Source organism: Paenibacillus paludis (assembly GCF_042610515.1).
GTDB lineage: Bacteria > Bacillota > Bacilli > Paenibacillales > Paenibacillaceae > Paenibacillus_AQ.
The window spans coordinates 403086-448184 of sequence record NZ_JBGJZP010000004.1; the positions used below are offsets into that span (position 1 = coordinate 403086).

The 45099-nt window shown below is 47.6% G+C and carries 42 protein-coding genes and 1 tRNA gene; 10 read left to right on the top strand and 33 right to left on the bottom strand.

Annotated elements, in window-relative coordinates:
• Window positions 1-126 precede the first annotated feature (126 nt).
• From ACAN56_RS10605 to rpsF, 16 genes are all read right to left on the bottom strand, one after another.
• Window positions 127-1680, bottom strand: coding sequence for a peptidoglycan DD-metalloendopeptidase family protein (locus ACAN56_RS10605; RefSeq protein WP_379142624.1), 1554 nt, complete (start codon window positions 1678-1680; stop codon window positions 127-129).
• 329 nt (window positions 1681-2009) lie between these two features.
• Window positions 2010-2654: a hypothetical protein gene (locus ACAN56_RS10610; RefSeq protein ID WP_379142626.1), complete on the bottom strand. Its 645-nt coding sequence runs from the start codon at window positions 2652-2654 to the stop codon at window positions 2010-2012.
• A gap of 175 nt (window positions 2655-2829) precedes the next feature.
• Complete coding sequence (locus tag ACAN56_RS10615; RefSeq protein WP_038598232.1) at window positions 2830-4116, bottom strand: adenylosuccinate synthase; 1287 nt, start codon at window positions 4114-4116, stop codon at window positions 2830-2832.
• 213 nt (window positions 4117-4329) lie between these two features.
• On the bottom strand, window positions 4330-5691 hold the full coding sequence (gene dnaB, locus ACAN56_RS10620) for a replicative DNA helicase (RefSeq protein ID WP_038598234.1): 1362 nt from the start codon (window positions 5689-5691) through the stop codon (window positions 4330-4332).
• Between the two features lies 1 nt (window position 5692).
• Window positions 5693-6139 (bottom strand): 50S ribosomal protein L9, encoded by a 447-nt coding sequence (gene rplI, locus ACAN56_RS10625; RefSeq protein WP_038598236.1) that lies wholly within the window; start codon window positions 6137-6139, stop codon window positions 5693-5695.
• A complete protein-coding gene (locus ACAN56_RS10630; protein WP_076111712.1) occupies window positions 6136-8142 on the bottom strand; it encodes a DHH family phosphoesterase in 2007 nt (668 codons plus the stop codon). Before ACAN56_RS10630 ends, rplI begins: the two co-directional genes overlap by 4 nt.
• A gap of 11 nt (window positions 8143-8153) precedes the next feature.
• Window positions 8154-9071 (bottom strand): DUF2232 domain-containing protein, encoded by a 918-nt coding sequence (locus tag ACAN56_RS10635; protein ID WP_038598241.1) that lies wholly within the window; start codon window positions 9069-9071, stop codon window positions 8154-8156.
• Window positions 9072-9077: 6 nt separating this feature from the next.
• A complete protein-coding gene (locus tag ACAN56_RS10640; protein WP_036706324.1) occupies window positions 9078-9389 on the bottom strand; it encodes a MazG-like family protein in 312 nt (103 codons plus the stop codon).
• 218 nt (window positions 9390-9607) lie between these two features.
• On the bottom strand, window positions 9608-10033 hold the full coding sequence (locus tag ACAN56_RS10645; protein WP_020425709.1) for a CBS domain-containing protein: 426 nt from the start codon (window positions 10031-10033) through the stop codon (window positions 9608-9610).
• 190 nt (window positions 10034-10223) lie between these two features.
• Window positions 10224-11255, bottom strand: coding sequence for an LCP family protein (locus tag ACAN56_RS10650; protein ID WP_038598242.1), 1032 nt, complete (start codon window positions 11253-11255; stop codon window positions 10224-10226).
• A 432-nt stretch (window positions 11256-11687) separates the two neighbouring features.
• Window positions 11688-13403 carry an oligopeptide ABC transporter substrate-binding protein gene (gene opp4A, locus ACAN56_RS10655; RefSeq protein ID WP_038598243.1) on the bottom strand — a complete coding sequence of 572 codons (1716 nt, stop codon included), beginning with the start codon at window positions 13401-13403 and terminating at the stop codon, window positions 11688-11690.
• A 272-nt stretch (window positions 13404-13675) separates the two neighbouring features.
• A complete protein-coding gene (locus ACAN56_RS10660) occupies window positions 13676-15658 on the bottom strand; it encodes an endonuclease MutS2 (protein WP_379142632.1) in 1983 nt (660 codons plus the stop codon).
• A 405-nt stretch (window positions 15659-16063) separates the two neighbouring features.
• Window positions 16064-16438 (bottom strand): VOC family protein, encoded by a 375-nt coding sequence (locus ACAN56_RS10665; protein WP_379142664.1) that lies wholly within the window; start codon window positions 16436-16438, stop codon window positions 16064-16066.
• A 234-nt stretch (window positions 16439-16672) separates the two neighbouring features.
• Entirely contained in the window at window positions 16673-16945 is a 273-nt protein-coding gene (gene rpsR / locus ACAN56_RS10670) for a 30S ribosomal protein S18 (RefSeq protein ID WP_019914552.1), read from the bottom strand.
• Window positions 16946-16966: 21 nt separating this feature from the next.
• Entirely contained in the window at window positions 16967-17473 is a 507-nt protein-coding gene (ssb, locus tag ACAN56_RS10675; protein ID WP_038598246.1) for a single-stranded DNA-binding protein, read from the bottom strand.
• Window positions 17474-17520: 47 nt separating this feature from the next.
• Entirely contained in the window at window positions 17521-17805 is a 285-nt protein-coding gene (rpsF, locus tag ACAN56_RS10680) for a 30S ribosomal protein S6 (protein WP_038598251.1), read from the bottom strand.
• A 215-nt stretch (window positions 17806-18020) separates the two neighbouring features.
• On the opposite strand from rpsF, the gene ACAN56_RS10685 reads away from it, so the two are divergent.
• Window positions 18021-18218: a YjzC family protein gene (locus ACAN56_RS10685; RefSeq protein WP_038598253.1), complete on the top strand. Its 198-nt coding sequence runs from the start codon at window positions 18021-18023 to the stop codon at window positions 18216-18218.
• Window positions 18219-18567: 349 nt separating this feature from the next.
• Here ACAN56_RS10685 and ACAN56_RS10690 read toward each other — a convergent pair.
• The 4 genes from ACAN56_RS10690 to ACAN56_RS10705 form a co-directional block, all read right to left on the bottom strand.
• A tRNA-Ser gene (locus ACAN56_RS10690) sits at window positions 18568-18658 on the bottom strand.
• Between the two features lie 47 nt (window positions 18659-18705).
• Complete coding sequence (locus ACAN56_RS10695; RefSeq protein ID WP_038598254.1) at window positions 18706-18912, bottom strand: DUF951 domain-containing protein; 207 nt, start codon at window positions 18910-18912, stop codon at window positions 18706-18708.
• The gene (locus tag ACAN56_RS10700; protein WP_379142637.1) at window positions 18912-19943 is read right to left on the bottom strand and encodes a mechanosensitive ion channel family protein; all 1032 of its coding nucleotides are present in this window, start codon (window positions 19941-19943) and stop codon (window positions 18912-18914) included. Before ACAN56_RS10700 ends, ACAN56_RS10695 begins: the two co-directional genes overlap by 1 nt.
• Entirely contained in the window at window positions 19936-20211 is a 276-nt protein-coding gene (locus tag ACAN56_RS10705) for a putative Se/S carrier protein (protein ID WP_038598256.1), read from the bottom strand. Before ACAN56_RS10705 ends, ACAN56_RS10700 begins: the two co-directional genes overlap by 8 nt.
• Window positions 20212-20363: 152 nt before the next feature.
• On the opposite strand from ACAN56_RS10705, the gene yyaC reads away from it, so the two are divergent.
• Window positions 20364-20972, top strand: a complete 609-nt coding sequence (gene yyaC, locus ACAN56_RS10710) for a spore protease YyaC (protein ID WP_038598257.1) — start codon at window positions 20364-20366, stop codon at window positions 20970-20972.
• Here yyaC and ACAN56_RS10715 read toward each other — a convergent pair.
• From ACAN56_RS10715 to rpmH, 12 genes are all read right to left on the bottom strand, one after another.
• A complete protein-coding gene (locus ACAN56_RS10715) occupies window positions 20944-21444 on the bottom strand; it encodes a DUF4446 family protein (protein ID WP_038598258.1) in 501 nt (166 codons plus the stop codon). The genes yyaC and ACAN56_RS10715 overlap by 29 nt on opposite strands.
• Before the next feature lie 20 nt (window positions 21445-21464).
• Window positions 21465-22628: an aminotransferase class V-fold PLP-dependent enzyme gene (locus tag ACAN56_RS10720; RefSeq protein ID WP_379142666.1), complete on the bottom strand. Its 1164-nt coding sequence runs from the start codon at window positions 22626-22628 to the stop codon at window positions 21465-21467.
• Between the two features lie 94 nt (window positions 22629-22722).
• Window positions 22723-23565 (bottom strand): ParB/RepB/Spo0J family partition protein, encoded by an 843-nt coding sequence (locus ACAN56_RS10725; RefSeq protein WP_379142640.1) that lies wholly within the window; start codon window positions 23563-23565, stop codon window positions 22723-22725.
• Window positions 23558-24319, bottom strand: coding sequence for a ParA family protein (locus ACAN56_RS10730; RefSeq protein ID WP_038598260.1), 762 nt, complete (start codon window positions 24317-24319; stop codon window positions 23558-23560). Before ACAN56_RS10730 ends, ACAN56_RS10725 begins: the two co-directional genes overlap by 8 nt.
• Before the next feature lie 212 nt (window positions 24320-24531).
• A complete protein-coding gene (gene noc / locus ACAN56_RS10735; RefSeq protein WP_038598262.1) occupies window positions 24532-25347 on the bottom strand; it encodes a nucleoid occlusion protein in 816 nt (271 codons plus the stop codon).
• 486 nt (window positions 25348-25833) lie between these two features.
• Window positions 25834-26556 carry a 16S rRNA (guanine(527)-N(7))-methyltransferase RsmG gene (gene rsmG / locus ACAN56_RS10740; RefSeq protein ID WP_038598264.1) on the bottom strand — a complete coding sequence of 241 codons (723 nt, stop codon included), beginning with the start codon at window positions 26554-26556 and terminating at the stop codon, window positions 25834-25836.
• Window positions 26557-26559: 3 nt separating this feature from the next.
• Window positions 26560-28446: a tRNA uridine-5-carboxymethylaminomethyl(34) synthesis enzyme MnmG gene (mnmG, locus tag ACAN56_RS10745; RefSeq protein ID WP_038598265.1), complete on the bottom strand. Its 1887-nt coding sequence runs from the start codon at window positions 28444-28446 to the stop codon at window positions 26560-26562.
• Between the two features lie 94 nt (window positions 28447-28540).
• The gene (gene mnmE / locus ACAN56_RS10750; protein ID WP_076114396.1) at window positions 28541-29917 is read right to left on the bottom strand and encodes a tRNA uridine-5-carboxymethylaminomethyl(34) synthesis GTPase MnmE; all 1377 of its coding nucleotides are present in this window, start codon (window positions 29915-29917) and stop codon (window positions 28541-28543) included.
• Between the two features lie 98 nt (window positions 29918-30015).
• Entirely contained in the window at window positions 30016-30750 is a 735-nt protein-coding gene (gene jag, locus ACAN56_RS10755) for an RNA-binding cell elongation regulator Jag/EloR (RefSeq protein WP_038598268.1), read from the bottom strand.
• On the bottom strand, window positions 30747-31634 hold the full coding sequence (locus ACAN56_RS10760) for a YidC/Oxa1 family membrane protein insertase (RefSeq protein ID WP_340895743.1): 888 nt from the start codon (window positions 31632-31634) through the stop codon (window positions 30747-30749). The genes jag and ACAN56_RS10760 overlap by 4 nt, the downstream gene beginning before the upstream one ends.
• 75 nt (window positions 31635-31709) lie before the next feature.
• On the bottom strand, window positions 31710-32060 hold the full coding sequence (gene rnpA, locus ACAN56_RS10765; RefSeq protein ID WP_038598273.1) for a ribonuclease P protein component: 351 nt from the start codon (window positions 32058-32060) through the stop codon (window positions 31710-31712).
• Between the two features lie 335 nt (window positions 32061-32395).
• Window positions 32396-32530: a 50S ribosomal protein L34 gene (gene rpmH, locus ACAN56_RS10770; protein ID WP_019914530.1), complete on the bottom strand. Its 135-nt coding sequence runs from the start codon at window positions 32528-32530 to the stop codon at window positions 32396-32398.
• Window positions 32531-33205: 675 nt separating this feature from the next.
• On the opposite strand from rpmH, the gene dnaA reads away from it, so the two are divergent.
• The 6 genes from dnaA to gyrB all read left to right on the top strand — a co-directional run bounded on the left by dnaA (window position 33206) and on the right by gyrB (window position 39531).
• On the top strand, window positions 33206-34552 hold the full coding sequence (gene dnaA, locus ACAN56_RS10775) for a chromosomal replication initiator protein DnaA (RefSeq protein WP_038584283.1): 1347 nt from the start codon (window positions 33206-33208) through the stop codon (window positions 34550-34552).
• A 196-nt stretch (window positions 34553-34748) separates the two neighbouring features.
• Window positions 34749-35891 carry a DNA polymerase III subunit beta gene (gene dnaN, locus ACAN56_RS10780; protein ID WP_038584286.1) on the top strand — a complete coding sequence of 381 codons (1143 nt, stop codon included), beginning with the start codon at window positions 34749-34751 and terminating at the stop codon, window positions 35889-35891.
• A gap of 49 nt (window positions 35892-35940) precedes the next feature.
• On the top strand, window positions 35941-36168 hold the full coding sequence (gene yaaA / locus ACAN56_RS10785) for a S4 domain-containing protein YaaA (protein WP_038584289.1): 228 nt from the start codon (window positions 35941-35943) through the stop codon (window positions 36166-36168).
• 23 nt (window positions 36169-36191) lie between these two features.
• Window positions 36192-37310 carry a DNA replication/repair protein RecF gene (gene recF, locus ACAN56_RS10790; RefSeq protein ID WP_038584292.1) on the top strand — a complete coding sequence of 373 codons (1119 nt, stop codon included), beginning with the start codon at window positions 36192-36194 and terminating at the stop codon, window positions 37308-37310.
• 16 nt (window positions 37311-37326) lie between these two features.
• On the top strand, window positions 37327-37575 hold the full coding sequence (gene remB, locus ACAN56_RS10795; protein ID WP_038584295.1) for an extracellular matrix regulator RemB: 249 nt from the start codon (window positions 37327-37329) through the stop codon (window positions 37573-37575).
• A gap of 45 nt (window positions 37576-37620) precedes the next feature.
• Entirely contained in the window at window positions 37621-39531 is a 1911-nt protein-coding gene (gene gyrB / locus ACAN56_RS10800) for a DNA topoisomerase (ATP-hydrolyzing) subunit B (protein ID WP_038584297.1), read from the top strand.
• A 131-nt stretch (window positions 39532-39662) separates the two neighbouring features.
• Here the strand turns inward: gyrB and ACAN56_RS10805 are convergent, their stop codons facing one another.
• Window positions 39663-40517, bottom strand: coding sequence for a YheC/YheD family protein (locus tag ACAN56_RS10805; RefSeq protein ID WP_038584301.1), 855 nt, complete (start codon window positions 40515-40517; stop codon window positions 39663-39665).
• A gap of 387 nt (window positions 40518-40904) precedes the next feature.
• Here ACAN56_RS10805 and gyrA point away from each other — a divergent pair, with 387 nt between their 5' ends.
• Together gyrA and ACAN56_RS10815 are read left to right on the top strand one after the other, a co-directional pair.
• Complete coding sequence (gene gyrA / locus ACAN56_RS10810) at window positions 40905-43457, top strand: DNA gyrase subunit A (RefSeq protein WP_038584303.1); 2553 nt, start codon at window positions 40905-40907, stop codon at window positions 43455-43457.
• Between the two features lie 239 nt (window positions 43458-43696).
• Window positions 43697-44797, top strand: coding sequence for an HD-GYP domain-containing protein (locus ACAN56_RS10815; protein WP_038584306.1), 1101 nt, complete (start codon window positions 43697-43699; stop codon window positions 44795-44797).
• Window positions 44798-45099: the final 302 nt, after the last annotated feature.

The window sequence follows — 45099 nt, forward strand, 5'->3', positions numbered from 1 at the left end:
CCTGCACTGGCGTCACATCCTACGAAGTGGGGATAGAAATGTACTTTCATCCAGTTCATCAATATATTTTTAGCTTTAAAAGATAAAGCCGCCCGAAAACTCGGACGGCTGATTATAACCTATGGATTATTTCAGATATCTCAGCGGATTGACCGCTGTGCCGTTCTTGCGGATCTCAAAATGCAGGTGGGTACCGGTTGAACGCCCCGTGTTGCCCATAACACCAATGCCGGCTCCCTGCTCCAGCCGCTGGCCGACAGATACTGAGATGCTTCTCAGATGGCCGTAGTAGGTCACATATCCGTTTTTGTGATCCACAATGACCACATTGCCGTAGCCGCTCTGTACACCTGCAAAAGTAACCGTCCCGGCATCCGCAGCTGTTATGGTCCGGTTGCCGGATACGAGATCGACTCCTTTATGGCTTCGTCCCCAGCGCTGGCCAAAGCTGCTGGAGAGGCTTGCCCCGCTGACCGGCCAGGCGAACATGCCCGTTCCTTCGCCGACTACCTTCGTGCCGCGATAGACCACCTCAGGCAAGGAAGCCTTCAGAACCGTCTGGCCCATCCATTCTTCCTTCACTACGAGGCCATTTTCCTTGGTCACCCGGTACTGCATCTGTTTCAGGCCGGTCTGTCCTGCCCGGACAACCTTGCTCTTGCCTGCTGCCAGCTCATCGCTCTTGCGGACAATCACTTCCGGTTCAGTGACAAGCTGCTCCGATACCTGCTCCACGGTCACTACAGTAAGCTCTGGCTGTGGTACGGTCAATTGCAGCTCGTCTCCAATTTGCAGGGTCAGCTCTTTCACCGACGGATTGTTGCGGAAAATATCAGCCTGCGTAATCTCAAAACGTTTGGCAATCCCAGAGACGGTATCGCCTTCCTGAACCGCATAAACAAGCGGCTCCTCTTTCCCTTCGGTGAGCACCTCAACCGCTTCCTCGACGCTCAGCACCTGGGTGGGGTCCGCCTTGACAGGAACAACGGCAACGTCCTCCTGAATGGCAACCGATTCTACCTTGTCTGCATTTGCCGGTGCAGCCGCCTTCGCAGAACGCGTAGCTGCTGTCCTCTTGAGCTGGGTGCCCGTTGAAACCGCGGCAACTGGAACGTAGTGTTCTTTCACACTCTGCAGGACGGCATTCGCTGTCTCCTGATCTTTGACAATTCCCACAGCTTTGCCATCCACCGTCAGCTGCACACCCACTGCATAAGCTTTAAGCATGCCATCCAGCTTGTCCAGCGTAGCCGCACTGTCTATTTCCGGTTTATACGCTTTTTCCGCCTCTGTCGTAATGCCGCTTGTTTGCAGCACCATCACTGAATCGGGATACTTGAGCTGATATTCCTGCTGCTTCTCTTCGAACAGCCGATCCAGCTCTGTTTCCTCGCTGATCTTTCCGATTTCCTCACCCTTAACCAGCACCTTATAATAGGTTACCGTGTTCGCGGTCACATATTTCTTCTCTACCCCGATTGAAAAGGTCGCCAGAAGCACCAGACCGGCAGAAGCTGCTATCCAGGACCGCCGGAATCTCCGAGGTTTGGTTTCTTGATAAAAGACGTTAGTTTCGCTAGAGGCACAACTGCCCTTTTGACTTTCTGCGCTGAATTCTGCGGATGTCTCTGCTTTGTCCCGCAGTTTCCCCATCCCGCGCATGAACTTAAATCCTTTCATGAAACTCTCCCTTTCAGTCCGCTTAGAAGCGGCCAACCTTGTTATTCGACCCCTTTTATATATGCTGCTGCATCTATTTACTATGTGCGTTAGTGTACCTGCATTTGGTTTCCGTCCAAAATATAAGCATAAAGTATGAGGTGAAATTCGTACTTTTCTTATATTTAAAAAGGTTACAAAAAATTAACCCCTTATAGTCCTTTTTTACTGTACCATAGACGGCAGAAAAATTTCAACTTTACCCCAAAGACAAAACCCGCGATAATCGCGGGTTTCTTCCATGATTTTGACATTTTAACATCAAGAAGGTGTCCAAAAAATGACAATTTTTAGTTTGTGGTACTCTCAGTTGAATTTGGTGTAAGCATTTTCATTAATGTGTCATATTCATCAGGATTCACATACTTGGCAATGACTTGCTGCAGTTCCTTCACTTCATTCTCCGTCAACCCATCCTCCATCGCCGTTGAGATTTTCTGCATCTCCTCCTGTGGAAGCTTGGTCATCAGGATATTGAAAATATTGGATTTCTCATCCATGGGCAAACTGTCCTTGAGCTCACCCATCGCTTCCGGTGTCATCACCAGCTGCTGGTCCAGTGCACTGTCACTTTGTTCTTCCTCTCCGGAAGCCTCTCCCATTACAGCCAAAGCATCCTCAGGCACCTTTTCCTCCACGGACTTCTCCGTTTTTTGTTCTGGTGTGTCCATCGTTTCACTTTTACTGTCTTTCTTTGCACCGGGAGCATCTTTAACATCCTCAGCTACATTTTTGGCGTTATCTGTGGCTCCCATTCCCGTGAGGCTCTTGATAAAACCGCCGATGCCCGGTGACGGCCCCTCCAGCTTTATATCAAAACTGGCCAACACCGACTGTATATACGTATTGACGACGAATGCCGTGGTCAGAACCGAAAGTGCGCTGGCCAGTACGACAATCAGGCAGACTCCAAGTGCACGTCTTACTATCTTCATCTTCATCACTCCCTTGCGCCCTGTTCATATTCAATCTCCGGAGGATCAGTGCGTTATTGCTTTCATCCTCCCAGTATTGACTAGAACCGGCTCCGGGAAACCAAAATATTACATAATTGTTGAAGCGCAAAAAAAAGAGACCCACATAGGGGGCCCCTTTACTCACAGGAATCACTTAGATATAGATAGGCAGAACCTGATTGGTCTGCTCACGGTTGCGTCCTACGGAGAAGATGGCAATCGGAATGCCTGTAAGCTCCGATACCCGCTCCACATATCTGCGTGTATTAGCCGGCAAATCCTCCAGTGTCTTCGCTCCGGTGATGTCTTCGCTCCAGCCTGGAAGCTCCTCATAGACAGCTTCGCATTCAGCCAGCATTTTGAGGCTGGCCGGATAGTGAGTAATCACCTCGCCGCGGAATTTATAGCCGGTGCAAATCTTCACCGTCTCAAGGCCGCTAAGCACATCCAGCGAGTTGAGCGACAGACCGGTAATTCCGCTGACCCGGCGGGCATGACGGACAACCACACTGTCGAACCAGCCCACACGGCGTGCACGTCCGGTTACAGTACCATATTCATGGCCTGTTTCACGGATGTAATCACCCGTAGCATCGTTCAGCTCAGTAGGGAACGGACCATCGCCAACACGGGTAGTGTAGGCCTTGGCAACCCCGATGACCTGCTTGATCTTCGAAGGGCCCACGCCAGAACCGATACACACACCACCAGCCGAAGGGTTCGACGATGTAACAAACGGATAAGTCCCTTGATCGATATCCAGCATTACACCTTGTGCACCTTCAAACAGTACTCTGGAATCAGCATCTATAGCGTCATTCAGAACCACTGAAGTATCCGTCACATAACCGCGAAGCACTTCTGCATACTCCAGATATTTGACCAGAATTTCTTCCACGTTCAAGGCTTCGGCTCCATATACCTGGGTAATGACCTGATTCTTTTCCTCCATTAATTGGCGTAGTCTCAGCTCAAATTCCTCGGCATCCATCAGATCGGCGATCCGGATTCCGTTGCGTGCCGCTTTATCCATATACGCCGGGCCAATTCCCTTGCGTGTAGTACCGATTTTGTTCGGGCCTTTACGGTCTTCTTCCAAGGCATCAAGCAGCATATGATATGGCATAATGACATGGGCACGATCACTGATCACCAGATTTTTGGTGTCAAATCCGTTCTCATGAATATAATTAATTTCTTGGATCAGGGCTTCCGGATTAATAACCATTCCGTTACCGATTACACAAGTCTTTTCTTTATAAAATACACCTGATGGAATCAAGCTCAGCTTGAATTTCTTTCCGTCAATCAGAATCGTGTGACCGGCATTGTTACCCCCCTGATACCGGGCGACCACATCTGCGCTCTCTGCCAGAAAATCCGTGATCTTCCCTTTGCCTTCGTCTCCCCATTGTGTTCCCACGACGACTACCGTTGACATATTCATTCCTCCGTAGGTGCAAGCTAGCACCATTATTTTTCATAATATGGGCTCTGTACAGCGTTCTTATGTACGCAGCCCTCCGGACGCCAAAGCAGTTTTAACCCGCTAAAGCACAATAACCAGTGTAACAGCGGTACTTTTTAAAGTCAAATAAAAACGAACGATCACACAAGGAAATGTGCAATCGTTCGGGAATTGTGAATAAATGATCTACCCTGCAAAAGGTTCAGAGTGTGCCCGCTCGTAGTTGACGAACTTGTTGAAATTTTTCAGGAACACAAGCTCTACAGTGCCGACAGGGCCGTTACGCTGTTTGGCAATAATAATTTCAATGATATTTTTCTTTTCGGTATCCTGGTTATAGTAGTCATCACGATACAGGAAGGCGACGATATCGGCATCCTGCTCGATGGAACCGGATTCCCGAAGGTCACTCATCATCGGACGCTTGTCCTGCCGCTGCTCCACACCCCGGCTGAGCTGGGAAAGGGCAATGACCGGAACATCAAGCTCACGGGCAATCTGCTTCAGGGTACGGGAAATCTCGGAGACCTCCTGCTGGCGGTTCTCCCCGCCCTTGCCGCGGCCCTGAATCAGCTGCAAGTAGTCGATGACGATCATGCCGAGGCCTTTTTCCTTCTTGAGCCTGCGGCATTTCGCCCGGATATCTGTAACCGTGATCCCGGGAGTATCATCAATATAGATTTCTGCTTCCGATAAGGACTGAATCCCCATCGTAAGCTTCGACCAATCATCATCACTTTTGAAATCACCGGTACGCATAATGTTGGCATCGAGGTTGGCTTCCGCGCAGATCATACGCTGTACCAGCTGCGGCGCCGACATTTCCAGACTGAAGATGGCTACGGTCTCTTTGGCACGAACCGCTACATTCTGGGCAATATTCAGTGCGAATGCCGTCTTCCCTACGGATGGACGGGCGGCCACAATAATCAGGTCATTGCGCTGGAAGCCGTTGGTCATATGATCAAGGTCGGCAAAGCCGGTGGGAATCCCGGAGGTGCCCCCCTTATTCTGATGAAGCAGCTCCACGCGGTCGAACACCTGCATGAGCACATCGCGGATGGCGATGAAGCCGCTGCCGCTCCGGCGGTTGGAGATCTCCAGAATCCGCCGTTCGGCATCGCTCAGCATATCGGCGACATCCTCACCGCCGGTGTACCCTTCACTGACGATCTGCGTCGCTGTACGGATCAGCCGCCGCAGCATCGCCTTCTCTTCAATAATCTGCGCATAATATTCCACGTTGGCCGCAGTCGGCACTGCATGCGCCAGCTTAGCTAAATAGCTGACACCGCCGATATCCTCAAGCTGTCCCTTGTCCTGCAGTCTGGACGTCAGCGTAACCAGATCAATCGGCTGGCTCTCTTCTCCGAGCTGCACCATCGCCTCAAAAATCATTTGATGCGGTTTATCGTAGAAGTCTTCGGTATTCACCCGCTCCATCGCGGTAACCAGCGCTTCATCCTGCAGCAGAACAGCACCGATTACAGCCTGCTCTGCCTCCAGGTTCTGCGGGGGAATCCGATCGAAAAAGAGATCTCCACCCATCTTACTCCTCCGTTACCTGCACCGTAAGGTTAGCCTTTACTTCAGTATGCAGCTTCACACTTACCTGAAACGTACCTACATGGCGAATGGGATCACTCAGCTCAATTTTACGCTTGTCGATTACGATCCCTTGTGTTTCCACCAAAGTTTCGGCGATCTGCTTGCTTGTAATAGCGCCGAAGAGACGGCCGCCTTCACCCGATTTTGCTTTCAGGGTCAGCGTCAGCTCGTCCAGCTTCTTACCCAGCTGCTGCGCTTCCTCTTTCTCCTGGTCCTTGCGGCGCTGCTCGGCTGCTGCCTGATTCTCCAGAGTTTTCACATTGCCGTCTGTGGCCGGGCGTACCAAGCCGCGCGGCAGCAGGAAGTTCGCTGCATAGCCTTCCGATACCTCTTTCACTTGCCCCTTCTTGCCTTGACCTTTAACATCCTTTATAAAAATGACCTTCATTCGAATAGCCCCTCTTTCGCTTCAATTTCAGCCAGAACTTCCATTAGTCTGGCTTCTGCTTGCTTGCATGTTCCCTCGAGCTGCACCGCTGCGTTGGACAAATGCCCTCCGCCGCCGAGCTTCTCCATGACCACCTGCACATTCATTCGTCCGAGTGACCGGGCACTGATGCCGATGAGGCCGTCAGGCCGCTCACTGATCACGAATGAAGCCACCACATTCGTCATTCCAAGCAGCGTATCCGCTGTCTGGGCAATTAAGAGCTGTGGAATTTTCATTCCCGGTGAGGTTACAACGAGTGCAATATGATCATACACCATCCGGGCATGTTTGATAATTTCCGCTTTGGAAATGTACTCCTGCAAATCCTCTTTCAGCATACGCTGGATAAGGATCGTGTCCGCGCCGATCCGCCGCAGAAACCCTGCCGCTTCAAAGGTTCGCGAGCCGGTATGCAACGCGAAATGCTTCGTGTCGACCGTAATTCCCGCGAGCAGCATGGTAGCCTCCAGCGGACTGAGCTTAATCTTGTCATGAATGTACTGCAGCAGCTCTGTTACCAGCTCGCAGGTGGAGGAGGCATAGGGCTCCAGATAGACCAGCACCGCATCATTAATGAACTCCTCACCCCGGCGATGATGGTCAACAACAACAATGCGGCTGGCGTACTGCACGAGACGCGGCTCCATCGTCATGGAGGCCTTGTGCGTATCCACGACAATCAGCAGCGTATGTTCAGTCATCATCTGGAGTGCCTGCTCTGTAGTAACAAAGGTTTTGTACAGCTCATCATCGCGGCGGATCTGCTCCATCATTCTAGTGATGGACGGATTAGGCGTCTCCATCACGATGTTAGCTTCCACATTGTACATCTGTGCCGCCTTAAGCAGCCCAATAGCGGCCCCTACGGCATCGATATCGGGGACCCGGTGACCCATAATCAGCACTCTGTCGCTCTCCTGCATCAGGTCACGCAGCGCATGCGCAATGACCCGCGCCCGGACTCTCGTGCGCTTCTCCGCCGCGTTGCTCTTGCCTCCATAGAAGGAGAGCCTCTGGCCCGCCTTAACAGCTGCCTGATCCCCGCCGCGGCCCAGCGCCATGTCCAGACTGGATTGCGCCAGCGCTCCGAGCTCACTGGCGGACTCTGAACCATAGGCAAGGCCTATGCTCAGCGTCATCGGCACCTTGAGGTCGGCCGTCATTTCGCGCACTTCGTCGAGTACAACGAACCGGCTCTCTTCCAGCGCCTGCAGGCTGCGGTGATTCAGCAGCATCAGGTAGCGCTCTGAGGACAACCGCCGCAAGTATACTTCAAACTGCTTGCTCCACTCCGTAATCTCACTGGCTACCTTGGCGATCAGCGAAGTGCGCTGCTGATCATCCATGCCTTGGGCTGCTTCATCGAGATTGTCCATCATCACAATACCGATGGCCAGCTTCTCTTCTTCATACCTTTCCCGCAGAACCACAAGCTCGGTAATGTCATACAAATAGAGCAGACGCTCGCTGGGTATGGCCACAACCTGATAATACCGGTCATCCACTGAAATTTCCTGTCTGATGTCCTTGAGCACGCCCTCTTTGGCCGGGTCCCGCTTGACCGGCACATTTCCCGTCAGAGAGGACATCACCTCAGGCAGCAGCTCCTGCAGCGCTTCGCCTACCAGGGACTTCCGGGAAAAGATATCCCCGGCATTGCGGTTGTTCCACTCCACCGTGCGGTCTTCGCTATACAGGATAATGCCGAGCGGAAGCATGCTGACCGCCTCACCTTCCACCCGCTTGATGCGGAAAGAAAGCCCGTTGATATATTCCACCAGGTTGCGCCGGAATGAGATCTCCGCTTGCAGCATGGAGAAACATAAAGTGCCGGCCAGAAACAGGCTGGCAATCCCCAGAGCCCAGTTATAGATACTGACGACTATAATAAGGACCAGCAGCAGCAGGAACGCCCATACGGTATGATAGCCGTGCCAGCGTCTTTGCAGAAATTTAGGCATGAGCTCTCACCCTATCGTTTCGATTTCTTCACTAGCTCTCGCAGTGGGAACGCCATATCGATAATACCGATAATCCATAATCCCGGCAGCCAAATAACCGGCAGTGCCAGCAGTATCGCCACAATCTTGCTCCATTTACGCTCGTAGACCACGAAGAACAGGAATCCGATAGTCTGGATTTTAAATACAATTTGCAGCAATGGCAGCAGATTGGCCGAGATCATCAGCATAAAGCTGTTGTCTGAATTGCCAAACAGCAGGTTAATTACGACTCCCAACAGATAGTACCAGATAAATGATCTTGAAAGTCTCCATTCACGCGCAGGCTTCAGCTTGGGAACCGCATATTCCATGCTGTTAAGGATGGGGCGGACAATGGAGTGGGTGATTACAGCCATCATAAATGAGCTCAGAATCAGCGTCATAGGAATAACCTGTATGGTCATATGACTGATTGTATTTACATCCTCAGATGTAAGATTGAACTCGGTCATCAGCGGATTGCCCGTGCCCAGATCAGAGAGCGGGGACGTAACCATCTGCATCATATCATTGACATAACTGGAGAGATCAAAATTGAACAGCGCCGTACCGATGACCAGCAGCAGCAGAAACTCACCTAAAATCGTAACGGTTCCCGCAAGGATGGTGGACAGCGCCGAAGCGCGTTTCTTGTACCATCGTCCCATAACTATTGCCGGGATTAAGAAATAGAGCGCTAACACTACGTAAACAGGCGTAATCAGGCCTACAATCAGCAGTACTGGCAGTAGATGTACAATAAACTGTTTAGTACTCAGAGTAGTGAATAGCACTACAGCCGGAATAATCAAGAAAAGGGTAGTGATAATGAGCAGCGGGGTTGATAAGGATAGCAGCAGCAGCAAGTAGACGATGCTCCATGCCACAGATGTCCAGCGAAATTTCAACAGTATTCACCTCTTACGCATATGTTCTTCTAACGCAGATATATCCTGGTACCATTCTTCAAGCTGATGCCCTTCCTGCCTGTGCTTTCTAAGCTTTTCGATTAATAAATCATCCAGCTCTCGATAGGGAATACCCAGTCTGCGCCCCAGAATATATGAGCTCATAATCAGGCTGGCCAGACTGTCGCCCACACGGGCGGTGCTGCCTTCCCACAATGCCTTGAACAGCCTTGAGACTTGATCAATTACTTCGGTTTTTAACCACTCAATTACCTTGGCGCGTTTGGCCACATCCAAATCCTTCGGCACATTGGGCATGTCTCTTAACCTCCGGCAAAAAGCATTATTCTCCATTATAGCATAAATATTTCCCAGCCACACGGGACGTCAGCCCCCCGGAAAGAGCCCTGCTTGTCTTCAGACAATAGGCCCGTTAACACCGCTTCTACGGGCCATCCCTCTTCAAAAAAGGCCCGCATTCCGTTTGTTGCCGGAAATACAGGCCTTGCTGCATTTGCATCTGATGCATCAATAAATTATAACGATTCCTGCGATTGCCGCGAAACAACCTTCTCACAATATTCAATAATTTGACTCCGGCGGACAATACCGATAAATCGGTTCATATCGTCGACCACCGGCACAAAGTTCTGCACCTTGGCCAGATTAATCAAATCCTCCATATCGGCGTCGATCGATACCGGCAGATTGTTCATCCGCAGCGGCACATCTTTAAGCAAATATTTTGAAGCATTTTCAAACGTAACCGCCCCGCCCGAGTCCTTCATGTACCAGAGCAAATCGCCTTCTGTTACGGTTCCGGCATATTCCCCGTTCCGGTTCAGGATCGGTACAGCAGTATAGCGGTGAAATTCCATCCGTTCCAGAGTCTGCCGCAGCGTTGAATCCAGTGTCACGCACGCGACCTCCTGCTTCGGAAGTAAAAAAAACGCAATATTCATCTCTTGATCCTCCTCAAAGAGTTCCGAAGGAATTAACACTTACCTTCCCCTTGTTACAGGGCCATTGTAGTTATACGCCTACGCGAGCAATAAGTTCCATCTCATTATACCATGAAGACAGTAAGCAGCAGCCACTAACCTTGCACATGGCTGCTGCTTTTTTAAGGATATTATATTGGTCCTGACCGTTCTATTGTGCTTGAGCTGTAGCCTTAGGCTCCAGCGCGTTCTCCGCTTTGCCCGGCTCAATCAGCTGATCAACCGGTGTGCTGGCACTCATCCAATTGTCGATCAAGGCCTTCGCTTCCTTCAAGTCTTCTTCATCAATGATATCGTAATACAATCCGTTGATACGCTCCCCTTCACCCATCACGGTAAAGCTGGAAATATCCATGTCTTTGCCGCTCATGAATTTCTTGGCCAGGCTAATAATGGTGGACGGCTCGATATCGGTCTTGAAATTTTCACCCATAATGTCCAGCAGCTCAGGGATCTTGCCGATTTGACTGATTGATAACATTTTATTCGCAACCACATCAATAAAGACCTGTTGCCGCTTGGTCCGGTTAAAATCACTGTCCTCCCGGTAACGGGTATAATTGAGTGCTTCTTCCCCATCGTAGTTCGGTTTGCCGCCCTCAATCGTAAATTTCTCATGATCCTTGCCTTTGTTTACGATATCCTTCTTAATCGGCAGCGGTACGCCTCCAATGGCATTCACCGCATCCTTGAGGCCTTGGAAATTAATTGTGGCATAATATTGAATATCGTGCCCCAGCAGCGCCTCCAGCGTATCCTTAGCCATTTGCTGGCCGCCAAATGCGTAAGCATGTGTGATTTTGTCTTTCTTGTTGTCATTATGCCCGATGATTTCGGTGTACGTATCACGCGGTATGGAAATGAGCAGCATCTTGTAATCCTCTGGACGAATGACCGCATAGATCATCGTATCGGAACGCGCCGTTTCATTTTCACGCTGGTCCGTACCCAGAAGCATGAGAGAGAACGGGTCGCTTTTATAAACAACCGGCTCCGGTTTGACTTTGTTGTCATTCAGCGGCTGATAAGATTCTTCCGCCAATGTTTTTTCGACCCGGTCTGACAGGAAAAGATCAAAAGCCACGACGGCCAGCTGTTTTTGAAACAGAAAACCCCCGGCGAGGATGACTACAAGTGCTATAAGGGCAATATACCTTTTTTTCATTTTTTTCTTTTTCATCATTGGATTCCTTCTTTATGGTGGAATATACACAGGATTGCTTGAAGATCTATTTACAATGCTTGCCTGCTGCTTACCAGACAGTCATGACTGGGTGTCTTTTGTTGAACATGCTCTCTGCCCCTATTCAGTCTTAGTGTTCCCCCTTTCAGGAATTAGGGTCAATCTAATTGTTGAATAAACCTGGAAAACAACTTTGACACAGAAACAATATTTCTATTGTAATCACTTGACGCATAAAAAGAAACAACAAATACCGACATCATTTGTGCTGCAGCAACTTGTAATCCATAAAGTATATGACGAGCAAAACTCTATTTTGTTATGCAGCTTGACAAATAAATATTTAAAAACCTGCTGACAGCTTAGGCTTTAACACCAAAAGACCGCAACCTCCGCGATCTCTTGGGATGCGGTTTTTGCGGTCTCAAATGTCTAATCGATATCCTTAATCCACCACTTCTGCGGCTCCACAATATTGCTTATAGCATTCACTCTTACGCCCTGAAGTCGATGATTAACAGCAGTAATATTGGCCCGTTCGGCAAAAAAGATCATCGGAACCTCTTCGTTAATCAGCTTCTGCCACTCATAATACACCTGCTTGCGATGCTCCTTGTCATACGATTTGGTGCCCACACCCTCACGGATCAGTTCTTCGCTGCGTGTTGAATACCAGCGCGAATAATTCCACAGATCCGATGAGCGCCACAAGCCTGACGGATCCGGGTCACTGGCTAGTCCCCATACCCCGTTAAACAGCTCGACCGAAGGATCATCGTTCTCTACCGCTTCGTAGAACGTATTCAGCTCTTTCAGACTTCCGCCGTTTAGCTGTACATCTAGGCCGACCTTCCGCCAATTCTGCAGAATCGCCTGCGTGCGCGGCGCTGAGGTCTTGCTGCCGTTCATGGCATCATAGTGAATGATGAATTTAGCTCCCTTGGGGTCCTCGCGCAAGCCGTCGCCATCCACATCCACATATCCCGCTTCATCAAGCAATGACCTGGCAAGTTCAGGGTTATAGGGATAGGTAATAATTTCTGAATCGGCAATTTTGGCCCAGCTTGTACTGGGGACCGGAGTTTCAATCAGCGTTCCCAGCCCATTGGAGAATTTATTGATAATACCTTGACGGTCCAGTGCGTAATACATAGCTTTGCGCAAGCGCTTGTCTGCAAACTTGGGGTTATCCATGACATTTTGTTGTGTTACATCATCCCAATGTCCAAATTTGAAGCCTATGTATTCGTAGGAGAGCTCCGGTGACTGCAGAACCTCAATATTATCCAAGTCCTTTATGGCTGCAAAGTTATCCCGCGGAACCGTTCCAATATCGATCATGCCTTCCTCGAACTGGGGAGAAAGGCTCTCAGGATCCACTACCTTATATACAACAGCGTCAAGCAACGCCTTTCCCCGGTGATAATGGTCAAATCGCTTCATTTCCACAAGCTGCCCCGGCTGAATTTGCGTTACCTCGAAGGGGCCAATGCCAATTGGGTTTTTCCGCACCTGATCACTTTCCGGCATATCTTTAACAGCCACTCCGCTATAATATTTCTTGTTCATCGGATAAGGCCACAAATTGTCAATTGTATTCACGCGTGCGGCATTTACCGTAATTCTCAGCCGGTAAGGATCAATGACTTTGATTCCGGAGATTTCCTTCGCTTTTCCGCTATGATAATCTTCTACTCCCTTAATCATTTCCACGCTGTAATACCTTGAACCTGTGTAGTCAGGGCTGGCAATTGTCTCAAGTGCAAATTTCCAGTCTTCCACCGTCAGCTCATCGCCGTTATGCCAGCGGACACCGGGTTTAATGCTGAATGTGAACACGGTATGATCTTCGGATTCCTGCCAGGAAGCAATATTCGGTACGGTTGTCAGGTCATCCTCGACGGTAAACATAGCCTCCGTAATGAAATCAAGAACATTGGAATCATCATCTCCTTCAAAAAAAGCGGGTTCAAACAATCCCTGGAACGGAGAGGTGTAGCCATAGGTAACGGTACCCCCTGCCTTTGCTTCATCAGCCGTTTTGCTGAAGGATATTGTATTTGAATTATTGCTTAAGCCTAAACCGCTGCATGCTGAAAGTAGAAAAGCCATGAGCATCAGCATTCCGCCAAGTTTACGTTTATGCATGTATTCCTTCCTTTCTTCTGTTCCTCTAACCCTATATGGAAGCGTTTTCTAATGTTTATTTTACTGAATTTATTATTAAAATTTAGATGTCATTCCAATTTAAGCTATATATATCATATAATGCGTAAAATTTTTAAAACACGGTTTTGATAAACCACATTATAGAGGATATACAATATTCTCCGTAAAGAAAAGACCATATTTGTAACCTTTGTGCGGCGGACACAAAAAGGCCTGCCTTTTCGGGGCAGACCTCCGTTCAGAATTTATGCCTATTGTTCCTCATCCGTATGGATGATCGTCACGCCTTCAACATGTCTTTTTCGCATCAGCTTGCGCTTTTTACGGGTATCCTTGCTCTCGAAAATTATATCAAAATCATAATCGTCAGGGTACAGCTCCGCTTTGGAGAGGTAGGGTTTCAGGCGTTTGTGATTTATTTGCATTTTTTGCTTTTGAATCATGACCCCAACCATTCCCAGGTCATTTCGCTTCTCATACACAATTCCCGTTCTTCCAAGGGAGCTGACATACACCGCATCCCCTACCTCAAAACTTACGGCCTGCTTCTTGCTGTTTGCTTCCTCCGCAGAGTCAATCTGTTCTCCGCCTTCTTGTGTCCTCTCTTTGTCCTCTTCATTCGATTCAACGGACACTCTCACTCCGTCAGTCTTGTGCCCTGTGTGCCCGGCATTAGGGCTGCTCCAGACCACTCTCCCGCCCTGGTGTTCCCGCTGCTGGGCTACAAGCTGCTGCGAGCGCTGAATAACATTGCCCGGGATACCCAGCTTCTCGGCGATTTGCAGCGCATAGCTTTCACCCGCCTCGCCAATGGTCAGCTTGTAGAGCGGCCGGAGTGTCTCTTTATCGAACTCCATCCGCGCATTCTGGAATCCCGGGGTTGAAGCAGCAAACACTTTTAGCTCATTAAAATGAGTAGTGACAATGATATTCGCCCCTTTGCGGTTCAGTTCCTCAAGAATAGCTATCGAGAGAGCAAAACCTTCACCGGGATCTGTCCCTGCCGCCAGCTCATCAATCAGCAGCAGCACCCCTTTGCCGGCATCCTGCAGCATTCCCTCAATGCTCTTCATCTGGGCAGAAAAGGTGCTCAGCGACTGCGTCAGGCTCTGTCCGTCTCCAATAACACTGATTACATCGCTGAATACAGCAAAGTCACAGTCCTCCTCTACAGGAACCAGCATTCCGGAATGCACCATTAAGGTAAGTAGGCCCAGCGTTTTGAGCACAACTGTTTTCCCGCCAGTATTGGGGCCTGTTACAATCAAAGACTTATAGCCCTTGCCAAACTCCAGACTGACCGGCACCATATCCCTTAGCTTCGGATGCCTGCCGCCGTTCATCCTCAAGTAACCACGATCATTCAAAGCCACTCTCCTCGCCCCAAGTGTGCGGGCGTACTTAGCTTTGGCAAAGATGAAATCATACGTGCCGGTCACATCGATATTGACCCGCAAGGCTTCCTGCTCCTGTTCCACCATGCCGCTGAGCATGCTTAGAATCATTCCCTCTTCCCGTGCCTCGTCAGCAGCCAGCAGCTCCAGCTCTCCCTGTAGGGCGGCTATATCATAAGGCTCGACGAAGACGGTCTGTCCGCTGGTGGATTGATCCAGCACTGAGCCTTTCACCTGCTTGTGATATTCGCGTTTTACAGGAATAACATAACGCCCGCCGCGCATGCTGACCAGATTCTCCTGGAGGATAGACTGGTGCTTGGACATAATGCTCTCCAGCTTCCTGTTCAGCCTCTCTTTAGCTACTGCCAGACGCTTGCGCACTCTCTCCAGCCCTTTACTCGCCTGGTCTTCTATGACCCCAAACCGGATACAGCGTTCAATTTCCTCTCTGACATGCCTCAATTCCTGCAGAGAAGCTCCGTAGGCGGCGATCCGCGGTGCACTTTGCTCCTTAGAGGCCATATACTTGCGCAGCTGACTGCAGCTGTTCAGAAAGGTGCATACCGACATAAGATCCTGCTCGTTATACATATATCCGGTACCCAGCAGTGACATGATCGACTCGATTCCCTCCAGAGAAGGCAACGGAACACTTGCCCCTCTTCCCAGCAGCTCATAGGCTTCATCCGTTTCATCCATTGCCCGGTGGATTGCCGGCAGGTAAGTCATCGGTGCCAGCTCATTTACATATCTTCTTCCTTCATAGGATACTGCATGCCGTGCCAAATCCTGTTTGATCTCTTCGTATTCAAGGGTATTCAAACTTTGCAGATTCAATGTTTCTCCTCCTCTATTGTCGACCTGAATGTATCAGGCGTGATTGTTCCTAACGCAAAAAAGGGCAAAGACTGCCACTACGGCAGTCCTTGCCCTCATTTATATGGTGTTGTCTCTGAAAACAGAAAAAACCGTGCTGCAAGAGCACGGTTAATTACAAAGAGAACAACAGCCGTAAAGAGGCCATCGTGACGCTTCGTGTGTTCTTAACTAAATCATTCACCTTCAACAACCAGAGCATGTCGCGGGACAGACTCAAACAGAGCACACGTATCGCCTAATCCGATACCTGGCGCAGCTAATTGTTCAGGTAATATGAAATTGCTTAGTTAAGAACGCTCACCAACATCAAAATTTCCCCTTTAGTTTAGGATAACTGTAATTTACTACATTCTGTGACATCCGTCAATTGGCAACAAAACAGTTCAATACCCAACTAATTCTATTCTTACTATCTGCAACTTGTCCATGAAGAGCGCCGAAGAAAGTCTTTTGCAGCTCAACCAGGACTTGACCGCCATCAGCAATCAGTTTGTCATAAATGCCGCGCAGCTGTTCCTCACTGTCCAGCCCCATAATAATGTTGACATTTTCCGTCTTGGTGCCTTTCCCGTAATCATCGGAGAAATGGATCAGACTCTGGCCCAGATGCAGCTCTGCATGCAGCCATTTGCCTTTATGCTCATTCAAAATCTTAATTTCCCCGCCAAACACGCTCTGATAATATTCTACCGATTCCTGTACATTCTCAATGACTACAAAGGGGCTTGCACTGACCATCATCATGCCTCCAAGAATTAAATTATGCGGCTGTTTAGCTTCCGTCATTTCTTAATCATTATATACAATTAAGTATTTATGACCAAGCGGGCATACTTTGACCGCAGCCGTCCTGCTATCATTTGGTTTTATCCGTCTTTCTTCTATTTAGCTGAGGCCAGTTAATGCGGGAGGGGGTCGTTTAGGAGCAAATAAAAAAGCAGCCGGTTGCCCGGCTGCTTTGTATAAAACGTCCTATTCCGTTGTGTAAGGCAGCAGCGCGATTTGACGCGAGCGTTTTACAGCAATGGTCAGAGCGCGTTGGTATTTTGCACTTGTACCTGTTACACGACGCGGCAAAATCTTTCCGCGTTCGCTGATGAACTTCTTAAGAAGCTCAGTGTCTTTATAATCAATGTGAGTAATTTTGTTCACAGTGAAGTAGCACACTTTTTTGCGCTTGTTGCGTCCACCACGACGTGCCGGTCTTTTGTCGTTGTCTCCGCCTTCTCTTTGTTTGAAAGCCATGTTCAGTTCAGTCCTTCCTTATTAAAATGGCAAATCATCGTCCGATATATCGATCGGTTTTCCATCGCCCGAAAAAGGATCTTGATTATTGTTGTTGTTACGCGTGAAATTATTGCTATTTCCGCGTCCACTGTTACCGCCGCCACCGCCATAGGCTGGTTCTTCAGGAGTACCTGCACCACTTGGTGTATTTCCGCCTTCACGGTTCTGCGAAGATTCCAGGAAACGGACATTATCGGCAATGACTTCGGTTACGTATACACGTTTACCTTCGTTATTCTCGTAATTCCGTACTTGGATGCGTCCTTCCACGGCTGCCAGTCGTCCTTTGCGCAAGTAATTGGCACAGGTCTCAGCCAGCTGTCTCCAGGTTACTACCGGGATGAAGTCCGCCTCGCGTTCACCGTTCTGGCCCGTAAAGTTGCGGTCTACAGCAAGTGTAAACTGCGTTACGGCAACACCAGCGGGAGTATAACGAAGTTCCGGGTCACGGGTCAACCGACCGATCAGAATGATACGGTTCAACAATTCAATCCCCTCCTTTAACGCGATCAATTACAAAGCTTGTCAACATCTTAGGCAACGTCGTTCGTAATGAGATAACGAATTACTTCGTCGGAAATCTTCATGAGACGTTCCAATTCGGTAACTACTGCAGGTTCTGCATTGAAGTTAACCAAAACATAAACGCCATCACGGAATTTCTTGATCTCATACGCAAGACGGCGTTTACCTTGCACATCGTGCTTTGTAATTTCTCCGCCGTTGGAGATGATGCCTTGGAATTTTTCGACTGCTGCTTGAACGGCTTCTTGTTCAATGTCAGGACGAATAATGTACATGACTTCATATTTGCGCATAATTTTCACCTCCTTATGGTCTGCGGCCCCTGATCACGTCAGGAGCAAGGAACGAGCACAAACATAGACTCGCACCGTATTAATATACCAAATAGTTCTGACGAGTGCAAGCAATATTAATCAATGCCATTTCCAGGTACTTTTTAGCTACATGAACAACCCCACGAGTGCGCACAATATAACTGTATTCACCACTCTAGAGAAGGAGGGATATCATGGGCGAACAGACGGAATATGAAAAAGGCGACAAAGCACCTAACCCCGGTGTCTACATGGAAGTAGGCGAAGCACGCAGCTTCCACACACAGATCAGTAATCCGAAACGGATTGAAATGGAGAAGGGTGATACCTTCCCCGAAACCACCAACAAAAACCGCAAATGGAAAAAGGTCGAGAAAGCGCGGGTCCATTAATTTTTGAGCACCATGTATAAAAGAGTCGATCCTGTCCCATAATAAACTCAGGCAGTACAAAAGAGAGGTGTGGTTCCGTTGGACGTCGTAGACGAACACAATCACTGGGATTCTGATTCAGCAACTATTGTAACCCGGGAAGAGTAAGGGCTGGGCTCCTAAAAAAAGCACAGTTTCAGCACAACCCAATCACTTTAGCGGCTTTACACAGAGAAATTCCGAACATCATTGATGTACTGCCTCTGGAGAGGGACCCGAAAGGGTTCCTCTTTTTGTTGTTGATTAAGTACAAATAAAAAAACCTCCGCCGATCAGCGAAGGTTGGATTAACGACTATAAAGTGCTGTAGTGGCGGAGAGGGTGGGATTCGAACCCACGCACGCTGTGACACGCCTAACTGATTTCGAGTCAGCCCCCTTGGGCCTCTTGGGTACCTCTCCGCAGCAAGATTTATTGTATCATGATGCAGCTTGCTTTGCAAGCTTAATTATTCAAGTCCGCTTTCCGCTGCACGCAGAACCTTTTTCATGTTCTTCTCGAACTTTGCACGGGGAATCAGGACACTATGCTGGCAGCCGATGCACTTAATACGGATGTCCATACCCATGCGGATAATCTCCATTTCATTAGTGCCGCAAGGATGCGGCTTCTTCATCTGCACAACATCACCCAACTGGAAAACCTTACGTTCCATCACTCTTCCCCCTCTTCGCCTTCTCTTTCCTGAGCCGCAGCGACTTGCCTTCTCGGGTTATTCCCCTCGGTTTCCCGGGCTCTGCGTGCCGCTTCAAGCGCCTCGGCTTCCGCTGACCGAGCCTCGCGCTCCGCCAGTTCACGCGCTTCCTGCTCGGCCTTAGCCGCCTCCAGACTAGTCTGCTTCTCCAGCGCCTGTTTGATATCGCTCTGGATCTGCCGTTCTGCCGATTCTCTGGCGTTAGGGAGACAGTTCGCCGCTACACGAATCACATATTCTGAAGTGCTCATGGACTGAATACCCAGTATATTCGGGTACCCGAGTACATTTGAATTACGTTCCTCGATTCCCACAAGCGCCTCACCAATCAATGAAAGAGTGCCTTCAAGCCCCCGCTCTATTTTCACCGGAACATCCACCACCGCTAAAGCGTTGGCAAGGGAATAGTTGGTCACATTGATAATGGTACCATTCGGGATGATATGAACCTCACCGGTAGTGCTCAGCAGTCTTGTCGTTCTGAGACCGATCATCTCTACAGTCCCTTTATAAGTACCGGTCTGGATTACATCACCTACCGCGAACTGATCCTCAAAAATGATAAAGAATCCGGTAATTACATCCTTGACCAAACTCTGCGCTCCAAAACCAATAGCAAGCCCCACTACCCCGGCTCCTGCCAGCAGCGGGCCCAAATTAAAATTGAATTCAGCGAGAATTATCATGATCATTACAAAATTACAGATAAACGTAACCACATTCTTCAGCAGTCCCCCAACGGTTGAGAACCGGCGGCTGTTCACCAGTATTCTGCCACGGGTCTCCCGTTCCATTGAACGGTCAATGATCTTGGATACCACTTTTATAATGACCCGGGTCAGAATGAAAATGATAAGAATCCGCAAGCCTGAAAACAGTACATTGGCCCACATTTCCGTGTTGGTGAAAAACTCCCACACCTTATCACTAAGAGTATATGCAGCTTTCAATGGATCTGTAGGTTCTTCTGCATTCAACATCCACTTATTCATCTACTCCCTCCCCTTCGGTGATAAGTGTATAACCTCTTCCTTTATTGTCCTTGCCATAGATCCCGCGGATTTCAACGTCCTGCTCCGCTATAATCTTCCGCACTTCGCCGATTGCTCCCCGAAAGAACTGAATAGACATTGCACAGCCTGCTGTAATTTCTTTGGGAGTCGGGAAGATATCAATTTCGATTTCCGCGTATTCCAGCAGCATTTCGGCGCGCAGCGCCTGCTGCGTAGAATCAAAAGCAATCAGCAGCTCTTCCTCCATCTCCACGCCTCCCTCTGGGTTAAACGTCCTATCTCTTGCCCCTGTAGTATAAAAAATCTCTTTCATCCATATACTAGGATCATCAGCAACCTTTCAACTGAAAGACAAAGCTGCTGATATTTTCGTAGAGTCCCCTCAGAAAGGAAGATTATATGAATTCTTCTTCTAAAGCTGCACCACTGCAAGAACCATCCTGTTTAAAAATATCACATGCCGATCCCAATATCTATTCTGCCATTACTCACCGTCTGCTTTTTCACTTTTCCCGCACCCGTCCCGATACACCGATTGTAATCGTCTGTATAGGCACGGACCGTTCAACCGGAGATTCACTTGGGCCGCTGGTCGGAACAGCCCTGGCGCGGTTCCACAGCCCTCTGTTCCACCTGTATGGAACACTGGACGAGCCTGTGCATGCCGTTAATCTGGAAGAAACACTTACCCTCATCCGAGAGAAGTATAATAACCCTTTTATCATTGGTATAGATGCCTGCCTGGGCCATTCTACGAGTGTCGGCTGTATTCAGGTCGTGGATGGACCTTTAAAGCCCGGAGCGGGCGTAAACAAGCAACTCCCCCCTGTTGGCGATATCCATCTGACTGGCATCGTTAATGTAGGCGGCTTTATGGAGTACTTCGTATTACAAAACACAAGATTGAGCCTTGTAATGCGGTTATCTGATATTATTGCTGTCAGCCTCTATTCTGCCTTGAAACAGTGGAATCTCCATGCTAAATCTGCTGCAACGCGAGAGCAATAACTTCCTTCTCTTCCGGAGACAAAGGATATTGGGATTCTCCCGCTTCAAGCGGTTTGGAATAGATATAGGAGTTCTCACGATTATGAAGACTGGTGAGCACAATTCCGCTGCGATTATCATCCACTATTGCCAGCGAAAAGCTCAGGTCATTTCCGCGTTCACCGAAGGCATTATATCGCTTCATGGCCATTTTTGACTTCATGCCGCGCATTTTAGCCTGAGCAGCTTCAATCAAAGCCTTGTGCTCCTTCTGCTCCTCTTCCAGCATATCGCCTTGATTCTTAAGATCAATTAACAAGCTTTCCAGATCTTCCACACCACTACCGCTCATCATCGTTTCATATCTGCGCCGCATCTTGCCAAGCTTGCTGCCCTGAAGAATCAACACTATAGCCATTATTATAACCACAACGGTGAACGCAATAACAAACCAGGATAATTGCTCATTTATTAACTGATTCAATTCTGACATATATGGACCATCCTTCGTATTTATCTGCTGCGGGCAAAGCCATATAGTTCCTCCATGGCGACCAGCATTCTGTTTATATCATGTTCTGTGGAGCTGACTCCTACACTTGCCCGTACAGCACCGCTCTCCAGTGTCTCCGCCGCTTTATGGGCCAACGGAGTACAGTGCATACCGGCACGCACAGCAATGTTATACTCCCGGTCCAGCCGATGTGCAATCTCTGCCGACTCCTGCCCTTCTATTGTAAACGAAACAATCCCGCTGCGCGAAACACCAATTTCAGGCCCAAGCAACCTCATACCAGGAATGCCGGACAAGCCTTCCATTAGTTTCTGTGTCAGCAACCATTCCTGCCGGTGAATATTCGCCGGGCCTAAAGACTTAATCTTTCTCAAGCCTGCAAGCAGCCCGGCTATCCCCACAGCGTTCTGTGTCCCCGCTTCATACCGGTCAGGCCGAACAGTAGGCTGCTCACTGTTTTCAGACTGGCTGCCTGTCCCTCCATGCATCAATGGCTCTAAATCAAGGTTTGGAGCAATATATAGTCCTCCTGTCCCCTGCGGTCCAAGCAGCCCTTTATGACCAGGAAATGCAAGCAAATCAATATTCATTTGGGCTACATCTATTTCCAGCGTCCCGGCACTTTGCGCAGCATCCACCAGAAATACCGCTCCGTGAGACTTTGCGATGTCGCCAATTTCTCCGATCGGTAGAATACTGCCCAGCAGATTGGAACTATGATTGCAGATCACCATTTTAGTATTGCGTCTTAATGATTTTTGAAGTTCCAGCAAATCGACCTGGCCTTTAGAATCGACGCGCAAATAATCCACTTCCACTTCTAAAGTCCGGCGTAAATACTCCAGCGGCCTACGAACGGAATTATGTTCTGTCATCGTTGAGATGACATGATCCCCCCGTTGCAGTGTACCCTTAATGGCCATATTTAGCCCCATTGTTGTATTGTGGGTAAAGGCAATATCCTGTGCGTTGGAGATAGAAAAAAGTTCAGCAAGCATGCTTCGCGCTCTCACCAGCACCCTGCCTGTCCCAATGGCCAGCGAGTGATTACCACGGCCGGCATTCGCACCTGAGTGTTGCAGGGCATCCAGCATCGCGGCAGCCACCTCAGGGGGCTTAGGCCATGAAGTTGCCGCATGATCTAAATAAACCAATTCCTCCATCTCTCCACCCTCACTTTTTCTCATTTAAAAAACACACCCCTCCATATCCGCTAAAGGATATCTCAGGATATGTTTTCGGGCACAGATATCCAAATCAGTTTCCCAATAGTTCCAATAATCTTTCCAAGTCTTGGGCACTGTAATAATTGATTTCAATTTTGCCTTTTTCTTTACCTTGTTTAATCTTCACCGTTGTTTTGAATCGCTCGCGCAATCCTTCCTCAACATTATCAATGTATGGATCACGTTTAACAACTTTCGCTTTTATGCCATTGGTAGGTTTACGGTCCAGGTTCTTTACAACCTCTTCTAACTGTCTGACATTCCACTGCTGTTCCACACATTGATCGGCTAACTGCTTCACCGTCTCCGGATCTTTCAAGGCAACGATTGCCCGAGCATGTCCCATAGAAATTGTTCCACGTGAAACATATTCCTTCACTTCTTCCGGCAAAGTCAGCAGTCGTAAAAAATTAGCGATATGCGATCTTGATTTACCTACCTTCAGCGAAAGCTCCTCTTGGGTAAGCGAAAATTGATCCATTAGCCCTTGATAAGCAACTGCGATTTCCATCGCGTTTAAATTTTCCCGCTGCAGATTTTCAATCAGGGCAATTTCCATAACTTGCTGGTCGCTAAGACTTCGCACAACAGCAGGAATGGTTGCTTTTCCACAATATTGCGAAGCTCGGAATCTGCGTTCACCAGCGATGATTTCATAACCTTTTAGCACAGCGCGAACAATAATCGGTTGGATTACACCATGTTGTCTTATGGATTCAGCCAACTCCTGTATGGCTTCCTCATTAAAGTCCTTACGGGGCTGATAAGGGTTAGCGCGCAATTGTCCTAAAGGTATCTCCACAACCTTATCGTCTTCATTAATAGACAAGGATGGAATTAACGCATCGAGACCTTTCCCTAAACGCTTACTCATAAGAGATCACTTCCTTTGCCAACTCTAAGTACACTTCCGCTCCCTTGGAACGGGTATCATAAGTAATAATGGATTGCCCATGGGAAGGCGCTTCACTCAATCGTACATTACGTGGAATGATCGTTTTGTAAACTTTTTCCTGAAAATACTTTTTCACTTCTTCAATGACTTGGATCCCCAGATTAGTCCGGGCATCAAGCATGGTTAACAATACCCCTTCAATCTTCAAATGCGGGTTGAGGTTCTTTTGCACGAGCCGTACAGTATTAAGCAGCTGGCTTAATCCTTCAAGGGCATAATATTCACACTGGATAGGAATAATCACTGAATCTGCAGCCGTCAGTGAATTAATGGTAAGGATACCCAATGATGGAGGACAATCAATGATAATATAATCATAATTGCTCTTCACCGCATTAAGCGCCTTCTTCAGCTTCAACTCTCTGGAAATTGTAGATACCAATTCAATCTCCGCACCCGCCAATTGAATCGTTGCCGGGATAATATGAAGCCCCTCAATTTGTGTTTCCAATATCGTTTCCTGAGGATTCACTTCATTAATAAGGATATCATAAATGCAATTTGCTACATCCGCTTTGTTGACGCCAACGCCGCTGGTAGTGTTGCCTTGCGGATCAATATCGACAAGAAGCACTCTTTTCCCTAAAGTAGCCATACCGGCACCAAGGTTCACAGAGGTTGTCGTTTTACCGACTCCACCTTTTTGATTTGCTATGGCAATAATCTTGGACACTTATTTCACCTCGAATTGTTAGGAAGAATCATCTTGTAGGTCGTGAGTTGTTTTACGGCGTAATCGTAAATTGAATACGGCATCACTTTTTGCGAGAAATATAGACAAATATACAAGTATCATTTCATTTCTGTCTTATGTGATATACTCCGGTTCAAGTCACAGAAAAGGCGGCCAATCACCTCAGGGCCGCCTTCAGCTTTTAAAACGAATTATCTTTTTGGGATTTGGATCACGATCTCGTAATGGTCACCGCGGTCATTTTCCGAGGTTTTAATCTCCATTCCAGAACCCGATACCATATCTATGGATTGACGAATTGTATTTAGAGCGAGCCGGACATCCTTTGTATAGGAAACCCGTTTGGATTTTTTGGTTTGATTCACAGCTTTATAAAATGCGATCCTTGCCTCTGTCTGCTTAACATTTAAGCCTTTAGAAATAATCTCCGCAAGCACCTTCAACTGCATTTCCACACTGTCTAGAGATAATAAGGAACGGGCATGCCGTTCTGTAATTTGGCGCTCCATAAGTGAAGTTTTAACCTGTTCAGGTAATTGCAGCAAGCGAATTTTATTCGCGATTGTTGACTGGCTTTTACCGAGACGCTGTGCCAAGCTTTCTTGAGTCAATTGGTGAAGATCAATCAATTTCTGATAAGCGATAGCTTCTTCAATTGAGGTTAAACCTTCACGCTGCAAATTCTCGATTAAGGCAATAGATGCAGCCTGTGAATCATTGAACTCACGAACAATAGCCGGAATTGTCTCCAGACCAAGCTTCTTCACAGCCCGCCAGCGCCGTTCACCCGCGATAATCTCATACTGGGAATCGCGCATCCGCACGACAATAGGCTGGATCACACCGTGAGTTTTGATAGTCTGACAGAGCTCGTCTATCTTATCGTCATCAAAAATAGTCCGTGGCTGATAAGGACTGCTGATGACCTCATGAACCGGGATTTGTTTGATCTCTTCTCCGCTGCTCCGCTCGGTAAATCCAAAAAGCTTGGTGAATTGTTCTTTCATTCCGTTCATTACCACCTAATTTCGTTATAGTACGATCGCCTTGACCCTGTCTAGCGAAAAGCTTATCGTATCGTACAGCAAAAAGAAAGCTTCTATTGATTTCATTCCAAAAGATATTGCAGTTCTTTCGGTGGCGGTTCCCGGCGCAAAAATCTCTTTCCAGATGAAAAATCTGCAAAATCGGGAGTGCAACCCTTCCTAAAAGTCTTACTATATTATTCTATCACTTTTTCGCTCATAATCCTATTCTCCATATGGACCTATTTTTCCTGCAATGTATGCCACGAATAAAGCTATGGAGAAACACAAGTGGAAACGGCTTTGCCGTCCTTTTTAAGGACGGTACCGTTTCAGCGAGAAATAGAAGGATAAGTTATCGTGTGAAACATATAAATTCTTATATTTTAAAAAAAGATCAAGCCCTAAGGTATAAGGACTTGATCTTTACAACATTTATTCTCTTAAACGATGTTTCACGTGAAACAATCAGATCAAAGGAGATTTGGCCGGAATTCCCGCTTTACGCGGATATTTTGCTGGTGTGGCTCCTGTCTTGCGAATAATAACGATATGTCTGGCAGATTCCTCTACGGGTAAACTGAAGGATTCAACCTTTTGCAGTTCAGCGCGAAGCTCCTTGAAACTAAACTTCGCCTCCTTTAGTTCCTCAGCAGGATCACTACCCTTCATTGCTGCAAACACACCCTCTTTTTTCGTAAAAGGAAGACAGAATTCATTCAACAGGGATAAACGGGCAACCGCCCGGGCCGTAACTATATCATAGGCATCACGATGAACAAATTGTCGGGATACATCCTCTGCCCGGCCATGAATCAATTGAACATTTTCTAATCCCAGTGTATCGCATACATGCTGGAGAAAGGAAATTCGTTTGCTTAGTGAATCAACAATTGTCAGCTTCAAATGCGGGAAACAAATCTTAAGCGGAATCCCTGGGAAGCCGGCTCCTGATCCGATATCAGCCAAGCTTTTCGCATCATCCATCTTTAAATAGAAAGCAAGTGAAAGGGAATCATAAAAGTGTTTGGTATATACCTGATCCCGTTCGGTAATTCCGGTGAGATTCATTTTTTCATTCCAGGAAACCAGTTCCTGATAATAAAGCTCAAATTGCTTAAGCTGCTCCGGGTTCAGCTTGATTCCCTGTTCCTGAAGTAGAGCCGTAAACTGTGCTACAGTATTATCCATAGATTATCCTTTCGCTGCCGTCACACGATTGAAATGCTCCAAATGTACAAGGAGAATCGAAATATCTGCTGGTGTTACCCCAGCTATCCGCGAAGCCTGCCCGATTGAGATTGGAGCAATCTTAGTCAGCTTCTGCCGCGCTTCCATTGCCAATCCATGAATTTCGTTATAGTTGATACTCTCAGGAATCTTCTTCTTCTCCATCTTTTGCAGTTTTTCCACATGCTGCAGCTGTTTTTCAATATATCCGGCATATTTAATCTGAATTTCAACCTGCTCCTTCATCTCTTCGTCCAGTGCTTCAGGAGAAGGAGAAACCTGGTCCACGAAACTATACGTAAGCTCAGGGCGGCGCATCAGGGTAAGCATGTTGCTTCCATCTACGATTGGGGCAGACTCATAACCCGCAAGCGCATCATTGACCTCCACTGGTTTCACCTTAGTTTCCTGGAGCCGGACGATTTCACGTTCAACACGCTCTTTTTTATCCAGGAAAGCCGCATACCGCTGCTCTGGGATCAGACCAATATCATGTCCGATAGGCGTCAGACGCAGGTCAGCATTATCATGGCGAAGCAGCAGACGGTATTCCGCACGCGAGGTAAGCAGACGATATGGTTCATTAGTTCCTTTGGTCACCAGATCATCAATCAGTACGCCAATATAACCTTGTGACCGATCAAGTACTACCGGTTCTTTATCCTGAACTTTCCGCGCTGCATTAATACCTGCCATAACCCCCTGCCCTGCTGCCTCTTCATAGCCGGAGGTTCCATTGATTTGACCGGCAGTGAACAGCCCAGGCAAACGTTTGGTTTCCAGTGAAGGCCATAACTGTGTAGGAACCATGGCATCATATTCAATCGCATAACCATTACGCATCATTTCGACCTTTTCCATCCCTGGAATCGAACGGAGAACCGCCAGCTGAACATCTTCAGGAAGACTGGTCGAAAGTCCTTGTACATAGTATTCCGATGTGTTTTTTCCTTCCGGTTCAAGGAATATCTGGTGTTTGGATTTATCGCTGAAACGGACAACTTTATCTTCTATAGAAGGGCAATAACGGGGTCCTGTTCCTTCAATTATTCCAGTAAACATCGGCGCCCGGTGAAGATTGTCATTAATGATCTGATGAGTCACTTCAGAGGTATAGGTGAGCCAGCAAGGAAGCTGCTCATTCTGCGACGACTTCGTTTCAAATGAGAAGAACTTAGGTTTGTCATCGCCCGGCTGAATTTCTGTTTTGGAAAAATCAATCGTATCCTTATGCACACGTGGGGGTGTCCCCGTCTTAAAGCGCACCAGATCAAAACCAAGCTCACGCAAATTTTCGGACAACCGTACTGAAGGCTGCTGATTATTCGGCCCGCTCTCATATGTCAGCTCACCCATAATCACTTTGCCCCGCAAATAAGTTCCAGTCGTCAGAATAACCGTCTTGCTGCGGTACACCGTACCTGTCTTCGTAATTACACCCACACAGCGGCCGTCTTCAACGATAAGCTCCTCCACCATGCCCTGGCGCAGCGATAGGTTAGGGGTTTTCTCCATCGTTTCTTTCATCGCATGCTGATACAGGAATTTATCCGCTTGCGCGCGCAAGGCGTGGACTGCGGGTCCTTTACCTGTATTAAGCATACGCAATTGAATGTATGTCTTATCAATGTTGCGGCCCATTTCACCGCCGAGTGCATCAATTTCGCGCACTACATGGCCCTTGGCTGGGCCGCCAATGGACGGATTGCAGGGCATAAACGCCACCATATCCAGGTTTATCGTAATCATCAACGTATTGCAGCCCATGCGTGCAGCCGCCAGAGCAGCCTCGCAACCGGCATGTCCGGCGCCTATGACAACAACGTCATAGCTGCCTCCTTCATAACTCATGTCTTGTTCCTCCCCAAAGGCTGCGTTTCAATCGCAGTAATATGATGAACATGATCTGCAATAACTCATTAATGAATCATTCGCAAGAAGCATGCTATTTGCCTAAACAGAATTGCGAGAAAATTTGATCCAGCAGAGAATCGGCAGCAGTATCCCCGATAATTTCTCCAAGCTGCTCCCAAGCCAACCTTACATCGATCTGGATCATATCAATTGGAATATGCATCTCCGCAGCCTCGTACGCATCCTGAAGCGACCTATGCGCTTTTTTGAGCAGAGCGATATGGCGTACATTACTTACATAGGTCAAATCGCCCGATTCCAGCTTGCCGCCAAAAAAGAGCTCCGAAATAGCTTCTTCCAGTTTATCCAGACCTTCCTCTTCCAGTACCGACATCGGGACAATGCTGGCCTCGCTAAAATATTCGTGCAGCTTGGCTTTATCCAGGCGTGCCGGTAAGTCCATTTTATTCATGATGACTAACGCTTGTCTACCGTGGATTTGTTCCATAAGTTCCAGCTCATCTTCATGAAGCTCTTCATTTGCATTCAGCACCAGCAGAATCAGGTCAGCATCACTAAAAGCTGCTTTGGAACGCTCTACCCCGATTTTTTCCACCACATCCATGGTTTCACGAATACCTGCTGTATCCAGCAGCTTCAACGGTATATTATTAATCGTTACAAATTCCTCTATGACATCACGCGTTGTTCCTGGAATATCCGTTACAATCGCTTTGTTATCGCGAGCCAGTGCGTTCAGCAGGGATGATTTACCGACATTGGGACGGCCCACAATAGCTGTCGTAATGCCTTCGCGCAAAATTTTACCTTCATTAGCAGTCTTGAGCAGCTTATTAATGCCGTCCATTACTTCACTGCTCTTGTCTTTAATAAACTCGGCGGTTAAGGATTCCACATCATGTTCGGGATAATCAATATTCACTTCAATATGCGCCAGCGTCTCGATAAGGGTATGGCGCAGGGAGTGGATACGCTGGGACAAAGAACCGCTAACCTGCTTCAGCGCAACGGAAAAAGCACGGTCCGACTTGGAACGGATCAAATCAATTACCGCTTCTGCCTGGGAAAGGTCAATTCGTCCGCCCAAAAAAGCACGCTTGGTGAATTCACCCGGCTCAGCTAATCGGATATCCTGCTGTAACAGCAGATCCATCACTCTTCTAACCGAAATCACCCCGCCATGGGCACTGATCTCCACTACATCCTCTGTTGTAAAAGAACGAGGCCCCTTCATCACGGTTACCAGTACTTCTTCCATTCGTTCACCGTCAGCCGGACTTATAATATGACCGTAATGAACGGTATGCGATTCCGCTTCGGTCAGCGGGACCCGGCTGCGGAATAAGGGTGCGACCTGGGAGATGGCCTGTGGGCCGCTCACCCGGATGATCGCAATTCCCCCTTCGCCTAATGCCGTCGATACGGCAGCGATGGTGTCACTAAGCATGCTGTTATTCACCTCGATATAATCTATACTTTCTTCTATTTTAAAAAAAGCAATGACCCCTTACATTGGTCAAGGAGTCATTGCGGCAATATTAGTCTCTACTTCAATGTTATAACGACACGGCGATTCGGTTCTTCACCCTTACTAAGGGTGTTAACCTGCCGGTGATCCTGCAGTCTGGCATGTATAATCTTCCGTTCCTGCGGTGACATCGGCTCCAGAACGACCTCTTTACGGGTTCGAACTACCCGTCCCGCAAGCCGGTCAGCCAGCTCTTCCAATGTCTTTTTGCGGCGTTCGCGGAAATTCTCCGCATCCAGCACCAGCCGGATGAAACTGTCAGAATAACGGTTGGCCACAATATTAGCCAAATACTGCAAAGCATCGAGAGTTTGTCCTCTTCTGCCGATCAGCAGCCCCAGATCCGGACCGGAAATTTGCAGAATGGTCGATTCCTTTGTATGAACGATTTCCACTTCTACCTCAAGCCCCATACTCTTGGCGACATCCACGATGAAATGAACGGCTTCTTGGTATGCTTCCTCCACCGGTTGTCCGGAATCTTGGCGCGGCACGCCGCCGACAGCCTCCTGTTTGCTCTCTCTAGATGACTGCTGAGGCATTGACGGAGCACTCGCCGCTGATGCCGGTGCGGCCTCGGCAATTAAGGTTAATTCAACCTTGGCATCCTTCGCACCGATCAATCCAAGGAATCCTCTTGACGGCTGTTCAAGTACGTTGACCGTGACCCGGTCCTTTTGAACTCCAAGCTGGTTAAGTCCCCGTTCTACAGCTTCTTCAATGGTTTTCCCTGTTGCGACGATTTTGCTCATTTTGACTTTTTGGCCCCCTTCGATCCTTTGCTTCCATTGCTTTTCGTAGCGGAAGCAGGATTCTTGCTCTTCACAAGGTTAACTTCACTGCTGCTGCCGGCACCTGCAACAGCCAATTTGGTCTTATCGTTGTTGCGGTATAAGAAGTAGTTCTGAATAATGGTGTAAAGGTTACTGTAGAACCAGTACAGTGGAAGTGCTGAAGGGAAATTGTAGGACATGATGAAAATCAGAACCGGATATACCATCATCATGAACTGCATAGGGCCCTGCTGTTGAACCGGATTCATCTTGGTCATCATTCTGGTCTGCAGGAATGTAGTAGCTGCAGCCAGCAACGGCAGGATGAACAGATGATCGGGTTTTCCGAGCTGGAGCCACAAGAACGAATGCTCCCGCAGAGCAGGGTTGTAATAGATCGAGTTGTAAAGAGCGATAAAAATCGGCATTTGCACAATCAGCGGCAGACAGCCGGAAATCGGATTCACCTTATTCTCCTGGAACAGGCGCATCGTTTCTTGCTGTACTTTTTCAGGCTGATCTTTATATTTTTTCTGGATCTTTTGGAGTTCCGGTTGAATGGCCTGCATCGCACGCGAGCTCCTTACCTGCTTCATGGTAAGCGGCAAAATTAACGTGCGGACGATCAAAACCATTACAAGTACGGCTAGTCCATACTGTCCATCAAACCATTTTGCGAAAGTATCGAGCGCTATGGCGAAATAATAAACGACATTACTTTGCCAAAAGCTTCCGTTCTTCAAATCCTCCGTAGTGTGCGTAACCGCTGATGATGGAGCGCACCCTGACAGAACAGCAATCATCAGTACCATTAGGCCGAGGAGAAGAAATTGTTTTCCTCGTCTAGTCTTCAATAGAGACACTTCAAAACCCCTCTCATAAACATTCCATTGCACCGTAAATCATACCATAATTATGAATACAAATAAACAAGCCCCTTACTTGCGTGAAGCCTTGAGCAGCTTGGCTTTGCGCAGCACATGAAGCGCACTTTTCTCCAGCTCGGCGTAATCCATGGAAAGTGCTCCTTTACGAACGATGAAGACCATGTCCAGCCCGCCGGCAATTTCCGGTTCATGATGGCGGATAATTTCCTTCACCAGTCGTCTCATCCGGTTACGGACGACGGCGTTTCCGACCTTTTTGCTAACCGACACACCCAACCGGAACCGCTCCACCTCTTTTCTGCTGAACCAATACACTACAAATTGATGATTCGCAAATGACTTCCCATGGCGATATACGCGACTGAAGTCGGCACGGTTTCGTAATCGTAATCTTTTGTGCACGGGAATCTCCTATTCAAAGACCGGACACGATGAGCTCCGGAATTTTTCTTCTAATTAGTATAGTCATCCGGCTGCCGCCATAAACGGTTAAGTCCGGACATATGGCTTATTCCTTCATTTACATCCGCATACATTAAAAAGCCCCGCAAAGTATAGCCAACATCCTCTGCAGAGCTTAACAAATATTCATGCACTCGTGAAAAACGGAACCTCCTCCATTATAAAGGGCGATATCCGTTTCTCAGGCTATATAAGGAAGCGAATCAGATGATCCACCTGTCCAGCCCCCTTATATTTAAAAAAGGACCACCGCAGTGGTCCTTAAGTGGCCTAACTTACGCACTCAAAACTTTTCTGCCTTTCAAGCGGCGGGCTGCCAGCACTTTGCGGCCGTTTTTCGTGCTCATTCTTTTGCGGAAACCATGCACCTTCTTGCGTTTGCTCACATTCGGTTTGAACGTCGGTCTCATGTATTGCACCTCCCTTACAGGAACTTAATTACTGTCATATTAGCAGAAACGGACTAAGCCGCTCTTTTGAGTAGGGACAGTATCTACAAGTATTGTCATTATAATTTGAAGACATATCCTCACAGAAAACACCTTTATATATTTAAACACATAATGTGCGAAAAAGTCAACCTTGTCTCTCCAACCTTACTCCCCCTCATTTAAATCCGCTTATCCACAATCCACCGATCCAAAAATTTAATCCACAGCGTTTTACAGTTATCCACCTGTGCGCAAAAAATGAAGTCGACTAATCACACATGCGCACAACCTGTGTATAAAAAAATCGAAGTCATGACGGAAACTGTCGAACGGTAAACAAATTATCAACAATATGTAGTGTTGTTCTTAAAAATTATACACAAGTGCTTGAATTTGTGGATAAAATGGCGTCGCTCATTGAAAAATAAGGGGGCATTTGCTATGATGGTATTACTTTTGAATGTGAATAGATTTGTTTGTTCTATATATTATCAACAAGCTGTGGATAAAGTTGTGAACAATTCAAATTTATCCATATTTTTTTGTCTCTTGATATTGCATATTGGGGATAAGATTCAGCACTAACCCATTTTCTTCGACATTTCCACTTCATGGCTGATGCCACATTTGGAAGATTTAAAGGAGTGACAGTCTGTGGACAGCCATACTTCCGAATTATGGCAGCAAATATTATCGATTATTCAAACCAAATTAAGCAAACCGAGCTTCGATACATGGTTTAAGGCGACGAAGGCATTAACTCTTAGCCAGCACGCCATTATCATCTCGGCACCTACAACATTTGCCGTAGAATGGCTGGAAAGTCGTTACACCAAATTGGTAGGAGCTACGGTTTATGAAGTTACCGGACAACAGGTTGACGTCAAATTTGTGATTGAGGAGAACAAGCCCGTAGAGCCTGTAATCCAGCAGATGACGCCTTCTCCCGCAGTATCGCGTGAAGAAGCGCAGACTCATTTGCTTAATCCCAAGTACACTTTCGATACGTTCGTTATCGGCTCCGGCAACCGGTTTGCGCATGCAGCCTCTCTGGCTGTAGCGGAAGCGCCTGCCAAAGCGTATAATCCCTTGTTTTTGTACGGCGGGGTGGGTCTTGGGAAGACTCATCTAATGCATGCCATCGGGCACTACGTCCTGGAACATAACCCTAACAATAAGGTTATCTACATCTCGTCCGAGAAATTCACGAATGAATTCATCAACTCCATCCGTGACAACCGCGGTGAAAGCTTCCGTAACAAATACCGCAACGTTGACATTCTGCTGATTGACGATATTCAATTCCTGGCCGGCAAAGAGTCAACGCAGGAGGAATTTTTCCATACGTTTAACGCTCTTCATGAAGAACGCAAGCAAATTATTATCTCCAGCGACCGTCCCCCAAAGGAAATTCCCACTCTGGAAGAACGGCTTCGTTCCCGTTTTGAATGGGGACTCATTACCGATATTCAACCGCCTGATCTGGAGACGCGGATTGCCATTTTGCGCAAGAAAGCCAAGGCGGAGAACCTGGATATCCCCAATGAGGCCATGATGTACATCGCCAACCAGATCGATACGAACATTCGCGAGCTTGAGGGCGCATTGATCCGTGTTGTTGCCTATTCATCGCTTACCAACCAGGACGTAACCACTCATCTGGCAGCCGAAGCACTGAAGGATATCATTCCTTCCAGCCGGCCGAAGATGATCACCATGAACGATATTCAGCAAAAGGTCGGCGAATATTACAATTTGCGCATGGAAGATTTCAAGGCGCGCAAACGCACCAAAGCCGTAGCTTTTCCACGTCAAATCGCTATGTATCTCTCCCGTGAATTAACGGATTATTCGCTTCCCAAAATCGGAGAAGCTTTCGGGGGACGTGACCATACGACAGTTATACATGCCCATGAGAAGATTACGCAGCAATTAAAGGTAGACCAGGAGTTGTACAAAGTGGTAAATAATCTTGCGGAGAAAATTAAAAATCCTTCCTAAGAGGAACAAAGAGCCTATGCACAATCTATACACATGTGGGTAGGCTTAATTTTATGCTGTTTCGGGGGTTATCCACATAAACGGCGCCCCTACTACTAATACTATTAAATAACTATAATAATTCATCTTCTAAGAGCAGGTTTCGAAGAGGAATTACGTACACCTATTTCCCAATTTTTCAGCTAGGAGTGAAATCATGAAAATCAGCATTCTTAAAAATGAACTCAACGAATCAATCGGGCACGTATCCAAGGCAATCTCCAGCAGAACTACAATTCCCATTCTGACCGGCATTAAGCTGGAGGTAAGCCATCAAGGCGTTACCCTGACTGCAAGTGATACGGACATTTCCATCCAGTCCTTCATACCTGCAGAGAACGATAGCCATACCATCGTGAAAGTGGAACAGCCAGGCAGCGTTGTGCTTCCAGCCAAGTTTTTCGTCGAGATCATCAAGAAGCTTCCCTCCAAAGAAATTCACATGGAAGTCAAAGAGGGCTTTCAAACCTATATCTCTTCCGGCTCCACGGAAATTCAGATCGTCGGTCTTGACCCCGAGGAATTCCCAGTACTGCCGAGCATCGAGGAGAACGAAACGATCTCAATTCCAGGTGATTTGCTGAAAAATATGATTAAACAAACCGCCTTCTCCATCTCCACCCAAGAGACAACACCCATTCTGACAGGGATTCTGTGGAATCTGAGTGAGAATGAATTTAAATTTACAGCTACCGATCGCCACCGTCTGGCCACAAGAGCTGCGCATCTGGAAGGGACCGAGAATGTCCAATTCGCCAACATCGTCATTGCCGGCAAAACGCTGAATGAGCTAAGCAAAATCATACCGGACCAGAATATGCTGGTGGATATTGTCGTGGCCGATAATCAGGTGCTCTTCAAAATCGACAAAGTGCTGTTCTATTCGCGGATTCTGGATGGAATTTATCCGGATACTTCTAGAATTATTCCGACCAACTACAAAACAGAACTAACTTTGGATACAAAAAAACTCAGCGAATCGATTGACCGCGCTTATTTGCTGTCCCGTGAAGAAAAAACAAACATTGTACGTATGCAGACACTGGAGAACGGCGATGTTGAGATCTCTTCCAGCTCGTCAGAGCTGGGGAAGGTCCGTGAAGAACTGGAAGTGCTTGATTTCAAAGGCGAGCCGCTCAAAATCTCCTTCAACTCCAAATATATGCTCGATGTCCTGAAAGTTGTCGAAAGCGAGCAGCTCGTCATCGCCTTCACCGGTATGATGAGTCCGATTATTCTTAGACCGCTGGATGACAGCCGCAGTCTGTATGTCATTCTGCCGTACCGCACAACAAATTAAACGCCGCTGTTCACGAACCTGTGGATAAGTGGTGGAAAGGATAAAAAACATGAAAAAAATACTTATCCACAGTGGATATATTAAGCTGGACCAGTTCTTGAAGCTTTCAGATTGCGTATCCACAGGCGGCATGGCGAAGGCGCTGCTGCAGGAAGGCTACGTGAAGGTTAACGGGGAAAAAGAAGAACGACGTGGCAGAAAGCTTTATCCGGGTGATACAATAGAGGTTCAGGACAACGGCGCATTCGAGATTGAAGGCGGCGGAATAAAAGAGTAGTTCACCCAAGGAGGCAGAGGTTCGTGTTTGTTAAAAATATCGGTCTGCAGCATTACCGTAACTACGGGCTGCTGCGTCTGGAGAGCCTGGGCGATGTGAACCTGATTCTCGGTCAGAATGCCCAGGGCAAAACAAACCTCATGGAGGCTCTGTTCGTCCTGGCGATGACCAAGAGCCACCGTACCTCGAAGGACCGGGAACTCATTTCTTTCGATGCTCCCGGAGGATCCGCGCAAATTGTTGCCGAGGTGGAACGTAAATATGGCGATTTGAAGCTGGAGCTGACCTTGTCCGCCCAAGGCAAAAAAGCCAGAATCAACGGGCTGGAACAGCGCAGGCTCAGTGAATTCGTCGGCTCGCTCAACGTGGTGATGTTCGCTCCGGAAGATCTGGAGATCGTCAAAGGGACACCTGGAATACGGCGCCGGTTTCTTGATATGGAGATTGGCCAGGTGCAGCCAAGTTATCTTTTCCATCTGCAGCAATACCAGAAGGTGCTTCTGCAAAGAGGCAATCTGCTGAAGCAGCTATGGGGCAAGGAAGCAGCAGGCAAGGAGCTGTTGGAAATATGGGATGCCCAACTTATAGAGCATGGTGTTAAAATCGTCAAAAAAAGGAAACAATTCATAAAGAAGCTGCAAATCTGGGCAGAAAGCATTCACCGGGGCATTACGAACGGCGGGGAAGAGCTGAAATTGCTGTACGTCCCCTCTTTCGGCGAGCGGGACGAGGAAGATGAAGCTGTCTTATTAGACAAATTTATGTTAAAGTTATCACAAACAAGAGATCAGGAAATTAGGCGCGGCATGACGCTGACGGGTCCCCATCGGGATGACCTGTCCTTTTTTATCAACGGAAGAGAAGCTCAGGTCTACGGTTCTCAGGGGCAGCAGCGCACGGCAGCTTTGTCGCTCAAGCTGGCGGAAATCGAGCTGATCCATGAAGAAATCGGGGAGTACCCTGTGCTGCTTCTTGATGATGTTTTGTCCGAGCTTGATCCTTACCGCCAGACTCAGCTTATAGAAACCTTTCAAAGCAAGGTACAAACCTTCATCACTGCCACCGGTGTGGAAAGTTTAAGTGCCGATAAATTAAAAGGCGCAAGCCTATACCATGTTCATGATGGAAAAGTGGAGTTATAAAGAGCGGAGGAAGAGAATGTATATTCATTTGGGCGGAGAAAAGATTATTCGATCCTCAGAGCTGATTGCTATATTTGATATATCGATTGAGAGGTCCTCGAAGGTGTCGAAGCAGTTCATTGTTCATTCCCAGCAGGATAAAAAACTGGAACGAATCGGTGAAGAGGAAGCGAAGTCCATTGTCGTGACCAAAAATACTGTGTACTACTCCCCTATTTCCTCCTCCACTCTCAAAAAAAGAGCCAAAATCTTGTTGGAAATATAAGCTTTTCAGGTTACAAGAGATAATCAGAAAGAAGTAGGTGAAGGCATGTCAATGAATCAACCGACATATGATGAGAGTCAGATTCAGGTACTGGAAGGGCTGGAAGCTGTTCGGAAACGTCCCGGCATGTACATTGGTTCCACTAGCGCTAAAGGTCTGCATCATTTGGTTTGGGAGGTCGTCGATAATAGTATCGATGAGGCGCTGGCAGGTTTTTGCGACCGGATTCAAGTGATTATTCATGAGGATAACAGTGTGACCGTTATTGATAACGGACGGGGTATCCCTGTCGGTGAGAACGTGAAGCTGAAGAAATCGACGCTTGAGGTTGTAATGACTGTCCTGCATGCAGGTGGTAAATTCGGCGGTGGCGGATATAAGGTTTCGGGCGGTCTTCACGGTGTAGGGATATCGGTTGTGAACGCATTATCCGAGAAGGTAGTTGTAACCGTCAAACGTGACGGCCACGTCTACCAGCAGGAATACAGACGCGGTGCACCCCAATATGATATCAAGATTATCGGAGATTCCGACGAGACGGGTACCACTACAACCTTTCATCCGGATTCGGAGATTTTTACCGAAACGACAGTCTTCGAATACAACACGCTCCTTACCCGTATCCGCGAGCTGGCGTTTCTTAACAAGGGAATCGAGCTTTCACTGCTGGATGAGCGGACTGGGGTTTCCAATACCTTCAAATACGATGGCGGTATCGTAGAATATGTGAAATATTTGAACGAGAAAAAAGAGGCGCTTCATGAGGATCCGATCTACGTGGAAGGCTCACGGGATATGATTGCGGTTGAAGTAGCTCTGCAATATAACGATTCGTACACAGAGAACATTTACTCTTTTGCCAACAATATCAATACGCATGAAGGCGGAACGCATGAATCCGGCTTTAAGAGTGCATTGACACGGATCATCAATGATTATGCCCGCAAAACCGGCGTGATCAAGGACAGCAGCAACAACCTGACCGGAGATGACGTTCGTGAAGGATTGACGGCGATTATTTCCGTGAAAATTCCTGAGCCGCAATTCGAAGGGCAAACGAAGACCAAGCTCGGCAACAGTGAAGTCCGCGGGATTGTAGAATCCTTGTTCGGTGAGAAGCTGCAGGAATTCCTGGAAGAGAACCCTGCGGTTTCCCGGCGGGTGCTGGAGAAGTCACTGCAGGCTTCACGTGCCCGTGAGGCTGCCCGCAAAGCCCGTGAACTGACCCGCCGCAAGAGCGCTCTTGAAGTCAGTGCCTTGCCGGGTAAGCTGGCAGACTGCTCATCCAAGGATGCTTCGATCAGTGAGCTGTATATCGTCGAAGGTGACTCTGCCGGTGGATCAGCCAAGCAGGGCCGGGACCGTCACTTCCAGGCGATTCTGCCGCTGCGCGGTAAAATCCTGAACGTAGAGAAAGCACGGCTTGACCGTATCCTATCCAATGCCGAAATCCGGGCGATTATTACTGCTCTGGGAACCGGGATCAGCGAGGACTTTGATCTGTCCAAGGCGCGTTATCACAAGGTTGTTATTATGACTGATGCGGACGTCGACGGAGCCCATATCCGGACTCTGCTGTTGACCTTCTTCTACCGCTACATGCGGAAGATTATCGAAGCTGGCTATATTTATATCGCCCAGCCGCCGCTGTTCAAAATTGAGCGCAACAAAGTCATCCGTTATGCTCAAAGTGAGAGAGAACGCGATGAGATCATTGCTACCTTTGGTGAGAATGTTAAGGTAAATGTTCAGCGCTACAAAGGTCTGGGAGAAATGAACGCCACCCAGCTTTGGGATACCACCATGGATCCTGAGAGTCGCATGATGCTGCAGGTAACGATTGATGATGCAATATTAGCTGACAGTATCTTTGATACACTTATGGGAGATAATGTGCAGCCAAGATATGAATTCATTCAAGAGCATGCAAAATCGGTTCGGAACCTTGATATTTAATCATATGCGCACACCGGTCCTCATACAGACCTAGCATATGTTCCTAGCAAAGAACCTCCAGTTTCCTATTCCTTGGCGAATAGAAGCCGGAGGTTCTTTCGGTTAGGGTAGTCTTTTGCTCAGGAGAGGGGTTACCGGCGGGAGACTGCTGTTTTTCTTCTCTTTAACCGTCCATACGCCACAGCATAACGATGAATTTTGCGATAAATAGATTTGTCGTGAATTAATTTAAAGGCAATAATGGAGGGAAGGGTGTTCACTTCAAGCAGCCATACATCATGATGCTGATCCAGGGCAATATCAAGCCCGATCTCTTTAAGACCAGGGTAGGCTGTTTCAAGCTGCATGGCGATTTTTACACCCAGGGATTTTAACGACTGAAGCGTGGATGCCATCTCTGCCGGACCCATATGTTCTTTAAACAACGCATTGACGGTAAAGACACTTCCCCCGTTATGATAATTGGTCACAATCTTTTGCGGAGCGGCCACTCTGCCCAGCATTCCGGTTGTTTCCCACCCTCCATCCGGTCTTTTTTGCGTCAGTACCCGCAAATCAAACGGGCGGTCAGCATGCCGGAGCAAATCAATTCCCTGTTGGATTAAGTAGGAGCGTCCTTTAATCTTCGGCTTCAAAGCATTATGCAGCTCCTCCGTTGTGGAGAATGCTTCTGCCTCCAAACCATGGCGCAAGATATACATTATTTTTTGTTCAACCGCGGCTTCACTGCTTCCAGTACCGTAATCTCTGTTGACCGGCTGCTGTCCGCTGGGACTTAAATTCACCGTACGCTGCTCGGCTCGCATCACACCATTCCCATAAGTCCCGCGGTCAGGTTTTATATATACCGTCCCGTAGGTTCCGAGCAATTCGTTAAGAGCGGCCAAACTGTACTTTCGTGTTTCCGGGATGAAGATTGCCAGTAGGCGGTTTTGCAGGATAACTTTAGTTTTTGCCCATTTGCTGGAGACCCGTTGAATCCTCATTATCTTCCTCCTTAAAAGTTTTGTGAGCGTAACAGCATTGAATTCTCCTCGTACAAAACTTGCTTCGAAAGCATAAACTTAAAGTTTTGTGGGTTGATCTGAATGATGAATCTGGAAAGCTGAAATTTTAGGACAAGCTAACTAAACAATGTTATAATATAAGGATATGGGGTTATGTCATTTTGGACAAAACCAGGGCCATATAACCAATCTTCTTGTCTTTACAGTCTATGTAACGAAGACATTGGCGGAAAGGGCATTTACCCCTGACTGTGCCAAAAGAAATGAATATAGAAGATATAAATCTATAGTGTTTAATTGTGCTGCTTTTGTGAAAGTAATATAATAAAGGGTAGCGGTTTTTAACTGAAGGAGGTCCAGCAACTCATGGCTGAACAAAATAACCCGCAAATCAAAGATCGGGACATTGGTGAGGAAATGCGCGAATCCTTTATGGATTACGCAATGAGCATCATTGTAAGCCGGGCTTTGCCAGATGTGCGGGACGGACTCAAGCCTGTTCACCGACGCATTTTGTTTGCGATGTCGGAACTTGGAATGTCTCCGGATAAACCTCACAAGAAGTCAGCGAGAATCGTCGGTGAGGTTATCGGTAAGTATCATCCTCACGGGGACTCCGCTGTTTATGAGACGATGGTACGGATGGCGCAGGATTTCTCCATGCGCTACATGCTCGTAGACGGTCATGGGAACTTCGGTTCCATTGACGGAGATATGGCGGCAGCAATGCGGTATACCGAGGCACGCCTGTCCAAAATCGCCGGAGAGATGCTTCGCGATCTCAACAAGGAAACAGTTGATTTCGCACCTAACTATGATGGTGAAGAGAATGAACCTGTAGTTTTGCCTGCGCGTTATCCTAACCTGCTCGTTAACGGGGTATCCGGGATCGCTGTAGGGATGGCTACCAACATTCCTCCGCATAATCTGGGTGAAGTCATTGATGGCGTACAGGCGATGATCAAGAATCCAGAGATCACACCTATGGAGCTTATGGAATATATTCAAGGGCCGGATTTCCCTACAGCGGGCTATATTTTGGGCCGTGAAGGTATTCGCCAAGCTTACCGCACAGGACGCGGATCGGTTACGATGCGTGCTAAAGCAACCATTGAGGAGAACAATGGTAAAGCGCGGATCATTGTGCATGAACTGCCTTATCAGGTCAACAAAGCGAGATTGGTTGAAAAGATTGCAGAATTGGTACGTGAGAAACGGATCGAGGGAATAACCGATCTTCGTGATGAGTCCGACCGTAACGGTATGCGCGTTGTAATTGAGATGCGGCGTGATGTCAATCCAAGTGTCGTACTCAATAACTTGTACAAACATACTGCCATGCAATCTACATTCGGTATCAATATGCTGGCTATTGTAGGCAACGAGCCGAAGATCCTGAATCTTCGCGACGTGCTGTATCACTACTTACAGCATCAAATCGAAGTTATCCGCCGGCGGACGATCTTTGATCTGAAGAAGGCTGAGGCACGGGCGCATATTCTGGAAGGTCTGCGTGTTGCACTGGATCATCTGGATGAGGTTATTGCGCTGATCAGGGCTTCTCGTACGACGGATATCGCCCGTGAAGGCTTGATGGAAACATTCAGCCTCAGTATTGAGCAGGCTCAAGCAATTCTCGATATGCGGATGCAGCGCCTGACCGGATTGGAACGGGAAAAAATTGAGAACGAGTATAATGAATTGCTAGTCAAGATTGCCGAGTATAAGGAAATTCTGGCCAATGAGCATCTCGTGCTGGATATCATCAGCAACGAGCTTCAGGAAATCCGTGATAAATTTTCGGATGACCGCCGCACTGAAATCACAGTCGGAGAAGAAAGCATTCTTGACGAGGATCTGATCCCGCGTGAAGAGGTTGTCATTACGATTACGCATACCGGTTATATCAAACGTCTGCCGGTGAGCACGTATCGCAGCCAGAAGCGTGGAGGCCGCGGTGTGATCGGGATGGATACCAAGGATGAGGATTTCGTGGAGCATCTCTTCGTGAGTAATTCCCATAATTACCTCATGTTCTTTACCGATAAGGGCAAAGTTTACCGGATCAAGGCGTATGAGATTCCTGAGCTCGGACGTACTGCACGGGGGACGCCGATTATCAACCTGATTCAAATTGAACAGGGTGAGAAGATCAGTGCAGTTATCCAGGTAGAGGAAGCGGATAGCGACAAATACCTGTTCTTTGCTACCCGCGAAGGGATCGTGAAGAAAACGCCGCTTGAAGATTATAACAACATCCGCAAAGGCGGATTGATTGCCATTAATCTTCGTGAGGAAGACTCCTTGATCGAAGTTAAGCTGACAGACGGAGAGCAGAATCTGATTATCGGTACTGCCCGCGGCATGTCGATTACCTTCTCCGAGAACGATGTACGTTCTATGGGCCGCAGTGCAACAGGGGTCAAAGGGATTAACTTGGACGACAATGACCATGTGATCGGAATGGACTGCGTGGACAAGGAGCTTGAGGTGTTGATCGTAACGACTAAGGGTTACGGCAAGCGTACACCTGCCAGCGACTATCGTTCACAAACCCGTGGCGGTAAGGGGATCAAGACCATTAATCTTACGGATAAGAATGGACCGGTTGTTGGCTTGAAGGTTGTTAAGAAAGACGAAGACCTGATGATCATTACAACGAGCGGGACCCTGATTCGTACGAGTATGGATGGGATTTCTACCATGGGCCGTTATGCGCAGGGCGTTAAGCTGATTAATATCCGTGAGGATGATGCAGTAGCTACCCTTTGCAGAGCCGATAAGAATGAGGAAGACGAATTGTCCGAGCTCGAGGACGGCGAAGAGGGCCAGGTTACAGCAATAGATGAAACTGCTGAAACTACTGAAGCCGCTGAGCCTGAAATGGACGCTGGCAATGACGAGGATATTCTCGAATAGCACCCTATAAAGAGAGCACAGGTTTCTTATAAGAAGCCCGTGCTCTTTTTTTTGCTTTCTAATATAATTTTTATGGATTGCCGATACACTATCTAGCCGCTTGCAACTATCCATACTATAATTAGAGAATCAAATACTCCGGTGCTGCCTGGCGGCACACCAGTTAGCCGGTAATGTTCAGTCTCTATATAGAGCAGCATTCCTGAGCGCAAGTGTCATGAAGTAGAGGGGCTGAGTGGATGCCAAATATATCCGTAGCAGAAGTTAAACCAGGTTCAAAAGTTATTAAAGATGTAGTTACCCCTTTAGGAGGAGTATTATTTCCCAAGGGAAAAATAATACTGCCACGCGACGTTGAGATTCTGCAGGCTTTTTTAATTCAACAGGTGGAGATTGAAGGCAACCAGGGAGAGGCCGTACCTGCTGAAAATGTTAAAGCAGCCGCGAAGACGTTGCCAGTCAAGGCAGGAACACTCATTAATGAGTCAGTGCTGGCCAAAAGCAATTCCTCTTTACATGATGAATATGAGAAGATGCTGATTTTGATTAAGCAGAGCTACCGTTCTGTTGCTGCTGCCTCGATACCCATTTTTGAATTACGCAGTCAGTTGGAAGCATTGATCGGCAATTTAAAAGATTATCATGTCTTGAAGTTTGCTCCACGGATTCTGCATGATGAAGATTATAACTATCACAATGCAGTGCTGTCGGCATTAACCTGTTATAAAATCGCCCAGTGGTGCGGATATCCGCAGAAAGATTGGATGCAGGCTGCATTTGCCGGTTTGCTGCATGATATCGGTAACGTTAAAGTAGATGGGGCACTGCTGCACAAGCCGACCCCGCTGAATGGAGCGGAATTAGAAGAAGTTCGCAGACATACCACTTATGGATACCAGCTGCTGAGAAATGTTACAGCTATTAACGAAGGGGTTAGACTTGCGGCACTTCAGCATCACGAAAAAATAGACGGTACTGGTTATCCGCTCCATCTGGAGGGCAGCCAGATTCATGTCTACGCCAAGATCGTTGCTGTGGCTGATATCTTTCACGCCATGACCCTGGAGAAGGCTTACAGAAAGGCTCAGTCGCCTTATCTGGTATTGGAGCAGCTACAGACCGAAAGCTTCGGTAAGCTGGATCCGGTTATCGTTCAAACCTTTATTCAGAAAACAACAGATCTCTATAATGGCACAAGAATACGATTAAGCGACGGGCGTCATGGAGAGATTATCTTTACAGACCGCAGCAATCCTACCCGCCCTATGGTGCAGGTGGAGGGAAAAATCGTCAACCTGATGATGGAACGTGAGCTATACATTCAGGAGATCATTGCCTAACCCAAGGGATGAGTCCAATGAAAGCTTTGTTATCGCCCTTTATGCTGGTGCTTTTGCAGTAGGGGGCGGTACAAGCTGTTTACTCTAGAAAGAATTTTATAAATAATGCTTGCAATGTAGAACCATACATGATATATTCTATTTCTGGCCGCGAAACATCAACGCCGGGCTCGAAAAAGAAGTTGAAAAAAAGAGCTTGCATTGATCGGTTGGATGTGATATATTATAAGAGTTGCTGGTGACGAGATAATCGACACTGACAACGAGCTTGATCTTTGAAAACTGAACAACGAGTGAGTATG

Excerpts from the sequence above, each read along its gene's own strand:
- yyaC (WP_038598257.1), top strand. The coding sequence starts at position 20,364 with ATGAATTCTTCTTCTAAAGCTGCACCACTGCAAGAACCATCCTGTTTA.
- mnmE (WP_076114396.1), bottom strand. The coding sequence starts at position 29,917 with ATGCTTAGTGACACCATCGCTGCCGTATCGACGGCATTAGGCGAAGGG.
- gyrB (WP_038584297.1), top strand. The coding sequence starts at position 37,621 with ATGTCAATGAATCAACCGACATATGATGAGAGTCAGATTCAGGTACTG.
- ACAN56_RS10645 (WP_020425709.1), bottom strand. The coding sequence starts at position 10,033 with ATGAATATTGCGTTTTTTTTACTTCCGAAGCAGGAGGTCGCGTGCGTG.
- opp4A (WP_038598243.1), bottom strand. The coding sequence starts at position 13,403 with ATGCATAAACGTAAACTTGGCGGAATGCTGATGCTCATGGCTTTTCTA.
- noc (WP_038598262.1), bottom strand. The coding sequence starts at position 25,347 with ATGAAAGAACAATTCACCAAGCTTTTTGGATTTACCGAGCGGAGCAGC.
- ACAN56_RS10700 (WP_379142637.1), bottom strand. The coding sequence starts at position 19,943 with ATGAATAAGTGGATGTTGAATGCAGAAGAACCTACAGATCCATTGAAA.
- rsmG (WP_038598264.1), bottom strand. The coding sequence starts at position 26,556 with ATGGATAATACTGTAGCACAGTTTACGGCTCTACTTCAGGAACAGGGA.
- gyrA (WP_038584303.1), top strand. The coding sequence starts at position 40,905 with ATGGCTGAACAAAATAACCCGCAAATCAAAGATCGGGACATTGGTGAG.
- rplI (WP_038598236.1), bottom strand. The coding sequence starts at position 6,139 with ATGAAGGTCATTTTTATAAAGGATGTTAAAGGTCAAGGCAAGAAGGGG.
- rpsF (WP_038598251.1), bottom strand. The coding sequence starts at position 17,805 with ATGCGCAAATATGAAGTCATGTACATTATTCGTCCTGACATTGAACAA.
- ACAN56_RS10720 (WP_379142666.1), bottom strand. The coding sequence starts at position 22,628 with ATGGAGGAATTGGTTTATTTAGATCATGCGGCAACTTCATGGCCTAAG.
- ACAN56_RS10630 (WP_076111712.1), bottom strand. The coding sequence starts at position 8,142 with ATGCCTAAATTTCTGCAAAGACGCTGGCACGGCTATCATACCGTATGG.
- dnaN (WP_038584286.1), top strand. The coding sequence starts at position 34,749 with ATGAAAATCAGCATTCTTAAAAATGAACTCAACGAATCAATCGGGCAC.
- rpsR (WP_019914552.1), bottom strand. The coding sequence starts at position 16,945 with ATGGCTTTCAAACAAAGAGAAGGCGGAGACAACGACAAAAGACCGGCA.
- ACAN56_RS10615 (WP_038598232.1), bottom strand. The coding sequence starts at position 4,116 with ATGTCAACGGTAGTCGTCGTGGGAACACAATGGGGAGACGAAGGCAAA.
- ACAN56_RS10815 (WP_038584306.1), top strand. The coding sequence starts at position 43,697 with ATGCCAAATATATCCGTAGCAGAAGTTAAACCAGGTTCAAAAGTTATT.
- ACAN56_RS10805 (WP_038584301.1), bottom strand. The coding sequence starts at position 40,517 with ATGAGGATTCAACGGGTCTCCAGCAAATGGGCAAAAACTAAAGTTATC.
- remB (WP_038584295.1), top strand. The coding sequence starts at position 37,327 with ATGTATATTCATTTGGGCGGAGAAAAGATTATTCGATCCTCAGAGCTG.
- ACAN56_RS10650 (WP_038598242.1), bottom strand. The coding sequence starts at position 11,255 with ATGATGAAAAAGAAAAAAATGAAAAAAAGGTATATTGCCCTTATAGCA.
- ACAN56_RS10685 (WP_038598253.1), top strand. The coding sequence starts at position 18,021 with ATGGGCGAACAGACGGAATATGAAAAAGGCGACAAAGCACCTAACCCC.
- ACAN56_RS10610 (WP_379142626.1), bottom strand. The coding sequence starts at position 2,654 with ATGAAGATAGTAAGACGTGCACTTGGAGTCTGCCTGATTGTCGTACTG.
- rpmH (WP_019914530.1), bottom strand. The coding sequence starts at position 32,530 with ATGAGACCGACGTTCAAACCGAATGTGAGCAAACGCAAGAAGGTGCAT.
- ACAN56_RS10725 (WP_379142640.1), bottom strand. The coding sequence starts at position 23,565 with ATGAGTAAGCGTTTAGGGAAAGGTCTCGATGCGTTAATTCCATCCTTG.
- ACAN56_RS10665 (WP_379142664.1), bottom strand. The coding sequence starts at position 16,438 with ATGGTCAGTGCAAGCCCCTTTGTAGTCATTGAGAATGTACAGGAATCG.
- dnaB (WP_038598234.1), bottom strand. The coding sequence starts at position 5,691 with ATGGGTGGAGATCTCTTTTTCGATCGGATTCCCCCGCAGAACCTGGAG.
- mnmG (WP_038598265.1), bottom strand. The coding sequence starts at position 28,446 with ATGAGTTATGAAGGAGGCAGCTATGACGTTGTTGTCATAGGCGCCGGA.
- jag (WP_038598268.1), bottom strand. The coding sequence starts at position 30,750 with ATGAGCAAAATCGTCGCAACAGGGAAAACCATTGAAGAAGCTGTAGAA.
- ACAN56_RS10640 (WP_036706324.1), bottom strand. The coding sequence starts at position 9,389 with ATGCCCAATGTGCCGAAGGATTTGGATGTGGCCAAACGCGCCAAGGTA.
- ACAN56_RS10605 (WP_379142624.1), bottom strand. The coding sequence starts at position 1,680 with ATGAAAGGATTTAAGTTCATGCGCGGGATGGGGAAACTGCGGGACAAA.
- ACAN56_RS10715 (WP_038598258.1), bottom strand. The coding sequence starts at position 21,444 with ATGTCAGAATTGAATCAGTTAATAAATGAGCAATTATCCTGGTTTGTT.
- ACAN56_RS10705 (WP_038598256.1), bottom strand. The coding sequence starts at position 20,211 with ATGGAGGAAGAGCTGCTGATTGCTTTTGATTCTACGCAGCAGGCGCTG.
- ACAN56_RS10695 (WP_038598254.1), bottom strand. The coding sequence starts at position 18,912 with ATGGAACGTAAGGTTTTCCAGTTGGGTGATGTTGTGCAGATGAAGAAG.
- yaaA (WP_038584289.1), top strand. The coding sequence starts at position 35,941 with ATGAAAAAAATACTTATCCACAGTGGATATATTAAGCTGGACCAGTTC.